Annotated in this window: 45 protein-coding genes and 1 pseudogene (2 of these 46 running past the window's edge); 16 read left to right on the forward strand and 30 right to left on the reverse strand. The window is 50.0% G+C overall.

Annotated elements, in window-relative coordinates:
* The 14 genes from B4E62_RS03550 to B4E62_RS03615 all read right to left on the reverse strand — a co-directional run.
* Positions 1-1,466: the 5' portion of a tryptophan 7-halogenase gene (locus B4E62_RS03550; RefSeq protein ID WP_331351090.1), read on the reverse strand. It extends 16 nt beyond the left edge of the window; only the first 1,466 of its 1,482 coding nucleotides appear in the window; the start codon lies at positions 1,464-1,466; its stop codon lies off the left edge, out of view.
* Positions 1,466-2,965 (reverse strand): tryptophan 7-halogenase, encoded by a 1,500-nt coding sequence (locus tag B4E62_RS03555; protein WP_310072682.1) that lies wholly within the window; start codon positions 2,963-2,965, stop codon positions 1,466-1,468. Before B4E62_RS03555 ends, B4E62_RS03550 begins: the two co-directional genes overlap by 1 nt.
* A 1-nt stretch (position 2,966) precedes the next feature.
* A complete protein-coding gene (locus tag B4E62_RS03560; RefSeq protein ID WP_331351091.1) occupies positions 2,967-4,433 on the reverse strand; it encodes a tryptophan 7-halogenase in 1,467 nt (488 codons plus the stop codon).
* Positions 4,430-5,974, reverse strand: a complete 1,545-nt coding sequence (locus B4E62_RS03565) for a tryptophan halogenase family protein (RefSeq protein WP_331351092.1) — start codon at positions 5,972-5,974, stop codon at positions 4,430-4,432. Before B4E62_RS03565 ends, B4E62_RS03560 begins: the two co-directional genes overlap by 4 nt.
* A gap of 144 nt (positions 5,975-6,118) precedes the next feature.
* Complete coding sequence (locus B4E62_RS03570) at positions 6,119-9,646, reverse strand: TonB-dependent receptor (RefSeq protein ID WP_310072689.1); 3,528 nt, start codon at positions 9,644-9,646, stop codon at positions 6,119-6,121.
* 342 nt (positions 9,647-9,988) lie between these two features.
* The gene (locus tag B4E62_RS03575) at positions 9,989-11,287 is read right to left on the reverse strand and encodes an adenylosuccinate synthase (RefSeq protein WP_331351093.1); all 1,299 of its coding nucleotides are present in this window, start codon (positions 11,285-11,287) and stop codon (positions 9,989-9,991) included.
* Positions 11,288-11,331: 44 nt separating this feature from the next.
* A complete protein-coding gene (locus tag B4E62_RS03580; protein WP_331351094.1) occupies positions 11,332-12,504 on the reverse strand; it encodes an ATP phosphoribosyltransferase regulatory subunit in 1,173 nt (390 codons plus the stop codon).
* A 201-nt stretch (positions 12,505-12,705) separates the two neighbouring features.
* On the reverse strand, positions 12,706-13,578 hold the full coding sequence (gene hflC / locus B4E62_RS03585) for a protease modulator HflC (protein ID WP_310072695.1): 873 nt from the start codon (positions 13,576-13,578) through the stop codon (positions 12,706-12,708).
* Complete coding sequence (hflK, locus tag B4E62_RS03590; protein ID WP_331351095.1) at positions 13,578-14,708, reverse strand: FtsH protease activity modulator HflK; 1,131 nt, start codon at positions 14,706-14,708, stop codon at positions 13,578-13,580. The genes hflC and hflK overlap by 1 nt, the downstream gene beginning before the upstream one ends.
* A gap of 50 nt (positions 14,709-14,758) precedes the next feature.
* On the reverse strand, positions 14,759-16,093 hold the full coding sequence (gene hflX, locus B4E62_RS03595; protein ID WP_331351096.1) for a ribosome rescue GTPase HflX: 1,335 nt from the start codon (positions 16,091-16,093) through the stop codon (positions 14,759-14,761).
* Positions 16,094-16,129: 36 nt separating this feature from the next.
* Positions 16,130-16,396 carry an RNA chaperone Hfq gene (gene hfq / locus B4E62_RS03600; protein WP_039912679.1) on the reverse strand — a complete coding sequence of 89 codons (267 nt, stop codon included), beginning with the start codon at positions 16,394-16,396 and terminating at the stop codon, positions 16,130-16,132.
* Positions 16,397-16,513: 117 nt separating this feature from the next.
* Positions 16,514-17,515 carry a tRNA (adenosine(37)-N6)-dimethylallyltransferase MiaA gene (gene miaA / locus B4E62_RS03605; protein ID WP_331351097.1) on the reverse strand — a complete coding sequence of 334 codons (1,002 nt, stop codon included), beginning with the start codon at positions 17,513-17,515 and terminating at the stop codon, positions 16,514-16,516.
* Between the two features lie 5 nt (positions 17,516-17,520).
* On the reverse strand, positions 17,521-19,413 hold the full coding sequence (gene mutL, locus B4E62_RS03610; RefSeq protein WP_331351098.1) for a DNA mismatch repair endonuclease MutL: 1,893 nt from the start codon (positions 19,411-19,413) through the stop codon (positions 17,521-17,523).
* A gap of 25 nt (positions 19,414-19,438) precedes the next feature.
* Complete coding sequence (locus tag B4E62_RS03615) at positions 19,439-21,151, reverse strand: N-acetylmuramoyl-L-alanine amidase (protein ID WP_331351099.1); 1,713 nt, start codon at positions 21,149-21,151, stop codon at positions 19,439-19,441.
* 267 nt (positions 21,152-21,418) lie between these two features.
* On the opposite strand from B4E62_RS03615, the gene traF reads away from it, so the two are divergent.
* A complete protein-coding gene (traF, locus tag B4E62_RS03620) occupies positions 21,419-22,771 on the forward strand; it encodes a conjugal transfer protein TraF (protein WP_331351100.1) in 1,353 nt (450 codons plus the stop codon).
* Positions 22,772-22,830: 59 nt separating this feature from the next.
* Here the strand turns inward: traF and B4E62_RS03625 are convergent, their stop codons facing one another.
* From B4E62_RS03625 to B4E62_RS03640, 4 genes are all read right to left on the reverse strand, one after another.
* Complete coding sequence (locus B4E62_RS03625; protein WP_310072708.1) at positions 22,831-23,292, reverse strand: hypothetical protein; 462 nt, start codon at positions 23,290-23,292, stop codon at positions 22,831-22,833.
* Between the two features lie 123 nt (positions 23,293-23,415).
* Entirely contained in the window at positions 23,416-25,632 is a 2,217-nt protein-coding gene (locus B4E62_RS03630; RefSeq protein WP_331351101.1) for an EAL domain-containing protein, read from the reverse strand.
* Between the two features lie 124 nt (positions 25,633-25,756).
* Complete coding sequence (gene tsaE, locus B4E62_RS03635) at positions 25,757-26,233, reverse strand: tRNA (adenosine(37)-N6)-threonylcarbamoyltransferase complex ATPase subunit type 1 TsaE (RefSeq protein WP_331351102.1); 477 nt, start codon at positions 26,231-26,233, stop codon at positions 25,757-25,759.
* 14 nt (positions 26,234-26,247) lie between these two features.
* Positions 26,248-27,747, reverse strand: a complete 1,500-nt coding sequence (locus B4E62_RS03640) for an NAD(P)H-hydrate dehydratase (protein WP_331351103.1) — start codon at positions 27,745-27,747, stop codon at positions 26,248-26,250.
* Positions 27,748-27,954: 207 nt separating this feature from the next.
* Here B4E62_RS03640 and B4E62_RS03645 point away from each other — a divergent pair, with 207 nt between their 5' ends.
* From B4E62_RS03645 to B4E62_RS03665, 5 genes are all read left to right on the forward strand, one after another.
* Entirely contained in the window at positions 27,955-29,772 is a 1,818-nt protein-coding gene (locus B4E62_RS03645; RefSeq protein ID WP_331351104.1) for a DUF1631 family protein, read from the forward strand.
* 62 nt (positions 29,773-29,834) lie between these two features.
* On the forward strand, positions 29,835-30,185 hold the full coding sequence (locus B4E62_RS03650; protein ID WP_310072716.1) for a PilZ domain-containing protein: 351 nt from the start codon (positions 29,835-29,837) through the stop codon (positions 30,183-30,185).
* Positions 30,186-30,346: 161 nt separating this feature from the next.
* Entirely contained in the window at positions 30,347-31,258 is a 912-nt protein-coding gene (locus B4E62_RS03655; protein ID WP_310072719.1) for an alpha/beta hydrolase, read from the forward strand.
* Positions 31,255-32,313 carry a sensor histidine kinase gene (locus tag B4E62_RS03660; RefSeq protein WP_331351105.1) on the forward strand — a complete coding sequence of 353 codons (1,059 nt, stop codon included), beginning with the start codon at positions 31,255-31,257 and terminating at the stop codon, positions 32,311-32,313. Before B4E62_RS03655 ends, B4E62_RS03660 begins: the two co-directional genes overlap by 4 nt.
* Positions 32,314-32,353: 40 nt before the next feature.
* The gene (locus B4E62_RS03665) at positions 32,354-33,079 is read left to right on the forward strand and encodes a LytTR family DNA-binding domain-containing protein (protein WP_331351106.1); all 726 of its coding nucleotides are present in this window, start codon (positions 32,354-32,356) and stop codon (positions 33,077-33,079) included.
* 18 nt (positions 33,080-33,097) lie between these two features.
* Here B4E62_RS03665 and B4E62_RS03670 read toward each other — a convergent pair whose 3' ends face one another.
* Positions 33,098-33,835, reverse strand: coding sequence for an SIMPL domain-containing protein (locus B4E62_RS03670; protein ID WP_331351107.1), 738 nt, complete (start codon positions 33,833-33,835; stop codon positions 33,098-33,100).
* Between the two features lie 96 nt (positions 33,836-33,931).
* Entirely contained in the window at positions 33,932-34,804 is an 873-nt protein-coding gene (locus B4E62_RS03675; RefSeq protein WP_331351108.1) for a diguanylate cyclase, read from the reverse strand.
* A gap of 127 nt (positions 34,805-34,931) precedes the next feature.
* On the opposite strand from B4E62_RS03675, the gene queG reads away from it, so the two are divergent.
* The 6 genes and pseudogenes from queG to B4E62_RS03705 all read left to right on the forward strand — a co-directional run bounded on the left by queG (position 34,932) and on the right by B4E62_RS03705 (position 39,804).
* Positions 34,932-36,050, forward strand: a complete 1,119-nt coding sequence (gene queG / locus B4E62_RS03680; RefSeq protein WP_331351109.1) for a tRNA epoxyqueuosine(34) reductase QueG — start codon at positions 34,932-34,934, stop codon at positions 36,048-36,050.
* 247 nt (positions 36,051-36,297) lie between these two features.
* Positions 36,298-37,749, forward strand: a complete 1,452-nt coding sequence (gnd, locus tag B4E62_RS03685; RefSeq protein ID WP_310072726.1) for a decarboxylating NADP(+)-dependent phosphogluconate dehydrogenase — start codon at positions 36,298-36,300, stop codon at positions 37,747-37,749.
* 95 nt (positions 37,750-37,844) lie between these two features.
* Positions 37,845-38,270 (forward strand): RidA family protein, encoded by a 426-nt coding sequence (locus B4E62_RS03690; protein WP_331351110.1) that lies wholly within the window; start codon positions 37,845-37,847, stop codon positions 38,268-38,270.
* A gap of 3 nt (positions 38,271-38,273) precedes the next feature.
* Positions 38,274-38,671, forward strand: a pseudogene (gene fos, locus B4E62_RS03695) (fosfomycin resistance glutathione transferase).
* A 123-nt stretch (positions 38,672-38,794) separates the two neighbouring features.
* The gene (locus tag B4E62_RS03700) at positions 38,795-39,010 is read left to right on the forward strand and encodes a DUF4287 domain-containing protein (protein ID WP_331351111.1); all 216 of its coding nucleotides are present in this window, start codon (positions 38,795-38,797) and stop codon (positions 39,008-39,010) included.
* A 194-nt stretch (positions 39,011-39,204) separates the two neighbouring features.
* On the forward strand, positions 39,205-39,804 hold the full coding sequence (locus tag B4E62_RS03705; protein ID WP_331351112.1) for a GNAT family protein: 600 nt from the start codon (positions 39,205-39,207) through the stop codon (positions 39,802-39,804).
* A gap of 89 nt (positions 39,805-39,893) precedes the next feature.
* Here the strand turns inward: B4E62_RS03705 and B4E62_RS03710 are convergent, their stop codons facing one another.
* From B4E62_RS03710 to B4E62_RS03740, 7 genes are read right to left on the reverse strand one after another with little or no spacing between them, the layout of a single operon-like run.
* A complete protein-coding gene (locus B4E62_RS03710) occupies positions 39,894-41,171 on the reverse strand; it encodes an MSMEG_0569 family flavin-dependent oxidoreductase (protein ID WP_331351113.1) in 1,278 nt (425 codons plus the stop codon).
* 21 nt (positions 41,172-41,192) lie between these two features.
* Positions 41,193-41,480: an MSMEG_0570 family nitrogen starvation response protein gene (locus B4E62_RS03715; protein WP_310072739.1), complete on the reverse strand. Its 288-nt coding sequence runs from the start codon at positions 41,478-41,480 to the stop codon at positions 41,193-41,195.
* On the reverse strand, positions 41,467-42,516 hold the full coding sequence (locus tag B4E62_RS03720) for a sll0787 family AIR synthase-like protein (RefSeq protein WP_331351114.1): 1,050 nt from the start codon (positions 42,514-42,516) through the stop codon (positions 41,467-41,469). Before B4E62_RS03720 ends, B4E62_RS03715 begins: the two co-directional genes overlap by 14 nt.
* A gap of 5 nt (positions 42,517-42,521) precedes the next feature.
* Complete coding sequence (locus tag B4E62_RS03725; RefSeq protein ID WP_331351115.1) at positions 42,522-43,064, reverse strand: MSMEG_0567/Sll0786 family nitrogen starvation N-acetyltransferase; 543 nt, start codon at positions 43,062-43,064, stop codon at positions 42,522-42,524.
* A complete protein-coding gene (locus tag B4E62_RS03730; protein WP_331351116.1) occupies positions 43,039-44,163 on the reverse strand; it encodes an MSMEG_0568 family radical SAM protein in 1,125 nt (374 codons plus the stop codon). The genes B4E62_RS03725 and B4E62_RS03730 overlap by 26 nt, the downstream gene beginning before the upstream one ends.
* Positions 44,164-44,175: 12 nt before the next feature.
* Entirely contained in the window at positions 44,176-45,213 is a 1,038-nt protein-coding gene (locus B4E62_RS03735) for a Nit6803 family nitrilase (RefSeq protein ID WP_331351117.1), read from the reverse strand.
* 59 nt (positions 45,214-45,272) lie between these two features.
* On the reverse strand, positions 45,273-45,755 hold the full coding sequence (locus B4E62_RS03740; protein WP_310072750.1) for an MSMEG_0572/Sll0783 family nitrogen starvation response protein: 483 nt from the start codon (positions 45,753-45,755) through the stop codon (positions 45,273-45,275).
* Between the two features lie 303 nt (positions 45,756-46,058).
* Between B4E62_RS03740 and B4E62_RS03745 the strand changes: the two genes are divergently transcribed.
* The 4 genes from B4E62_RS03745 to B4E62_RS03760 all read left to right on the forward strand — a co-directional run bounded on the left by B4E62_RS03745 (position 46,059) and on the right by B4E62_RS03760 (position 53,530).
* A complete protein-coding gene (locus tag B4E62_RS03745; RefSeq protein ID WP_331351118.1) occupies positions 46,059-47,963 on the forward strand; it encodes a sigma 54-interacting transcriptional regulator in 1,905 nt (634 codons plus the stop codon).
* A gap of 206 nt (positions 47,964-48,169) precedes the next feature.
* Positions 48,170-51,502: a ligand-binding sensor domain-containing diguanylate cyclase gene (locus B4E62_RS03750; protein WP_331351119.1), complete on the forward strand. Its 3,333-nt coding sequence runs from the start codon at positions 48,170-48,172 to the stop codon at positions 51,500-51,502.
* Positions 51,503-51,632: 130 nt separating this feature from the next.
* Positions 51,633-52,730: a DUF2817 domain-containing protein gene (locus tag B4E62_RS03755; protein ID WP_331351120.1), complete on the forward strand. Its 1,098-nt coding sequence runs from the start codon at positions 51,633-51,635 to the stop codon at positions 52,728-52,730.
* A 59-nt stretch (positions 52,731-52,789) separates the two neighbouring features.
* The gene (locus B4E62_RS03760; protein WP_331351121.1) at positions 52,790-53,530 is read left to right on the forward strand and encodes an alpha/beta hydrolase; all 741 of its coding nucleotides are present in this window, start codon (positions 52,790-52,792) and stop codon (positions 53,528-53,530) included.
* Here the strand turns inward: B4E62_RS03760 and B4E62_RS03765 are convergent.
* The 3 genes from B4E62_RS03765 to B4E62_RS03775 all read right to left on the reverse strand — a co-directional run.
* On the reverse strand, positions 53,510-55,054 hold the full coding sequence (locus B4E62_RS03765) for a tryptophan halogenase family protein (protein ID WP_331351122.1): 1,545 nt from the start codon (positions 55,052-55,054) through the stop codon (positions 53,510-53,512). The genes B4E62_RS03760 and B4E62_RS03765 overlap by 21 nt on opposite strands.
* Entirely contained in the window at positions 55,047-56,564 is a 1,518-nt protein-coding gene (locus tag B4E62_RS03770) for a tryptophan halogenase family protein (protein WP_331351123.1), read from the reverse strand. Before B4E62_RS03770 ends, B4E62_RS03765 begins: the two co-directional genes overlap by 8 nt.
* A gap of 166 nt (positions 56,565-56,730) precedes the next feature.
* Positions 56,731-57,671, reverse strand: the 3' portion of a protein-coding gene (locus tag B4E62_RS03775; protein ID WP_331351124.1) for a TonB-dependent receptor. It continues 1,957 nt past the right edge of the window; 941 of the gene's 2,898 nt are visible here — the last part of the coding sequence; its start codon lies off the right edge, out of view — the gene reads right to left on this strand; its stop codon occupies positions 56,731-56,733.

Consider the following 57,671-nt stretch of genomic DNA (forward strand, 5'->3'; position numbering starts at 1 on the left):
TAATTAATGTATTCATCCAACGACGGTGATCGATCGCTGGCACTCTTCACTTGAGTTTGACGCTGAGCCGCCAGCGATGCAATTTTTTCCAAAGGGATTGAATCGAAACACAATCCTCCAGTCATCGGAGCAACCCCAAATCCAATAAATAAATTAATCCATTGATCGCGAGTCAGTAAGGGGGACAAATAGTTCGAAATAACAGCACCGGACTTGAACAAATTTATGCTATGCACCGCATCTTCATAAATTGCTGGTTCAACTAACGCTTCTACCTGCGAACTCGTTAAAGCCGCAGTCAGCAACAAGAAAATAACAATCAATTGTTGATGTTCCCTCGTCGTGATCAACGATAACCGATTAAACTCTTCACTTGCACCTGACATCGCTGCCGAGCATGCATAGCAATCGAGTAAATGCATCATGCTTTGACGAGCGGCTTCTCCGTACCCAGAAATCATATCCCATGGCACGTTGACAGCAGGAGGTATGCGAACATAATTCCCCTGCCAACGAGCAGTATCATTAAAATCAAATTTACTCTTCTGTTCAGTTTTTACTCCGGATAAATCCAGACAAAGTTCCCGCACATTATTAATTGCAAAATTGTTATCGTTATTCTGAGTCTGGGTGCCCTCTTGCTGAAATGCGTAAAGGCGCATGCAAAATGTTGATTCAATATGCGTACGCGAAAAAAAACGTCGGCCGCGCACCCGCATGTGAGCCAAAGCTCCACCACCATTTTCAATGCCGTTATATTGCCTGCAAGTAATATTTACCGACGTCAACGATTCACTATCATCCCTTGATAAACCTGCAGATGAGAGATCAATAAAAAGTTTCGCAGCAACATCTCGCTGCTGGTCCAGTCGCAGAAAATCGATATAAGTTGCAGAGCTGTCACCTGCGGGAGTTACCGTTTGCGCCCTGCACTCGGTCACTCCCAGAGCCAAAGCCCGCTCTCGCAACAGGTCAACATAACTTGCCAAGTGTAATTGCAAACCCACACCGAGCGATTGATAAATATCATGAGGCACCCGCTCTGGATCGATAAATTTGCCAGCGCGCGCCATAGTTGCGGCCAGCGAAAGCTCGGCCTGGTGGAAGTCACCATAGGCAAGTAGTGAAGCCATAATTGACCAATCCACTTCCGCAGATCCAGCCAGGCTAGATCCATATGAGTGAAAAAAATAGCGGGCAGGTTCTTCAGCTGAAATATCAATACCCAACAACGGACGGGCAATTGATCGGCGCACTAATTCTTTTGCACTGATACCTAACAACTGATGAAATCGCCGAATAGACGGCGAAGCTGAAACGATTACCGCCTCATTTACACCTTCCGCAAAGCTGATAACAACTATTCTCGGGTTGAGCATATTTAGCTGTTTCGCCAGCAAGAGCGCCAGTGTCCAACAATCACTGGGGCTACCCACTATCGCAACGTCATATATTTTTTCTGCCATCAACTATGCTCCTCGTTGTTCAGCAGATGATTTATAAATAACTCGGCGCTCGGCATCTCATCAACTAATTGAGCTATTTCGTTGCGCATCCTCGCCAAATACCCCGCAACTGTAGCCTCCGAATATCCACCTACCCGCGGGTCAAAATGCTGAGGAATAACACCCTGGCCGATACAAACTGCTGCATAAACACCATATTGCAGATGATCCACATGACCAACCTGCTGAAATATATTTTGTCGCTGCACAAGAGAATCTGGCAGGCTCATCGTTTGGCAATAGCGCCAAAAAGCGGAGTCGTCACGTCGAGTTTCGGCATAATGCATGATTATAAAATCGCGAATACGCACATATTCTGCGGTGACTCGCGCATTGAATTCGTGCTGCAACAATTGCTGATCGGCTCGAGGAGAAAATAAATCGAGCAACGCTTTTATACCGACTTGGATAAGATAAATACTGGTCGACTCCAAAGGCTCCAAAAATCCTCCAGAGAGACCAATCGCAACACAATTTTTTCGCCACTGCTGCTGACGCATACCCGCCACAAAACGAAACTTGCGCGGTTCCTCAAGCAAAGCAGCCCCTTCGAGCTGGGATAACAAGTGTTGGTATGCCAGATCATCCTGCATAAATTCGCTCGCATACACACAACCATTACCAACACGATGCTGTAAAGGTATTTGCCAACACCAGCCTGCAGAATGGGCGGTTGCTCGGGTATAAGGGCTTAGTCCAACCACTTTGGTGGAGGGCATTGCGAGAGCGCGATCGCACGGCAGCCAATGTGCCCATGATTCAAATTCGGCCCCCAAAGAACCGTTGATTAACAGCGCACGAAAGCCTGTGCAATCAACAAAAAAATCGGCCTCAACAACCTCGCCTGACTCCAAATGCAGTGAACAAATATTCCCTGTTACTGGATCACACTCAGTGTGTTTAACTTTTCCTTCCAGACGCACTACCGAACGATCTTCGGCGTAACGTCGTAAATAACTTGCGTAAAGTGCTGCATCAAAATGAAACGCGTAGTTGTAGCTGCCTCGCCAACCTGTATCATCGGATTGTGGATAGGCAAAACGATTTTTTTTAATTGCAGCAGCGGCTACGGAATAATCGTCGAACGAAGCCGCATTGCCCGATTGATAAGCACTCACCCAGAAATGTTGGAATTCAACACCATTTATATCGAATCCTACTGAGCCAAAGGGATGAATATATTCCTCACCAAGCTCACCCCAATTACGAAATTGGATACCCAATTTGAATGTTGCTTTAGTTGCACGAACGAAATCTGCCTCATCAATACCCAAAAACTGGTTAAAGTGACGGATGTGAGGAATGGTGGATTCTCCAACTCCTACAGTCCCGAGCTCTTCGCTTTCGATTAGCCTTAAAGATAAGGGCATACCCGAAAATTTTTTCGCGAGTGCAGCCGCGGTCATCCACCCTGCTGTACCGCCACCCAAGATCACCATCCGAGCATTATTGGTGGCCATATTAGCGCTCCGCATGATTATTTTGACTGCGCAACAGGTCATTGATATGCGCTACCTGTTGGGGAGCATTGGCTACAATCTCCCGAACCTTATTGAGAATGCTTTGGAAAAAATCCGGGAACTCATTGTCAGCTCGTTCAAGCCTTAACGGCGGAAAGTGGATTGGCCATTTTTTTAGCCCCATGAGTAATGAAATCCATTCTGCCGCAGCTGGGTATCGCTCATCACGGTGAGGTAGTCGCGAGGATGCTATAAATACTTCTACCTCCTTGCGTAGTTCGGTCGGAAGAGATTGTAGATCGGACAGTTCGCCACCTTGAATCAACCAATAGCCTAGCAAATGCATATCCCTAACCGAACAATATAAGGTAGTTGCAAGGCGGTTGTACTCTTGCGCAAGGCTCGGTTGGAATGGAACAGAAGGCCAGAGTCCAATCAATAGCGCCAGCTCTTGCATAAGCAAATCCAACTCAGATACTAACAAGTTGCCAGGACGAGCGGCAGCAAGGCCAAGAGCCAATTTGCGGCCCTGCCAGGGCCGACAGAGGCAACCGTATGTATTTTGCCGCAGCGTTTTTTTCGCCGCTGAATGCGGTGACTGAGTTAAAAATTTGTCAAGCACGATTTTATTGCCAAGGTATTCGTAAGCAACCCCCGTGCGCAACGGTATTGCGTTGACAAGACTATCAGAACTAAACACAAGACTTGAAGTTGGATTCGGATTAAAATCGTTAGCAACAAACAGACGAGTAGCGTACTGATTTCCAAAATAATGAGTCCAGTCATGAACATCTTGATTGGGCTCGCTGGAAATACCCTCCTGAATATAGGATGCATCTATAACGAAATCAGCAGTGTGACGCGCACCAGCTGAATCCAAAGCCTCCCCTTTCACTGCCTCATTTTTTTCTTTGCAAGGCGCGGTAACTTCATTTACAACTGTGATGCCGAGGTATGTCGCATAGCGAAGCAGTAGTCGGGTAAACGGAATTATATTTAAGTGTAACCCGGAGTAATTCTGCTCTTTTTTTTGCGCACCAGCCGCCGATACATGCCGCTGCAAATCAATTACTTTCCCATATTTTGATAATTGGGCAGTTACACAAAAATCATCATATCTGGCTTCCGGCCACAGAAAACGCTCAAAAAGCTGATGAAAATCCTGAACCTCATCTGATATACCGTAATCATCAACCGACCAATAGAATTCTCGTCCATATGACTCATCGACAATATGATGAGCTAAAAAATAAGTACCGTCACATAGTCTCAGCAATGATTCCTGAGTGAGCTCCAGCACAGATAACAAACTTGAAAGCTCTCTCCTGACACTGACCGCACCATTGGTCTTCAGCTCGTTGTAACTCAGGGTTACTTTCAGGTTAGCGATTTTCTTTTTTAACGAGCAGGCTACGAGCAATGAATGCCACGAATTGCCTAACACCAATACCGACTCAAGTCCCCTCATACCACACCGTAAAGACTTGCAGCAACGGGCTGCTGGTTAATACCAGTCGCGCTTAGCTCTGCTTCCAAAACATCATTTGTCATAGGCATCGCCTGCACCTGCAATTCCAGCTTTTCCCGCATCTTTTGCATTTCACCGAGCACAAAGGCGTCGGGATAATTAAGAACACGAGTATCGAAATTGACTTTACCAACTCCCTGCCCAAGATATACAGCAAGCCAACTCGGCGACATAAAAAGACCATTTTGATAACGTTCTACATGCCCGGTAGCTCGGAACAATTCAATACTACGTTCAAGTGACTCAGGCAGTGCCATATTCTGGCAGTAACGCCAGAACTCTGAGTCATTACGCTTGGTTATTTTATAATGCAGAATTAAAAAATCGCGAATCCGGACATACTCGGTTTCCATTTCATTATTATAAGCATCACGCAATGTAGACAGATCACCCGTCCCCGGAAAATACTCGAGAAACTTTAGAATCCCCTGCTGAATGAGATAGATACTGGTTGATTCCAGTGGTTCAAGAAACCCACTAGACAAGCCGATTGCAATGCAATTTTTTTCCCAATTTTTTTTTCGTCTTCCAGCAGTAAACTTCAAGAAATTTGGATCCGCCAGCGGGTAACCATCAAGATTAGTCAATAAGTTTTGCAAGGCATCTTCATCAGTGATCGCCGAACTGGAATACACCATTCCGTTACCCGTGCGATGCTGAAGCGGGATTCTCCATTGCCACCCCCAAGGCTTGGCATGGGCAACGGTATAAGGTTTTGGCGGTTCTACACGCTCACAAGGAACGGCGACAGCTCTATCGCAAAGCAGCCAGTTTGACCAGTCATCAAAAGGTACTGATAGTTTTTCGGCCAATAAGATTGCGCGAAACCCCGAGCAATCAATAAAAAAATCCCCTTCTACAGTTGCGCCGGAATCCATTTGCAAACTTGAAATGGCACCGCTAGTGGCATCGGTCATTACGTGAGACAAGCGCCCCTCAATACGAACGACGTTACGCTCCTCTGCATATTTTCGCAGAAACTTTGCATAACGTCCGGCGTCTATGTGATACGCGTAACTGAATGCATTCTTGCCATTAATTGCGTTGGTTTCAGGAAAAGCAAAACGTTTTTTTTCTGCCATCACCACGGCAAGGGAAAACTGATCAAATGCCGGTGCCACACCTGAAGCCATAGCGGACAACCAGTAGTGATGAAAATCAATACTCCCTACAGGGTAACCGTGCGAACCAAATGGGTGGATATAAGCAGCCCCTAATGAACCCCAATCGATAAATTGAATTCCTAGCTTATATGTAGCCTTAACCGCTGAAAGAAACGCCCGCTCTTCAATACCCAACATATTATTGAAATAACGAATATGGGGAATAGTCGCTTCGCCAACACCAACGGTACCAATTTGCTCGGATTCGACCAAGACAACTTGATAGTTCTCAGGCAGAAATTTTGCACAAGCTGCCGCTGTCATCCAGCCAGCTGTACCACCACCCAAAATTATTATTTTTTTTAGTTCATTAAACATGGAAGAACTCTCTAACCCAAAGCACTATTCCAGAATAATAGACTGGAACTGTCAAATCGGATCATCGGGGGATACAAATGCAAAGATTTGGAATAAAAAAAAGCGCACAACTTCCGTTGCGCGCTTCTCCTAGCGTATTAAAACTTAGAACGTACCCTTCAACAACAGCGCTACACGTCTGTCATTGACAAACCATGAGCGACCAGCCTCCAAACCTTTGCCATCGAGAATCATGATAGTTTCAGTTTGGGTATTCAACAGGTTGGTAAACTGCAAACCTACTGTCAAATTATCGTTAAGCTTGTAGAACGCTGAACCGTCAAGGAAGCCAGAATCATCATTCCACAGAGGATAACGACTGATTACGTCACGGGTAGTCAACAAGTAGCGTGAACGCCAGTTATAGGCCAAACGCAATGAAATAGCATCCTTATCGTACATACCCACGATATTGAACGTGTCTTTCGATTGCCCCTGTAATGGCAGGCCAGAAAGATCTACTCGCGCACCTGTATCTATATCACCACCATTATCTGGATCAAGGCTTCCTGAATTGGGAATAGCTTTGGAATCAATATAGCTGTAGGTCACTTGCAAACCAAGACCATCAAAAGGAGCTGGCAACATGTCGTAGAATTGCTGATACGCAAGCTCAAACCCTTCCAACTCGCCCTCACCGTTATTGATGGTACCCTCGACTGTCGCAGTCTGCGTCACGCCAGATGTTGGGTTGGTGTAGACACGATCAAATGCACCGTTCACAAAGAAGTTGGTCAGATCTTTCTTGAACAACGATAATGTCAAAGACCCTACATTGGCAAAATACCACTCCAGAGAGGCATCGTACTGCTTAGACTCCATTGGATTCAAATAAGGGTTACCAGAACTGCCCGCCCAAGTGTTAATAGCTCCGCCAACAAGCGTCGTTGAAGGTGGAGTTACCGACGTATCAGTCAACACAGCTCGAGTAGTTTCAAACGCTCGCAGACTGGTAGTATTGCGCACCAAGTCCATGTCAGGCATTGCGATTGCCTTTGAAGCACCAAAACGTACCAACAGGTCATCAGTTAACTCCACTTTCAAATTAAAGCTCGGCAACCATGCATCATAGTCATGGACTGAGTCCTCGATAGATGCACCGTTGTTACCAAACCCAAGTTCAGTTGGCGAGAGGAAGTTACCAATGTCACCGGCGTACTTCGTTGCAGCATCATAATCCGTCTTGATGAATGCATTGTCATACGAACGACGAGCTGAAATCTCCTCAGCAGTGGGCGTAGCACTTAACGGCGGAGGATTGTATGCAGGGTTACTTGCTGCCGCTGCTAACAACTCGTTTCTTTTACCCTCGAGGTAGGCCAGGTGCGCCGCAGTGTTGCGCGGGTCTGGGGCACCTGCAGGAGGAAGATCGCGAGGGAGAACGTCGGGGTACTGTACCGAACCAGTGGCAACGCGCTCAAAGTTTACGTAGCGTAAGCCGAAGTTTCCGTCAAATCGATAGGAATAATCCTCCGACCCAAAATCAACGCGCACGTAGGCAGCCTGATTGGTCTCTTCGGTAATAAAGACTTCTGACGGCAGGAAATAAGAACCGGTAGTGCCTGGACGATCAGCAGCATTTTCCCAAAGATTGCCACTACCACCCGTCGGCAACTCACGTTGTTCTTTTACGATGGACTTAACCAGCGCATCTGAAGGATGAAGCATCGTATTTCCTGGGATAGTAATAACGCCACCACCATGGAAATCCGACCAATCCACCTCTTCCCACTGACCACTTATCTCAGAGACAATTGGAGTATCCGCCCAGCCGATTTGATCAAACGGCTGCGCCCAAATAGGAGTTAATTGACCCCAGTTGTAGGCTGTTGAACGAACGGTTTGCTCGCGATTTGCATGGCGTATACCTGATCTAACTGCTTTTATAAAACCAGCGTCATCGTCGAAGGTGTAAATTCCATCCAAGCGAGCCGCTTTAGAGTCACCTTCTGAGCGCTCGTAATGGTCCATCGCCGACTGCCACCAGTATGAAGTCGGATCTTGGAACCAGTTAGAATCGCCGGCAGGGTCATTTGAAAAGCCTGGCAGCGCCTTACCGCCAACCAACACACCCGCACCCGCAGCGCCAAATGGGCCAGTGCCCTCGCTACCCTCCACTACCAAGGCATTGCTATCTACGGCCATATTGTTATCGCGAATACCATGCCATGGTTCGATCAGTGTGAGGCGAGGCGTACTGCCTGACACATCGAAATCCTGAATGGCGTGAGTTGCCATCATTACAGTCACATCATCATCTTCGGTATTGGCCTTGATGTACTGCAAATCTAAACTCAATTCAAAATTGTCGCTTGGAGTCCACTTGAAGTTAGTGGCAAAGTCATCGATTACCGTGCGAGTACTCTTATAACGGTTATCAGTCTGGAAGCGAGAACCAAACTGTGCGACAGCAGGGTTAGCCCAGCTGGCGGCGTGAGGCAAACGCAGCGCAGCCGGATTATCTGGGTCAGCAGAGCGCCAGCCGCCATCACTGAAGCGCCCATCCTGAGTGATAACACCACCCTGAAATAAGCCGTCATCGTCAAACTCGTACTCGGTGCCTTGCAGAGGAAGTGCTTGACGACGCTCGTAACCAGACTGGTATTTAATAGCATTTTCTGTCCAAGCCAACTCAGCATCTGAACGCATAAACTGCACAGTGGCCAGAAAGGTATCTTCGGGGTTTTCCCACTGCAAGGCAGTAGCCAAGCCTTGACGATCACGATCATCAAATTTCATGGTAGCGTTCGAGCCTTGAGGCATCCAAACAGAGCGGCCAGCTTCCGCAAAACGCTCCGCTCCAGCTATATCATTCGGCCCGGCATGCCCGGCACCTGGTGCAGACAAAGCGCGAGGAAAGTCGCTATAGTCGTCGCGATATTCAACATAAGCATCCGACTGAATACCATGGGAAATACCCTTCAAAGATGATTTTGATGCGTTGATTAAAAAGCCAAACTCTCCCGCCTCCGTTTCCCAGCGATCGCTGTAAAGACCAGAAAAAGTAGGTGTCCACTCTTCGGCCAAATCACCATACGAATAGTCAACGTTAAATGCCATAACGCGATCATTCGAATCGAAAGGCTTGCGAGTAATCAAGTTCACTGTACCGCCAATGCCACCTTCTACCATATCAGCTGATTGGTTTTTAAACACCTGAACGCCAGCCATCAACTCTGGTGGAACGTCTTGAAAGCTCAAACCGCGCCCTGAGTTGGCTGTGAACGAATCGCGACCGTTGAATTCTGAACGAGTAGCGGACATACCGCGAATTACAGCACCTGAACCTTCAACCCCGAAATGGTCAGGGTCGTTTGCGGCAGCAAAACGTTCGATTGATACACCAGGAATACGTTGCATCGCCTCCAGTACGCTACGATCTGGTAAGGAGCCGATGTCTTCTGCCGAAATAGCATCTACGAAGGTATCCGAGCTTCTTTTAACATCCTGCGCGTTTTGCAAGTTAGCACGCACACCAGTTACAACAATTTCCTCAACACTGGCATCTTTTTCTTCTGTTGTATCTTGCGCAAAAGAAGGAGCACTCAATGCCATGATGCACATAGCCAACATGGATTTTTTGAACTTAACGCCCTGCTGTTGTGCGGTTTTTTGATTTTTATGGAAAACCATAGCCAACCCCTTTGTTAAATTTATCTTTAGGTGATTTTTATATTGTTTTGTATTTCAGGAAGAAATCAAAACTCCTCAAGTGTAGATCAAGGTTTTGCTGCTAGAGCTGATCTTGCATACTTGTAAGCAAAAGAAAGCAAGATACTCATATCCTACGCCTATGATGATTAATGTGTCAATCTGACTATAAGTCATAACAGAATAATAAATGATCCATCGCAAGATGAATTGACAGCGCTATCAATTGAAACAGAGATTATCAATTACCCTTGATTTGAAGTTTCGCAAATAAAAAAAGCCCGCTTCGAAAAGCGGGCTTTTTGACGACAAAAATTCGGGATTTTATGCCAAGAATGGATGACGCAAGACGATAGTTTCGATCCTGTCAGGACCAGTAGAGATGATATCGATTGGCGCCTTGATCAACACCTCAAGGCGATTAATGTAGGCACGAGCATTGGCTGGAAGCTCTTCCAGAGTTTGAGCACCCACAGTAGATTCGCTCCAACCTGGCATTTCTTCATAGATTGGTTTAATGCCAGCCCAACCATCGGCGTCATAGGGCATGCCAATGATAGAATTGCCTTTAGCATCCTGATAACCAATGCAGATTTTTACGGTTTCAAGTCCATCAAGCACATCAAGCTTGGTGAGGCAAATACCAGTAACACTGTTGATGCGGTTGGCGTGGCGCACAGCTACAGCATCAAACCAGCCACAGCGGCGTTTGCGACCAGTGGTTGCGCCAAATTCGTGGCCTTTTTTGCCCAGATATTCACCAATCTCACAACTCAATTCAGTCGGGAAGGGGCCTGAACCAACGCGGGTGGTGTAGGCTTTGGTGATTCCCAGCACGTAATCAAGATAGAGGGGGCCAAAACCGGAACCGGTAGCAGTGCCACCAGCGGTGGTATTAGATGAGGTTACAAAGGGATAGGTACCATGATCGATGTCCAACAGCGAACCCTGCGCACCTTCAAACAGGATGCTTTCACCCTGCTCGCGAGCAGTGTGAAGTAACTCGGTCACATCAGCCATCATCGGCAACAACTGCTCCGCCCAGAGTTTGCAGTCTGCCAGTACCTTGTCGAAATCAACGGCTTCGACCTTGAAGTAGTTGGTCAATACAAAGTTGTGGTAGCTGAGGATTTCTTTGAGCTTAACAGCGAAACTTTGCAGATCGACCAGATCTCCCAAGCGCAGGCCACGACGCGCAACCTTATCTTCATAGGCTGGACCAATGCCGCGACCTGTAGTGCCAATTTTTGCATCTCCGCGCGCCAGCTCACGCGCCTGATCCAACGCAACGTGATAGGGAAGAATCAGTGGGCAAGCGGGAGACAAACGCAAATTTTTGCGTACCGAAACACCAGTATCTTCCAAGCCTTTGATTTCTTTGAGCAAAGCCTCAGGCGATAGCACAACGCCATTGCCAATCAGACAGGTGACTCCTTCGCGCAAGATGCCTGAAGGGATCAAGTGAAGAACGGTCTTTTTGCCGTCGATCACCAGAGTGTGCCCCGCATTGTGGCCACCTTGAAAACGCGTCACCAGGGAGACCTGATCGGTCAACAAATCCACGATCTTGCCTTTACCTTCGTCACCCCATTGGGTGCCCAATACCACGACGTTCTTGCCCATGACTGGTTTAACTCTCTGTGCTGGATAAAAAGAAAACTAACTGATTAAAGCGCTACGACCTTGTAGCGACCATCCTGTAACAATAATTGGCGATCGCAGCCCAGCTCTGCCAGGTTGGCGCCTTCGCTAACTGCGATAATGCGCTGCCCTTGACTGCGTAGGTTTTGCATCATCTCCCACTGCTGCGTATTACCGGTTTCAATAACCGCAATGGCGGGCACCCCACCCTTGTTGAGCAAACCCAGTTTGCTAATAGCGGTAATATCGACCGCAAAACCGGTTGCCGGACGCGCGCGACCAAACACTTCACCGATATGATCATAACGGCCGCCGCTGGCAATAGGATTGCCATAACCTGGCGCAAAGGCCGCAAATACCAGACCGGTTAAGTAGTGATAACCGCGCAACTCGCCCAGATCAAAATACAGCTCAGCGGCGGGATAGCGCTGTTCGATAACCCGCGCAACTTCATCCAGTTGATCAACTGCAGCTTGCGCCGCTTTCACTCCACTGAACAAGTCACGCGCTTTCTGCAAAACGGATTTATTGCCCGCTAACCTTGGCAAGCTTAAAAACAACTGTGCTTTTGCCGGATCGGCAATATTGGCATCGACCCACGCGCGAATTTCAGTGCTTGCCTTGCGCTGCAACAACTCAAAAAAAGTATCTTCTTGTCCCTTGGTCAAACTGGCATCCGCAGCGATCGCGCGATAAATACCGACATGGCCTAAATCAATATGTAAGCGCGGGAGCCCCGCCACTTGCAATGACTCCAACAGAAGTGAAACAACTTCGATATCAGCCGCAACACCCGGCTCACCGTAAAACTCAAGCCCAGCTTGGATAGGGGTGCGGGTTGCAAGCGGATTTTTGGGCCGGGTATGAACCACATGACCGGCATAACACAGGCGATTGGCGCCGGTGCGGTTAAAACTATGGGCATCCATACGCGCGGTTTGCGGGGTGATATCGGCGCGAATACCCAAGGTGCGGCCACTTAACTGGTCGGTGACTTTAAAGGTGAGCAGATCAACATCGCGCCCCAAACCAATCAGCAGTGAATCGGTGTATTCCAACAGTGGCGGGATCACCATGTCGTAGCCCCAAGTGCTGTACAGATCCAGCAAGCGGCGACGCAAACTATCTATGGCTTTGGCCTCGGCGGGGAGAATTTCCTCCACTCCGTCCGGTAATAGCCAACGATCAGCGTAGGTCATAAGCGACTCTAGGTTAAATGCAGGGTTAAATGCGCACTTTAGAGGTAAAGCATCTGGCAAGCACGCATAAAAAAACCGAGCGGCTGGCTCGGTTACGGCATTTTAACACTGTTTGCCGGAGGATTTGTAGGCTAATCGCAATAAGATCAGCCGTACGAAAAAATCGCCCGCACCGCGGGCGACTTGCTAACGGATCAGAGCTTAGTTTTTACCCTTTGGATCTTTCAGGTACCGGAAGAAATCACTCTGTGGATCAACCACCATCAAATCATCCTTACCGCTAAAGCTGAGCCGATAAGCATTTAGGCTGCGTACAAAGCTGTAGAACTCAGGATCTTTACTGTAAGCCTCAGCGAAGATTGCAGCTGCTTTGGCATCGCCATCACCGCGAATGCGCTCTGCGTCGCGATAGGCATTAGCTTCCAGTACAGCGCGCTGTTTATCGGCATCTGCACCAATCACTTCAGCCTGCTCCTTACCTTGCGAGCGATATTCACGCGCTTCTTTTTCGCGGTCAGCGGCCATACGGGCGAACACAGATTGACTAGCTTCGGGCGGGAAATCGATGCGTTTTACACGAATATCCTTGACTTCAATACCGAGCAATTTCATTGCATCAACATTGATGCTGGCAGTGATCTCACTCATCAACTCATCACGCTTCCCGGAAACCACATCGTGCAGGGTGCGGCGACCAAACTGGTTACGCAAACCGTCCGCTACACGTTGGGCAAGGCGGCTCTCTGCAGTAGCCTCATCTCCTCCGGTGGCTTTGTAGTAGGTTTCCACATCTTTAATTTGCCATTTGATGTAAGAGTCAACCACAAGACGCTTCTGTTCCACGGTAAAGAAACTTTCGGGGGTCATATCGGCCGTCAGCAAACGACCATCGAATTTACTCACTTTGGCCCATGGCTTTTTAAAATGTAAACCGGGCTTGATGTCAGCCTGAACCATACGTCCGAACTCCAACATAATGGCGCGCTGGTACTCAGTAACGACATAAATAGAATTGAATGCGAGCAACAATCCAACAATCAATGCAATGATTGAAACAAAACCTTTAGTAGACATTAGCGAACCTCCCGACGAACAAGGGGCTTGGGTGACTCAAGCGTCTGGGCAGCCCGACTGTTGAAACTATCTGCTTGCACTTGTGGCTCAGCCACTGGCGTACGCGACCCCATGCGATCAAGCGGTAGATACAACATATTGTTGCCACCTTCGACATCCACCATCACTTTGGAGGAGTTTTTCATCACGCTCTCCATGGTTTCGAGATAGAGACGTTGACGGGTTACTTCAGGTGCGCGCTTATATTCAGTCAGCAAGTTTTCAAAACGATCTGTCTCACCTTCCGCGCGAGCAATAACTTCTGCTTTGTAGGCTTCAGCCTCTTCGATCATACGCTGGGCGCGGCCGCGCGCTTCCGGGATGATGCCGTTGGCATAGGCCTGCGCCTGGTTTTTCAAGCGAGCCTCATCTTCTTTCGCTTTGATCACATCATCAAATGCGGAGCGAACCTCCTCGGGAGGACGAGCATCCTGGATATTCACAGTATTTACCTGAATACCTGCACCGTAAGAATCCATGTAAGTCTGCAAACGCTGTTTCACTTCTGCTGCAATCGCCTGACGACCTTCGGACAAAACCTGATTCAATTCGGTAGAACCAATTACATGGCGCACAGCCGAATCAGTTGCATGGCGCAGACTCACTTCAGGGTCTTTTACGTTGAGCACATAGGCGCGCACATCAGAGACGTTGAACTGCACAGTGATTGGCAATTCAACGATGCTCTCATCTTCGGTCAGCATCAAACCGCGCGAAGGATACTGCCGCTCGCCAGTCACGTTGACGATATACACCTCGGTAATCAAAGGCGCATTCCAATTCAAACCTTCTGTTTTGATTTCGGAGAAAGCACCAAATTTCAGCACCACAGCACGCTCTTTGGCATCCACCTGATAAACACCGGCGCCAACATAAAACACGGCAGCGATGATGGCAGCTACAGCAAACAGAGGGCCAAAATTGGCGCCACCAGATGATTTACCGCCACCTGATCCGCCACCAAAAATACCGTTTAGTTTGTCTTGCAGCTTTTTAAAGGCTTCATCGAGATCTGGCGGGCCATCATTATTTTTGCCGCTATCGCGTCCACCCCAAGGGTCTTTATCTTTTCCCGGTTCATTCCAGGCCATAGTTTTTCTCCACGTAGAAAGTAAAGCTGTATTGGGGATGATTCGTGCGTTTACAACTCCCCCGATAAATCATCGGGCACAGGTAAAGCCTGATCATCCCAAGTCAAATCCTCAAAAGCCAGAGAAGCGGCACTGAGAATTCGCAATAAATCACTTTTGGGCAGGCGTATTCGCAAGAGGCTGGCGCCATCTTCGCGATAATTTTCTTCCACAACTGCCTGCTGGGCGTAGAGCATAGCGCGCAAACGCCCTTGAGTGGGAGTTAACACCAAACATCCATTAACAACTTCTTTGCCTAACAATTCAGAGACGGCTTCAGCCAACAACTCACAACCAGGACCAGTTTGCGCAGAGAGCCACACGGCTATGGGTTTACCTGTCTCGTCGCGATCAATTTGCGGCTCCGCATCGGCAAGCAAATCGATTTTGTTGTAGACCCGCAACTGCGGCAAATCAGCCGCACCTATCTCTTCCAACACCAACTCAACTTGTTCGGTATTGCGCATCCGCTCTTCCGCTGCGGAATCTATCACATGCAAGAGCAAAGTTGAGTTACTCGCTTCTTCCAATGTCGCACGAAAGGCTTCAACCAATTTATGGGGAAGGTGGCTGATAAAGCCTACGGTATCCGCCATAACGACGGCACCTATATCGGACAACTCAATGCGACGCATAGTGGGGTCGAGCGTGGCAAACAATTTATCCACCGCATACACATCTGAACCGGTTATGCGGTTAAACAGGGTAGATTTACCGGCGTTGGTATAACCCACCAAAGATACAGTAGGAATTGCAGCGCGCTGGCGGGAGCGGCGCCCCTGTTCGCGCTGCGAACGCACTTTTTCCAAGCGCTGCTCGATCATACTGATACGGTTACGCAACAATCGGCGATCTGTCTCAAGCTGGGTTTCGCCGGGGCCACGTAAACCTATACCACCTTTTTGGCGCTCAAGATGGGTCCAGCCGCGAATCAAGCGTGTGGCCGTATGACGCAACTGCGCCAATTCCACTTGCAATTTACCCTCAAAGGTACGCGCGCGCTGGGCGAAAATATCCAGAATCAAACCGGTGCGATCAAGCACACGGCACTGGAGTACTTTTTCCAGATTGCGCTCCTGACTGGGAGTGAGAGTGTGATTAAAAATCACCAGCTCGGCTTTGTGCTCAGCAACCAAATCGGCCAACTCCTGGAGCTTGCCCGTACTGATCAGAAATTTAGCGGTGGGAATAATGCGTGAACCACTGGTAAGAAAGGCAACAGGATCACCACCTGCGGACAATACCAGCTCTTCAAATTCGCGGGGATCTTCGGCATCTTGGCCGTGAGATAAATTCAGGTGAACCAGCACAGCCAGTTCACCCGATTCAGGGCGATCAAAAAACAATTAGCGACCTCGAGGTTGTATCAATGATTTGATAAATTACTCGGCTTGCTCGTCTTCTTCGCCTTCGATACCACCTGCTTCGTTCAACAGAGGTACACGTACTGCGCGTGATGGTACTACAGTGGAGATTGCATGCTTGTAAACCATTTGGCTTACGGTGTTTTTCAACAGCACGACAAACTGATCAAATGACTCAACCTGACCTTGTAATTTAATTCCATTTACCAAGTAAATGGATACAGGTACACGCTCTTTACGCAGAACGTTCAGGTAAGGGTCTTGTAAGCTATGCCCTTTTGACATGTTTATCTCCTAGGGACAATAAAATTATAGTAATTACCCACCCGAGACACCTAGTACATCCAGTAAGGAGAGGGTGGAAGAAAGCATGAAAATCTGACTAGGGTTCTCACGTAGGCATTATATGGCTGCGGACCCTATAAAATTCAAGGCGCAACGCACAATTTCTTCCTTTGTAAGTGAAATTCCCTGCTCAGTCTCAGTGTATACCCAGTGTAGTTCACTATTTGGTGTTGTCGACCAACCGCGCAGCCAGGTGGATTGGCGCTTGGCTAATTGCCGCGTTGCAATAATTCCGCGCTCTATCATCTCGCTGTAATTCAAGCGCCCATCGAGATAATCCCACACTTGGCGATACCCCACCGCACGTATCGCAGGCAAATCCGGATGTAAATCCCCGCGCTGATGCAAGAACTTCACTTCATCAACCAAACCACTGGCGAGCATTTTCTCGAACCGGTTAGCTATACGCTGATGCAAGATGACGCGATCACGCGGCGCTATGGCAATTTGGCAAACATTGTAACGCTCGCAAAACGATTGTTGCGCTGAAGGTTGACGTTGAACCTCGCGCAACTGCGCCATGGTTTTACCGCTCACGCGATACACTTCCACCGCGCGACTGACTCGCTGTGAGTGGTTGGGATGAATTTCCGCAGCGGTTTCCGGATCAACCAACGCGAGCTGCGCATGGATATGCGGCCAGCCAAACTCCTCCGCCTCGCGCTCAATCTGCGCGCGTACCTCTGCATCTGCCGCAGGCATTTCAGCCAAGCCATCCAGCAGCGCGCGAAAGTACAGCATAGTGCCGCCGACCAGCAGAGGAATTCTCCCCTGCGCGTGAATTGCCGCAATTTCGCGCTCAGCGTCCACCAAAAAATCGGCCACAGAATAAGGCTTCGCAGGATCGCGAATATCAATCAGGCGGTGCGGCGCCAAGGCCTGCTCTTGTGCCGAGGGCTTGGCTGAGCCGATATCCATACCGCGATAGACCAACGCAGAATCCACACTGATTAGTTCAACCGGCAAATGTTGGCGCAAGGCGATCGCAAGATCGGTTTTGCCTGAGGCAGTTGGCCCCATCAAAAAAATCACGGGTAATTTTTGCGCAGAGCTGTTCATGTTCACTATTGTCCGCGCATAAACATTTTGTCGAGTTCATCAAGCGATTGCAGCAACCAAGTTGGGCGGCCGTGATTGCATTGGCCGCTGCGCTCGGTCGCTTCCATATCACGCAATAGTGCATTCATTTCGGGAATTGTCAGTTTGCGATTGGCGCGCACTGAACCGTGGCAGGCCATGGTGCCGAGAATTTCGTTAATGTGATGCTGGATACGCTCACTGCTGCCATGCTCGATTAAATCCGACAATACATCGCGCACCAATTGTTCGACTTTGGCGCGATTTAAAATTACCGGCAATTGGCGGATCAATAATGTCTCTGGCCCAGCGCGCTGCAATTCAAAACCGAGCGATTTAAAAATATCGTAAAAATTTTCAGCGCAGTCAGCTTCTTTTTGGCTTACAGCAATACTCTCGGGCACTAACAGTGGCTGGGTTTGGATACCCCCGCAGGCGAAGGATTCTTTCATACGCTCATAGGTGATGCGCTCGTGCGCCGCATGCATATCCACCACAATTAAACCCTGTGCATTTTCCGCAAGAATATAAATTCCTTTGAGTTGCGCGATGGCATAGCCCAGCGGTGGAATATCCTCGCTGCCGGAATCAGGCATCGCATAAGTTGCTGTAGGATTCGCAGGGCGATGCAATTCGCCATAGCTCGCCATTTGTTCGCGCACAGCACCGGGACTAATTGCGGCTGGCTGATAATTGGATTGATAGCCGGATGAATAATTCACGTTGGCAGCTGCGCGAAAGCCTATACTCTCCTGCCCTTTAAATTCGCCGGCGGCAATACCTTGAATCGGTTTGGCAGATGAAAGCGCGAACGGATTTACACCAGCAGCTTCATCGGCGCCCTCGCCCAGTTCGCGTTTTGCCAAGGTATCTTCCGGACGAACTCTTGCTAAGGCGTGATGCAAACTCGAATAAATAAAATCGTGCACACTGCGATTATCGCGGAAACGCACTTCGTGTTTGGTGGGATGCACATTCACATCAACGGTTGATGGATCCAATTCCAGATACAACACAAACGCCGGATGACGGCCGTGATACAAAACATCCTGATAAGCTTGGCGCACGGCGTGGCTGACGAGCTTGTCGCGAATCGCGCGACCATTCACATAAAAGTGCTGCAAGTCGGCCTGGCTGCGTGAAAACGTCGGCTGCGCCACCCACCCCCACAGACGTAAACCACTACGCTCCATTTCAATATGCACTGCATTTTCCATAAATGCAGGACCACACACTTGTGCCACGCGACGCTCTTGCTCAAGCTGCGAATCACCGGCGCGCCACGAATAAATCGCGCGGCCGTTATGGCGCAAATTAAACGCGACATCAAAACGAGAGAGAGCCAAACGTTTTACAACATCTTCGAGATGTGTGTATTCCGTTTTATCGGTGCGCAAAAATTTACGGCGTGCGGGTGTGTTAAAAAATAAATCCCGTACTTCAACGGTGGTACCGCGCGGGTGAGGTGCGGGAGACAACTGTGTTTCCATATCGCGCCCTTCCGCAACCACTTGCCAGCCCGCGCTTTCTTCATTGGTGCTGCTGATTAATGCAAGGCGCGCAACCGAGCTTATACTCGCCAAAGCTTCGCCACGAAATCCTAAAGTCGCGACTGCTTCAAGGTCATCCAACTCATAAATTTTGCTGGTGGCATGGCGGCTCAGTGCGAGCGGCAAATCATCTTTGTCGATACCGCCGCCATTATCGCGCACGCGCATTAATTTGATGCCGCCCTCTTCCACATCGATTTCCAAGCGCGTTGCACCGGCGTCGAGGGAATTCTCCAGTAATTCTTTAATCACTGAAGAGGGGCGCTCCACTACCTCACCAGCAGCAATCTGGTTGGCGAGGCGCGGGCTGAGCAATTTAATTTTTCGCATGGGGGAAACCGGTAGCCTGAATCAATCAGGACGTTGGAATTTTGAGGGTCTGGCCAATTTTTACGGTGGGATTTTTCATATTGTTGTGTTTAATAAGCTGCGGCACAGTAACCCCATAACGCACAGCAATACGCGATAAAGTATCGCCCGCCACTACACGATGCTGGCGCGGCAGCGCAGGTGATGGAGTATAGGTTGGGCGAGCGACTGGTTGGCTGGCAACAGTGGTAGCAGCAACAGCATTACTGCCGCCGCCTGGAATTTTTAACGTCTGCCCCAACTTCACGGTGGTGCTGCGCAAATTGTTGTACTGCATCAACCGCTGCGAACTCACACCATAACGCGCCGCAATCGCCGATAAACTATCACCCGCCGCGACTGTATGTTGCCGTTCGAAATCTTTAATCGCACCCGATTCCAATTGCGCCGCAACATAAGTGCCCGCCGGTGGATGCTGATAAAAATGTTGTTTAATCCCTTTAAATACCGATTGCGCCATTTGTTTGCGATACGCAGGCGTCGCTAATTTGCGCGCTTCTTCAGGATTGGAAATAAATCCCGTCTCTACCAAAATCGATGGCACATCCGGCGATTTGAGCACCATAAAACCCGCTTGCTCGACATGGCGTTTATGCAGATGCGCAATGCCACCCATTGAATTCAATACGTGATGGCCGACTTGCAAACTGGAGTTCAGCGTTGCCGTCATCGATAAATCCACCAACACTCCCGCCAACACCTGGTCTTTATCGTCGAGGCTGATATCGCCCACACCGCCAATCAAATCTGATTCGTTTTCGCGCTGCGCTAAAAAGCGTGCAGTTTCAGAGGTCGCACCGTTTTGTGAGAGCGCGAATACCGAAGCGCCGCGCGCGCTCGCTTTAGTAAAAGCATCGGCGTGAATGGACACAAACAAATCTGCTTTCATGTTGCGCGCAAGATCGCGGCGTTTTTTGAGCGGGATAAAATAATCGCCGGTGCGGGTTAATTTTCCGGTAAAGCCCGGCTGCGCATTAATCGCTGCGACCAATTCTTTAGCAATGGAAAGTGTGACTTCTTTTTCGCGGATGCGATTCGGCCCCATAGCGCCAGGATCTTCACCGCCGTGCCCGGCATCAACTGCAATCACGATAAAACGCTTGCCACTCAAATCTGCGCGCGCGACCGGTTGGGTGGTAGTTGCTGCAGTGGGAGTTGATGCAGAAGGAAGCGGCGCGGCTTGAGACGTTGATGGCGCAGCGGCCGGTTTGGCGACCTGCTGGGTCACAACCGGCTTATTGCTGGACGCTGGCGCAGTTGTCGCTGGTGCTGCCGGTAGTGTGGCAGTGACAGCAGGGGCCACTTCATCGTACAGGTCGATCACCAAGCGGTCATGCATACCGGCACTGGCTTTGAGCGAAAAACTGTTGGGGGCAACCTTGGCTTTTAGATCCAACACCAAGCGCAGATCGGTTTTGTTGTGCACGTAGCTGCGAATGACAGTCACTGGAGTATCAGCCAGTGGCAGCTTGGCTAAATCTCCCAACAATTTGCTGTTGGGTACATCGAGAATAATGCGGTCGGGGTTACCGGCGAGAGTGAGGCTGTGTTGCACCGGCGCATCCAGATCCAACACGATGCGGGTGTGGTCAGGCGCGCGCCACACGCGCACACCATTGACCGTCGCAGACTGGGCGACCTGGGCAACCAACACAATGCCCAAGCAGCAAATAGCACTCAGCCAGCGGAAAAAAACCATACGCGATCTCAATAACATCAACAATTGTAATTATGGGGCGGAGCTTAGGTGCATCACCGCAGGCGCCATCGATAAGAGCGCCCTATTTGGCACAAGTTCGCACTTTACCGCAAAACCCTGTTTTCGCTCTAGCACAATTGCCTTTGCGTTCAATAAATGACCAGAAAAACAACCTGGGATTTACCCCGATTTTGTGAACCAGACACGGCTATACTCAAGCCAGTCTCTGCATTATGGCGACACAAAAACATTATTTCGGTGCCCGCTATGCCATCAACCATCCGCATCACCCCACTTCGTCATCCGCTTGCCGCCGCCTGCTTAACCTTGATGAGCATGCCCGGCATGGCAATCAGTTATGGCGTATACGATTCCCGCGCGCTGGCGATGGGCGGTTCGGCCACCGCGATTGGCAGCCATGCGCAGGCAGCATTTTACAATCCCGCCCTGCTCGCCTTTCACGATAAGGAAGAGGAGGCCGGGCGCGATGGCCGGGTGTATCTGCCCAGTATTGTGGTGCAGGTGTCCGATGCTACCGAAGCAGCCGTAGATGCCATCGACGATGAACTGGACACACAGCTCAGCAGCGCGATTAACGCGTTTAACGCAGCACCGACTACCGAGAGCGCCGGACAAGTCGCCGCTTCAGCGCAAGACCTGAGCGATGCGCTGGACGATATCGCCAATCAAGATTTGAACATCGACAGTTTTATCGGCTTCACCATCAGCGAACCCAGCAACCGCGAAGGTGGTGCATTTTATTTCGGCACACGCCTGATCGGTGGCGGCCTCGCCAATGTCACCGATGCCGATAACGCCCTGCTCAATGACTATATCGACTCCATGAATCAAGTCGCCGCTGGTGCTGATCCCGCCACCGTCGCCGCGCAATATCCACAGCTGATTAACGCCAATGGCCAGTTAATCGATCCCACCAGCACGCTCACGTCCAATGCTGATATCAGCGCGCTTGCCATCAGCGAATGGGGCATGGCGATGGCAAAACAATTTGAATGGCGCGACTACACATTAGCTGTCGGCATCACCCCCAAATTGATGCGCGTCGATGCGTTTCGCGATACCGCCGACTTTAATGACAGCCTGGATTCTGCCGATGAAGGTGTTGATGAATTTTCAGATACCCAGGCAACCCATATCACACTCAATGCCGATTTCGGTGTAGCCGCCACCATCAAGGAACACTACCGCGTCAGCCTCACGCTCAAGGATGCATTTGAAAAAAGTTTTACCACCATCCAAGACCCAGATCCCGTTACTGGCGAACCAGCACCTGATCTTAGCGTCACGCTCAGCTCGCGCTCGCGCCTCGGTGTTGGTTATGTGAATGAAAAATTCAGTGTGGGATTGGATTACGATTTAGGCGAGGCAAAACCCATGGCCAATGAAGCGGGCACGCAAGAGTTAAGCCTGGGTGCGGAATATGTATTATGGGATTCGCTCGCACTGCGCGCTGGTTATCGCAACGACCAAACTGGCCTGCGCGACAATTTAATTAGCGGCGGTATCGGTTATCAGTGGAGGCGTTTTGTGATGGATATCGCCTATACCAGCGGCGGAGATTATCGCGGTGGCGGCTTGCAATTAGGTTGGACATTCTAACAAAAGGTACACCACACTCGTTGGCAAGTAGCCTGCAGCCACTTACCAACGATTTGTTTTTAGCAATCAACAATCGAAAAACTTTTTAAATTTTCTGCCGCTTTGCGCAAAATTCCCTGATCCTGCTCTCCGCGCACACCGCTGAAGGCTACCACCAAACGCTCACCACTTGCGGTGCGCGCTTCAAGCCCACCGAGCCAGCCAATATATTCCGGGCGCGCCAAACCATATTTTTCTTCATCGATTTGGCCAGCATACGCCAGCTTCTCAAAGGTGCCGGTAGCAAAACCGGTGAGCCAAACTTGATTGGCCTTTTTCCACACGACCATTGCCGACTCGCGCTGGCGCGGTGGAAAGTCTCCAAACAAACGGCCATAAGATTCACCCGCCGCATTCATAATGGCCAGCGCACAATTGCCGCGCGCGATATTGAAATCTTCAGGTACTTGTAAAAATTCCGGCAGCAAACGCGCTACCTCATTGCCAATGCTATTGCACAATGCCTGAAATTCAGTGGTCATGATGATTTCTCTGGTTATTAGTAGTGAATTCGGAGCGGGGAATTATAGGGAGCGCGCGTTTATAGCGAGGAGATTTAACAAAACTTTTCGAGCAGAGAACCCTCCAGCTTTACTGGTGAAACCCTATTTCATAAATTGGCTCATATCAAATACCTGCGCCGCGTGGGCGCGCATAAATTCGATAAATTCTGCCTCTGGCAATGGCCGCGCAATAACATAACCCTGGGCGATATCGCAGCCGTCTTTTTTCAACATTTGCAATGTCTGGTCATCTTCCACACCTTCGGCGACAGTCACTAATCCAAGTTCGCGCGCCATTAAAATTGTTGAGCGCACTATGCTGTGATTGCGCGGATTGCCAAGCATATCGCTGACAAAAGTGCGGTCGATTTTTAATTCGCGGATAGGGAACATGCTTAAATAGGAGAGCGATGAATAACCTGTACCAAAATCATCAACTGAGGCATAGATACCCAACTCGCTCATTTGCGTAAGCACTTGTTTTACGCGCTGCGGATCTGACGCAACCGAGGTCTCGGTGAGTTCTAATTTAATATCGCTGGATAACCCCTGATAACGCACGAGTGCCTGACTTACGATACCGGCAAGATTGGTTTCAATTAAATCATAGGCGGCAATATTGATGCTAATGCAACAGGGCAAATCGCGTTTGCGCAAGATTACCGCCACACGTACTGCTTCGTCGATCATCTGCTCAGTCACTTGCTCGATCAAGCCGGAATTTTCCAGCAGCGGAATAAATACATTGGGTGGCACCAAACCCAAGCGCGGATGCTGCCAGCGCACTAACACTTCGGCTGAGGTAATTTTTCCTGAGCGCAAATCCAATTGCGGTTGAAACACAGGGAAAATACCCTGCACATTGCCGTCGATAAAAATTGAAATAATATCCAAATCAACACGGCTGGGTTCCATCGCTGCTTCATAAGCGAGCCAGCGGCGGCGGCGCAATTCGCTCATCGCCAGTGCAGTTTCGGCGTGCCGCATTAATTTCCCCGCTGAGCGTCCATGCTCTGGCCAGTAGGCCGAACCGCCGACAAATTGCGAATTTAATCCCGGGTCTGATACGGCCATAGCGCTGCTCAGGCGATCGAATAATTCGAGCGCGTTGCTCTTATTAATGAACAACGCAAATACACCGCGCCCTAAATAAGCGGCCAAAGCATCGTCCAATTTGAGCAGATGATTCGCAAATGCGCTCACAATCATTTCCGCGCGCGCGAACCCGAAAGTACGCACAATTACATCGAGATCAGCGAGTTTTATTACCAGGATTTCTTTTTCTTGTTTAACCGGCTGTTGATGAGCGTGAAAATAATCATCCAGCTGATCGATAAAATATGGCAGCTTGGCAAGGCCAGTCTGTGCATCATAATGGGCGACGCGGAGCAATTCCTGTTCGGCAATTGCGCGCTGCGCCAGCGCTTCGCTCAACTCCTGTGTGCGCTGCTCCACCTTGCGTTTTAAACTCCAATACCAGCTGCCGCCCAGTACGAATGCCGCCAACAACAGCGCAAATGCGCTGGAAAAAAATGGCAGCCAACGGTTGTCGGCTTGCGCTGGCTCCAGATCGTTTTGCCATTTTTGGTAAAGCGTTTGGTAATTGCCATTGGCAATGGCGGTACTCAGGGAATCCTGCAGCCATTCTGCCAATTCCGGTTTATTTTTATCGACTGCAAACGCGTAACCGCGCGACCAAAATGGCGGCCCCATCCGCGCCAATTCCCACTCGTGCTGACGCAATAAATTATCGGCCGCCAGGCTGGACAGTACTGCGTAATCGGCACTGCCCCGCATGACCGACTCTATCGCTGAGAGTGTATTCGAGGTCAGCACCAAGTCCGGCTTTTTCGCCAGATGGCGCAGCTGCTGATGGGCGAAAGATTCCTCTTCTACCGCCACTTTTTTATCAGTGAGATCGCCAATCGATGATACGCGCGCAGTGGTGGGCAGCGCATAAATCGCATGCGAGGAATAGAGGTAAGCCTGGGTAAAGATAAACTTGCGCGAGCGCTCCAGTGAATAGTACATAGGCACTACATCCAGATGCCCTTGTTCCAGCGCACGCATGGTATCCGGCCAGTTGCCCAGGTGATGCTCCGCCTTGCTGCCGCCAACTCGAGCGACCTCGCGCGCCAGATCAACGTTAAACCCATTGACTTGATTTTTTTCCATCCACTCCAGCGGAGGATAAGCAAGATCACCGCCAAATAAAATTTGGGGCGGAGGCTCATAGGCGTAAACGGTGGGCGCAAGGAATAAACACAAGAATAAAAAAAAACTGGCGCTGCCCGCCGGAAGTCGATGACTCAGGTACATCCTTTAACACTCGATTAATGGTATTCCGATTGGTCACACAGGAAAGATCCACTAAGCCTAGGGCATGAATGAATTTTTCACCAATTGAACAATGAACCGGAGTGTATGGGGGGATAAGAAAACGTCAGGCGGAGGGAAGCAATCTGGCCAGGTCAGCAGAGTCAGTGCGCACTTCAATGCGGCGCCCTTCGCCAGCGACACTGATATCAACCACCAGATCCGGCGTGGGTAAAACGCCTGCACCGCGCGTTGGCCACTCAATCAAACAGAGTGTGTTAGCGGCAAAATAATCGCGGATGCCCATGTACTCCAACTCTTCCGCATCACCGAGGCGATAGAGGTCGAAGTGGTAAACAGTACGCACTGGAAATTCATAGGCTTCGACCAAGGTATAAGTCGGGCTTTTCACCGCGCCCGTATGACCAAAAGCGCGCAGGATTCCGCGTGTGAGCGTCGTTTTGCCTGCACCGAGATCACCGAGCAAATGTACGGTAAGCGCATCGGGATACAGGTTAAAAGCGCGCCCCAGCTGCTCACCCAGAGCAACCATTTCAGTTTCGTTATTTGCGAGATAGGTCTGCACGGCAAGATAGGTTGTCATAGAGGGTTTTGACCTTAGAGCAATTGTCCAAGATAGGGGATCAAATCAGTCGCCAGCAGGCTGCGCTGGCCGAGGTCTTCAGCGGCCAGATCCGCTGCGCAAGCATGGATGACAGCCCCCAACCGCGCCGCATCATGCGCGCTCAATCCCTGCGCCACCAAACCGCCCAAAATACCGGAGAGCACATCACCCATACCGCCGCTGGCCATGCCGGGGTTGCCGTCGGTCACTACACCAATCAGGCCATCGGCAGAAGCGACCAAACTGCCTGCCCCTTTTAAAATCACGCTGGCGTTATAGCGCGCGCTAATCGCCCGCACCGCCGCAAACCGATCAGCCTGCACTTCAGCGGTGGTGATGCCGAGCAAACGCGCGGCCTCTGCCGGATGAGGGGTGAGTAACCAGGGACTGTGTTGCTGATGACCGGCAACCGGAACAACACGACCTTCAGCGAGGATATTCAACGCATCTGCATCCAATACCAGTGGCAAGCCGGATTTGATGGCCTGTTGCAGCATCTGCTCCGACCAAGGCGTGCGCCCCAAACCCGGGCCAACGACCAGCAGAGTCGGACGTGCCAACAGCGGTTCAAGCTCCTGCCCGGAGACCACACCACAGGCCATAATTTCTGGACGCCGCGCGAGAATGGCAGACACATGTTCAGGGCGCGTGGCCACGCTAACTTTGCCGGCGCCAGTGCGTGCCGCTGCCTCGGCCGCCATCAGTGCAGCACCGCCGTAACCAGTATCGCCACCAATCACCATCACATGGCCAAAATCGCCTTTGTGGGCATCTGCAGCGCGCGGTGCGAGTAGTGGTAATAACGCATCCAAGGTCAAGCGTTCTACGCTGGGGGAAACTTCATTATAAGTAACGGCGGGGATATCCAGATTAGCAAGGACTAACTCACCACAGACCGCCGGGCCACGGCCAGTCAGTAATCCGCGCTTTAGAGCGATATAAGGGATGGTGATTTGTGCTTGCACGACAACACCGGCAACCGCGCCGGTATCGGCATTTAAGCCAGAGGGAATATCCAGCGCCAACACGGGTAAACCCGTTTGGTTAATCTGCGCAATCGCCGCCGCAAACTCGGCGGTTGGCGCGCCGCGCAAACCTATACCGAGCAGGGCATCCACTATCACGCCACTCGCTGGTGCTGCTGCTTGGGCAAACGGCAGTATGTTCACGCCTTCTTGCACGGCAAAATCATAGGCCTGACGCGCCTCACCGGTTAGCTTTTCAGCAGCGGTCAATTGGATCGCCTGTACCGGCAACTTGCGCTGTGCCGCCAAGGCCGCGAGCACATAACCATCGCCGCCATTTTTGCCCGCACCGCAATAGACACTGATCAATTCCGGCGCAGGAAAGCGCTCGATCAGCAACTCAAACCCGGCCCGGCCCGCGCGCTTCATTAACTGGATAGAGGGAATACCACCGGCAATCGCGGCTGCATCCAGTGCATAGACTTCACTGGCGGTGTACAGATAGGGGGATGAAGCGGTAATTTTCATGGAGCGCAACCAATAGGGGGCAGGAATGGGGCGCGATTATACGCAACTTATCTGGATGGGGTTAAGGCTTCGCCGGTCTGGATGGGGGTTAAGGCGTTGCCGGAATGGCAGAGAAAATGCAGCAGCTCCCAGCCAAGTTGACTATATTGAGCAGGAGATTCTATTTACTGATGCCACTGCTGCCTTATTCTACGACCACGGAACTGCATGTCTGAATTTACCCTGCAAGCGATTATCGACGGCGACTCACTGCAACTGAGCGAAGTCTTTGCCAGTATCGCCGCGGCCGAATCGGTCGATCCCGCTGGCCTGCGCCTGCAATTAGCGGCTGAATTGTTGCGCGGATTTATCCACACCAATTCTTGGGATACACGCCTGCAACCGTTGTTAGACGAATTCACATCCGCGGCGCGCGCGCAGATCGCCAAGGACGATGAATTTTACTGCAGCGCACAGCATCCGCTGCGCGTGTTTTTTTCTACCATCACACCACCCGCCAGCCATTGGTGCAAGCGCGATTCCAAACCTAACCAGCAATTGTTCGATAAACTCAGCGCTTTGTTGGCATTCGCCACCACTTATTGGTCCGCTAGTGAAGAGCAGCAGATCGCCGGTGCCGCCAATTTGCAGCAACAGCTAGATGACTTTACCAACTGGCTCGCCGCCGAAGACAAGCGCGCTACCATGCTTGAAGCACGCCTGTGCGAAACCGAATTGGCCAACCTGAAATTAATCAGTGCTGAAGCGCGCGTCGCCGAGGCCATCAACCATAATCTGGCCGAGCGCCCACTGCCCGTCGAATTACACAACACTATCGCTATTACGCTCAAAAGCGAATTGCAATATTGGGCGTTTAATACTGATCCAACCGAGCTATCGCAATTACCCCTGTGGAAAAGCTGGCAGCGCCTCTTACCTGCGCTGGGGCAATTATTTTCTGGCGATGGGATTGAGGTTGATGATCAACTGCTCTACGACCAAATCCCCTTAGTGTTCGCCGAATTGGAGCGCAGCCTGCAATACCCGAACAGCAACGCGCAAGCTTATGTGCAATTGGTCGAACAATTAAACCATTGCTTGATGAGCGCAATCCAAAAGCAAGCGCAAGAGTGTTCACTGTTTTCCGAACTCGCCAATCCCGGCGGGCAGAGCGATATGCACACTCACATTCCCAAAACACTGTTGCAGCAAACCGACAGTATTAATGTTGGAGACTGGATTATCTTTAACGTGGATGGTGCAGACAGTATCCGCTGCAAACTTGCGCTAAAAAATCCGGCCATCGACCAACTGTTATTTGTCGATCACACCGGGCGCAAGGTGATGAACAAAAACACCAAGGATTTTGCCCTGTGTTTATCTACCGGCATTGCGCGCCCGCTGCTGACACAAGACCTTGCTGCCATCATTCGCTCGCTCTTGCCGCCCTTGATCGAACGCGCTAACCGCAGTGTGCAGGCGCAATTATTGCTGCAAAAAAACAAAGCCGAACAAGTCGTGCGCGCACTGATTGCCCAACAACAAGCGGCGGCCGCTGCAGCCGAGCGCGAGCGCGCCGCCGAACAAGCGCGTATAGAAGAACAGCTTGAGGCGCGCCGCGCCGCTGCGCGCAAAGCCATGATGGAAGCGCGCGCTCTAGCCGATGAAAAAATGCGACGCGAAGCCGAACAAGCCGCCGAAGCCGAGCGCCTGCGCATTGAACAAGCGGCAACCCAAGCAGCAGCAACTATTGCCAAACACCAGCAAGCCAGCCAGAGTATTAGTGAATTGCAAGTCGGTGCCTGGCTGGAGATCAACAGCGAGCAAAATGCCGACGAAAAATTGCGCGCGAAGCTCTCTGTGATCATCAGCTCCACCGGAAAATATATTTTTGCCGATCAAGTCGGGCGCAAACTGGCCGAATATACACGCGAACAATTAATTACCTTGATGGTAGAAGAGCAGATAAAAATTTTGCGCAACGGCGACAATTTTGAAGACCAGTTGGCCAAAGTGATTCGCGGTTTGCGCCGCGACGTCTCTTAAATAAAAAAACCAGGCACCCATAAACAGGCACCCATATAGGTAGCAGTGCGATGGAAAAACCTATGAATAATAATGATCAGCGCCAGGAATACCGGCTCGATAATCAACTCACGGTGATTATCGAGCTCGACTCATCTGCCAACGGCGAACCAACCCTGGTGGTGAGCAAAAGCCTGGACATTTCCGCCAATGGTTTGCGTGCGATTGCCCACGAAGCGGTTGCTACCGATATCATCCTGCGCTGCTGCATTCGCGATGAAGCCAGTGACCGCCAGTTTTTGCTCGTCACTGAAGTTAAATGGTGCCGCCCCCATGAGGATGGCGACTATCTAATTGGCCTCAGCCTGTTTGATTCCGATGGCACCGATATAGTGAAATGGAAGGAATATATTGCGCAGAGTTGTGCGGACTGAACCGTTGTTACAATCCACACTGACTGCCCTACCGCTCGCCCTTTTTTTTGACCGCTAGCCACGGCTCACAACCACTGTCACGAAACCCGCCCACACTTTTTTACACAGCTCATATAGTGATGTTGAGTTAATCAAACCAACCTCAGGATAAGGAGCAATATATGTTGTGTAAAAAAAATGGTGGACTTATGGCGGTCATGATCGCCGTACTGGTCTGCATGGTGTCAGCTAACCAAAGCCATGGTGAAACCTCATTACCAATCAAAGGTTCACTCTCCGTTGAAACCAAAGGCAGTGGCCCGGCGCTGATTTTTATCCCCGGGCTTAACAGCGGCAAGGAAACCTTCCGCGCTACCTGCGATCACTTCCAAAAAAATTACCAGTGTCATCTGTTGCAATTGCCCGGCTTTGCTGGTCATCCTGCAAAACCCGGCTTGCAACAGGATTTTTTAATCGCCATGCGCGACGAGATCCTGGCTTATATCAACACGCATAAATTAAAAAAGCTCACGCTGGTGGGGCACAGCTTAGGGGGTACACTCAGTTTGATGCTTACGCTGAAGGCGCCGGAATTGGTTGATAAGCTGGTAATTGTCGATGCGCTGCCGTTTTATCCCGCCATTCAAAATCCGGCCTTGACGGCCGAGTTGATGCGCCCGCAAGCGGAGCAAATGCGTGTGATGATGAACAACCAAAGCCAGGTAGATTATGAAAAAAATGCCACAGCCAATATGCAGGGCATGAGCAATAATCCTGCGCGCTTACCGCTTTTGATCGAGTGGAGTAAAAATAGCGACCGTGCAACCACCACCCAAGCGATGATCGCCCTAATGACCACCGATCTGCGCAATGATATAGCCGCAATCAAACAACCCACATTGGTGTTAGGTGCGTGGGCCGCATATAAAGCCTACGGGTCAACCAAAGACAGCACAGCCGGAATTTATCAACTGCAATATGCAAAACTGAAAAATGTTGATATACGTTTGTCCGATACTGGCTACCACTTCTTAACCTGGGATGATGGCGATTGGGTCAACCAACAAATAAGCGAATTTTTGAGCGCAAAATGAATCAAGGACACGTTACGAACTACCCGCGCCAGTATCTGCTGGCGCAAGGTTTTTTTTGGGGCAGCTATTTGCTGCTGAATATTATTTTTGCGGTGCTCTGGAATAGTTTTTCCAACGCGGCAATCGGCATTTTTGTCACACTGTCATTTATGCTGTTATTCACCAGCCACCAATTACGTGCACTCTATTCGCGCGCACAGTCGCAGCTCACTTTTTTGCGCACCTGCCTGCATTTAGGTTGGTTGATTCCGCTTGCGGCACTGACTATACAAATAGTATTACACCTACTGATTTATGCAGTTTTCGCGCTAGCGCCAGAACACAGCGCCGGCATTCACCCGTTTAGCGCCAGCAGTTTTGTTTTATATACGTTTAATACGGCATTTATGTTAGCGCTCTGGTCGATGCTGTATTTATTGCGCAGTGAATTTAAAAAACGGCGCGAAACAGAAATCGCCCACTGGCGTGACCAAGCGAAATTGCGCGAAATTGAATTACAATTTTTGCGCAGCCAAATCAATTCCCATTTTTTATTTAATTCACTCAACAACCTGCGTGCATTAATTCTGGAGGATCCACACGCAGCGCGGAAAGGCTTGGCCGATTTAGCGACCTTGCTGCGCGGTTTATTGCAGGCTGAAGCGCATACCACCGTGCCATTGCGCGAAGAACTGGATTGGGTGCGCGGGTATCTCGCATTGGAAGCATTGCAATTTGAGCAGCGCTTGCAATACGAATTTGCAATTGATGATTCGCTACTGGATGCCAAAGTGCCACCACTGCTGGTGCAGACACTGGTGGAAAATGCGATCAAACATGGCATTGCCGGTCGTCGCACTGGTGGCTTGGTGAGCCTGCGAGCACAGCGACTAAATGACAGCGAGTGGCAATTGGAGGTGGAAAACCCTGCTGCAGAATTACCCGCGCTACACCAAGGTAATGGCATTGGCCTTGCGAATGCGCGCGAACGACTGGCAATTGCCTTTGGCGAGCGGGCAACACTTGAGTTGCAACTCGGTGAACACGTTGTCGCCCGCGTCTGCATGCCATTGTAAAAAAAAATGTGTCGCGCCCTAAAAAATTGGAAGAGTTAGCATGAATATAATCATCGTTGATGACTCACGCCTTGCACGCAAAGAATTATGCGGTTTGTTAGCAGAGCATCCGCACTGTAACGTTATTGGGGAAGCGGGTGATGTTCAATCCGCACTCGCGCTTGTCAATGAGTTACAACCGGAATTTCTGCTGTTGGATATTCACTTGCCTGACGGTAGCGGTTTTGATTTGCTCGAACAATGCGATTACACCCCCAAGGTTATCTTTACTACTGCGTATGAACAACACGCGTTGCGCGCATTTGAAGTGAATGCGCTCGACTATTTACTAAAACCGGTAACACAAGAACGGCTGGCAATTGCGTTGGAAAAAATCGCACCGAACGCAGCCCGGCCGCATGCAAAAATGGAATCCACTCGCGCACCTAACCAGGCGTCACCGGAACATGTATTTATCCGCGAAGGTGAACGCTGCCACTTTGTAAAATTCCGCGATATAAGCCGCATCGCAGTCGAGGGAAATTACGCGCGCGTGTTTTTCCATAGCCAAAGTGCACTATTGCCGCGCTCGCTAAATTATGTGGAGGAACGCCTTGAATCCAATACCTTTTTTCGCGCGAATCGCCAGGAAATAATTAATTTGAATTTTATCGTCCGCATAGAACCCTGGATCGGCGATGGATTGAGGATTGTGATGCAGGATAAAACTGAAGTAATCAGCTCGCGCCGACAAGCACGCGAGCTGAAACAGAGAATGGAGTTTTAAATCATCACTGGCGGATATTTATTTCAACAGATAAACCACATACACCTGTGCACTGATTTTCATTACACCCGGCTCAAAAGGTTCCGCTGAATCGGCCATACGCATAGCGCCCACTTCTTTGGCAGAACTTCCCATCAACTGGCGATTGGGGGTCAATTCCCAGCGCTCATTGCCGCGATTATTAAATTCTGAAATAGACCAGGGCGCACCCAGTGTTTGCCCTTGCGATTTTGCCAAGCGACCAGCGCGGGCTTTGGCATCATCCATTGCCGCAGTTTGCACTTTTTCTTCCACGGCTTTTTTATCGGCTAGGGTTAAATTGGTATTGATGGTCTCGGAAATTTTGGCATCGACCAAAGCTTTCATCATCTCCGGATATTTTTTCAAATCGCGCAGATTGATATCCACCTGACGCGATACATTGTTGCCGGTCAATACACGTTGGTTTTCTTTGTATTCGTATTCGGGGCGGATATTTAATGCGGTAGTGGCAACATCATCGGCTTTGATACCAAATTTTTTGACGATTTCAATGAGCAAACGCGAGCGCGCATCCACGTCGGCTTTCGCTTTGGCAAGATCAATATCGACGGTTTGGATACTGAGCGTAAAGGCCATCATATCCGGCTCGACCTCGATCTCCGCAGAGCCTTCAACATATACGTGAGGCTGTGCAGGTAAGGGGGTTGCCACTGCAGAAAAACTGAACATTCCCGTCAACACACTTATCAACAAACCGGAGATTGCGTACTTCATAATAAACATCCTTCAAAAAAATGAGTCCCGACTATAACAAAAGCGGCTGAACCGCTGCCCAACAAAACTGTGAAGAATTGTGCAGCGTGCACCAAGTTACTGCAGATTATTCACATCCAACCACAATTCTGGCCGATCAACCGGTGTTTCTTCAGGTAATTGCGGATTTTCCAATTGAAAGACCAGACGATTCTTCAAATCTGCTTTTTCCACTGCAGTGCGGATCGCAGGGTCGCTGAAAAAAGCCTTGTCAAAGCTACCATCAGCAATTGCGCGGTTTAACCCCAATTCAAGATCTTTTGCTAATTTTTGATTGTTTTTGCTAACAAAAAAATAGAACGGCATTTTGTACACCAGCATTATTCTTTTTTCGACCTCTAACTCCAGACCGGAAATAGAATTGACCTCTGTCCATGGTTCCTGCACACCGCGCGGAAACGCATCAAATCGGTTGCCGTCGAGCATGTACAACAGACTCGGGTATTTATTGGTTTTTACTACGGTTAATTTATTCGCCTCAAGAATTTTGGTATCGGCCCAGGTAGTGCCCTGACCTAACTTGAGATTCTGTAAATCTGCAAAGGTTTTCACCCGATCAAATTTGGCTTGATCATTTTTGTGGATCAAAAAAATGCGGTGCCCCAACAATCCCTTTAGCAGTGGAATACGCACCGGCTGCAGCTTATTTTCAATGTCCCGATCCGTTGCCGCCCACATCAAATCCACTTTCCCTGAGATCACATCATCTACATAACGACCTTGCGTGCGCTGCTCACCGGTATCTGGCTGGACTTTGTAGGGTGTATCTAAATGGGACAGCGCCAGTTCCAACATTTTGAGCGAATAGCGATCCATATCCGTTGCATGGGGAATAGTGTGAATAACACTGGACGTTTGCGCCTGTACAGACGTCGTAAACCACAGAATCAAAATTGCAGCACTGCCGATAATTGCTGACTTGGAGAGCATGTTGACCTCGGGATTTATTGGTTTAGTTGTGTACTTTTCAGTCTAGCCAATATCAGAATTGGCGCTTATTACACTTGTGTCTATTAATTCTGGCAAAATGCACAATCCATCCTTTCAGTTGCAGCCCATGTCAGATTTCGATCTCCATCAACTTGCCGCGAATATCAAACTTTGGGGGCGCGAACTCGGCTTCCAGCAAGTGGGTATTACCGATATCGAACTGGGGGACGCCGAAACGCGCCTGCAAGAATGGCTTGCAAAGGGCTATCACGGCAGCATGGAATGGCTCGCCGCGCATGGCAATAAACGCTCGCGCCCGGCGGAACTGTTGCCCGGCACTGTCCGGGTGATTTCTGTGCGCATGGATTATTTACCGGGCGATACCCAGCAGATAAAAATCCTCAAAGACTCAACCAAAGCTTATATTTCACGTTATGCGCTAGGGCGCGATTACCACAAGCTGATCCGCAAACGCCTGAGCGTGCTCGCGCAAAAAATCGATTATGCACTGCCGGAGGACTATCCCCACAAAGGCCAAAACCGCGCCTTTGTCGATAGCGCCCCGGTCATGGAGCGCCCGCTCGCTGAAAAGGCCGGCTTGGGTTGGACGGGCAAACACACGCTGATCATTAACAGCAGTGTGGGTAGCTGGTTTTTCCTCGGCGAGATTTTTACCTTTGTCCCGCTGCCGATTGACCAACCCGAACAAATCAATCAGTGCGGTGAATGCACAGCCTGCTTAAAAGTCTGCCCTACCGATGCCTTCCCGCGCCCCTATGAACTGGACGCGCGCCGTTGCATTTCTTATCTCACCATCGAAAACAAAGGCAGCATCCCCGAAGAGTTCCGCGAACCCATGGGCAACCGCGTATTCGGCTGCGACGACTGCCAAGCGATCTGCCCCTGGAATAAATACGCGCAATTCACTGGCGAGACAGATTTTTTGCCGCGCCACGGTTTGGCCGATAGCGATTTGGTCGAACTGTTCAATTGGACAGAAGACGAGTTTTTAGCCAGAACCGAAGGCTCGGCGATCCGCCGGATTGGCTATGAGGGATGGCTAAGGAACTTGGCGGTGGGCTTGGGCAATGCTCCGAGTGAGGAGCGCATCATGGCCTCATTAACCGAAAAAAGACGGACTGCGAGCCCATTAGTGCAGGAGCATATCGATTGGGCCTTAACGCAACAGGCCACGCCCAATCGCCGCCGTAAACGCAAGATCCAACAGTTACGCCCCTCAAATTGAGCAAAACAATCACCAAAATAGCCATAAGTTTTCCCCATTCAGCTGTTTTTTTGGCGCACAAACGGGAATAATACGCACCCCTTCAAGAGCGCAGCCGTTAGAGCAGCGCCGTTACATAGAAATCGGTCAATCACTGCTCCCTGGAATTTTTCAGGTCAGCATTCGGGTGACATTGGCGACCGGAACTGTCCTGTTGAATTGTCCGTGCGGGTCAGGACATCAACCACAACGATAGGCTATTACTACTATGAAACCACTTTCCGATATAGGCTTAGTTGGCTTGGCTGTGATGGGTGAAAACCTCATCCTCAATATGGCTAGCAAAGGCTATACAGTTACCGCTTACAACCGCTCAGTTGAAAAAGTAGACAGCTTCATCGCTGGCCGCGCTGCAGGCAAAACCATTCGCGGCGCCCGCTCGATTGAAGAGCTGGTGCAGTCACTCGCCAAACCACGCAAAATTATGCTGATGGTTAAAGCCGGTAAAGCAGTAGACGATTTCATCGAACAACTCATTCCGCATCTTGAAGCTGGCGATATCATCATCGACGGCGGCAACACCCACTTCCCCGATACCGACCGTCGCACTGCTTACCTTGAAAGCAAAGGCCTGTTGTTTATCGGCACCGGCGTTTCTGGTGGTGAAGAAGGCGCATTGACTGGCCCATCGATTATGCCCGGCGGCTCACCGGCGGCATGGCCACACGTTAAAGACATTTTCCAAAATATCTCCGCCAAAGTTGCAGACAACAGCCCATGCTGTGATTGGGTGGGTGAGAAAGGCGCAGGCCACTTTGTGAAAATGGTGCACAACGGTATTGAATACGGTGATATGCAATTGATTTGTGAAGCCTACCAAATCATGAAAGAAGTGCTCGGCATGAGCACCGACGAAATGCACGATGTATTTGCCGAGTGGAACAAAGGAGAACTCGAAAGTTATTTGGTTGAAATTACCCGCGACATTCTCGGCTACAAAGAAAATGGCGAAGCCTTGGTTGAGAAGATCCTCGACACCGCTGGCCAAAAAGGTACCGGTAAGTGGACTGGAGTTATCGCACTGGATTTAGGCGTGCCTCTCACCCTGATTTCTGAAGCGGTATTTGCACGCTGCTTGTCATCACAAAAAGACGAGCGCGTTCAAGCATCCAAACTAATCAGCGGCCCAGCGGTTAAATTTGACGGTGACAAACAAGCGTTCATCAATGATCTGCGCAATGCATTGTTCGCATCAAAAATTATTTCTTACACCCAGGGTTATTTGTTAATGCGCGAAGCTGGTAAAGAATACGGCTGGCATTTGAACTACGGTGGCATTGCCATGATGTGGCGCGGCGGCTGTATTATTCGCTCATCTTTCCTGAGCAATATCAAAGATGCTTTTGACAAGAATCCTGAATTGAACAACTTGTTGCTCGACGATTATTTCAGAAACACCGTAGAAGCAGCGCAAGCTGGCTGGCGTCGTGTTGCTGCAGCGGCGATTGTAAACGGCATCCCTGCTCCAACAATTACTTCTGCCCTGACCTACTTCGACGGCTATCGCACTGCCCGCTTGCCAGCAAACTTGCTGCAAGCACAACGCGATTACTTCGGCGCGCACACCTACGAGCGCACCGACAAACCACGCGGTGAGTTCTTCCACACCAACTGGACCGGCCGCGGCGGCCACACCTCATCATCGACTTACAACGTGTAAGTTTTTAGATGTGGTGAGAGAAAAACCAAAACCCGAATCAGAAATGGTTCGGGTTTTTTGTTTAACGTCATTAATTCAAATAACGAGGCTTAATCATGCGTTCAATAATGATCTGTTTATTTGCAACACTACTGCTAGCAGGCTGTATGCAAACGGCTCCAACCAAAATTACACGCCATACAATTAACTCTTGGGAATCAGACATCGGTTACGCAGCAGTTGTCCAAACGGGAAACACTTACCACATCTCGGGGGTGACTTGCGGGGGCGCCAATTATCAGGAGGCGGTAAGTGTTTGCTATAAAGAACTTGGCGGAATTCTTGCCCGCTACCAGCTGACATCACAGAACGTGATTAAAGAAAATATTTATGCTTTGGATATTGAAGCACTGCAACAACAAATTCCTGAACGTAAAACGTTTTATGTAAATGGTCAATTTCCAGCGGCAACCTGGGTACAAGTTTCACGCCTTTATAGCCCTGAACACTTAATTGAAATTGAATTAATTGCAGTGAAATAAATCATGCTACGCGGCTTAAATCACATCACTATTGCAGTCGGCGACCTTGATACCTCTTTTGATTTTTACATCCAGCTATTGGGTTTTAAACCCCTCGCCCGTTGGGATGCAGGCGCTTATTTAAGTTTGGGGATTTATGGCTCTGTTTATCTTGCGATACAGCAATCCCCAGCCAGGACTATTCGCATATTGCGCTCGACTGCGCAGAAGATAAATTCAATCTAATCGCCGCGCAATTACGTGAAGCTAAAGTGGTTGAATGGAAGCAAAACACCAGCGAAGGTGATTCTTTGTATTTCCTTGATCCCGACGGACATAAATTGGAAATTCACTGTGGGAATTTGCAAACCCGTTTGGACTCATTGAAAGAAAGCCCCTACAAAGGGTTGGTGTGGTTTTAACCGTCATTCCTCTTTTTGATAAAAACTAATCCAGCTGTCGAATTATCTTTGGCTCAATCGACTAGTAATGAAACTTGCGATTTAGCAAGCTTGATAAATATCATCAGACTTTAGGAGACTCCAATGTCCAACACTGAAAAAGTAAAAGGCCCTGCATCCTATTTCCCGGCCATCGAAGCCAAATATGGCCATCCGATTGAACATTGGTTCAAGCTACTTTCTGCGCAAAAGCAGATGAAACACATGGAGATGGTTAATTGGCTGAAGCAGGAACACGAGCTGGGGCATGGCCACGCCAATGCGTTGGTGGCTTATTTTCGGGATAAGGAAAAGTTGTAGTCGTAGGTTGCTGGTGAGCTTGCGAACCGCAACACTCACCATCACAAACGGCACATTGTTGTATTTGCACGAAAGATTAACAGCACACGAATTGGGTATTGGTGGTTGCGGGCATATGGTCATGTTGCGGTTCGTTCCTCACCGGCAACCTACAGTCGCAATAAATAATTAATCGAAAACTTTAAAGGAATACCATGAACAACCCCTGGCTTTACGAAACCACATTAAAAGGTGATCTCGTCACCCTCGCTCCACTAAATCGTGAGCATGCCGATGCATTACTCGCAGCAGCCAGCGATGGCGAATTATGGAACTTGTGGTTCACATCCGTTCCCAGCAGCAACTCTATTGGTGCTTATCTTGATCAAGCGTTTAAAGATCAGAGTGACGGCCGCGCGTTGGTATTTGTGGTGATTGATAATGCCACACAAAAAATTATCGGCAGTACGCGCTATTGCAATGCAGATACACTGAATCAGCGTGTGGAGATTGGTTATACCTGGTATGCAAAATCGTTTCAAAGAACCGGTATCAATACTGAGTGCAAATATTTGCTGCTAACTCATGCATTTGAAACGCTCGATGCAATTGCCGTTGAATTTCGCACTCACTGGCACAATCACGCATCGCGCGCAGCGATTGCGCGGCTGGGCGCCAAGCAGGATGGGATTTTACGCAACCACCAGAAGAATGCGGAAGGCGTTTATCGGGATACAGTAGTGTTCTCGATTATTGATCAGGAATGGCCTTGCGTTAAAAAGAATATGGAATACCAAATAAGTCGTTATAGCTAGCTTTTGCTGTTTAACAATTACGGCAGAAACACCGAGCAAAAAAATCCGAACCAGCAATGATTCGGATTTTTCTGGGATTTCACTAAAATTCACGCACTGACTTTCATGTCCTTATGTTGCATAACCATAACTTCACTCAAATATTCTGCATCGCGCCCGACCTGATAAAAACGGCCTGAGCCCCAGGTGTGCATCCAGTTCAAACCGATAAAATACAAGCCAGCTGTATCAGTGACACCGCGTTTTTGTTTGGGGTGACCCGATTCATCAAAGACCGGCAGATTAATCCAATCAAAACGCATTGCGAAACCGGTAGACCATACCACTGAGTTAATACCGGATGATGCAAGTTCAAGTTCGGTCACGATATCTGGTAAATAGTCGCTGTGGACATTGTCGTCCTCAGGAGCCGCAATGCCATTTTTCTGAATATATTCTTCAATACTTTTTACGATACGCGCAGCGACTTGATCAGCGTAATCCAGATTTTGTTTTAAATCGTCTTTAAAAAATAAGCGCTCACCATCGGTGTCTTTTAACACGCCGTACAGTTTCATGCCTTGCTCGGCAAAAATACGCAGATTCAAATCGCGGCCACCATCGCGACCAGTGACGTAGTGATTGGTGGAGTGAACTGCATTTTTTCCATCGGGATGGGTTTCCAATGTGGTGGTGTAATAGCCCATATCGTCTAGCCAATTCACCACATCCCTGCCGCGATAGCGACGGTTGACGCGCGGCGCTGGGCCAACGCACAAATGCACCTTGCGCCCAGCCAAATGCAAATCTTCAGCGATTTGGCAGCCCGATTGACCAGTGCCCACTACCATCACTTCACCCGGTGGAAGTTGGGCGGGGTTTTTATAAAAATTGGAATGCACATGCGCGATATGTGCTGGCATTTTTTTGGCGAGTGTAGGAATACGCGGCTCGTGATAACTGCCGCAAGCGATTACCACCTGATTGGCAGTGTAAATAGTGTCAGCCGTAACAAGGGTAAACAATTCGCCATTTTTACTGAGCGAGATAACCGGGCTGTTAAAAATAATCTGTGGATTGAAAAAAGCGCGATAGCTTTCCAAATAGTCCACGATTTCGTCCTTTACCATAAATCCATCCGGATCATTTCCCCGATAGGGAAATCCCGGCAACTGGCATTGCCAATTGGGTGTGACCAGACAAAAGGTATCCCAGCGCTGGTTGCGCCAGTTATCGGCAACCTGGCTGGATTTTTCCAAAATAATATTGTCGATTCCCTGCTGTGAGAGACAGTAGCTCATGGACAGCCCCGCCTGCCCAGCACCTATAACAATCGCGCTGTGATGTTTGCGCAGTGGGGATGAGTGAATATTTGCTGCCATGTTCATACTATTTCCTATAACAATAATTTAATTAACGTGCGAGACGCGTACATCGCCAGCAATTTCTTGCTCGCGTAAAAATTGCAATTTGCACTGGATTCTTTCCAGCTCACCGCTGGCGGCAGTGCAGTAATAACCAAAGCGTTGATACACTCGCTCGGAAGCGGCGTTGAGCGCAGCCTGAATGCGCTCATCAAATTCGCGCTGACTGTATTCGCTGCCCGCCGTTAAATGTTCACGCACTATGGTGGAGGGCGAGTAGTAAGTGACTTTATCGCCGTCGGGCCAGATCACATTAAAATTAACCGAGGGCATGCTTGCCTCCCATGGCGGTCAGTGGTTGTTGGTTAACATTCCAAAATTCGGCGGTGGCGCCGAGGTAGTCGAGCTGAATTTTTCCATCGCTGGTGAAGCTCCCAATAGGCGCACAACTTAAATGTGAGTGCTGAAAATAATTCAGCAGAGCCGATACTTTTTCTGGTTCCACCGCGAGCAAAAAACCAAAGCTTTGAAAAGCGCGCAGCCAACGCAACAAATTCCCTTCAGGGCGCGGGATTGCACTTAAATCCAACAGGGCACCGCAACCGGTTAATTCCAACATCATGATCAAGGTGCCAAGCAAACCACCGTTGCTAATATCTTTTGCAGCAACGGCTAAATCCGCCTCTGCCAATTCCGCCGGTACATTCCACTGCGCGCGAATCTGTTCCGGTGTTTTACCTTGCACGCAACCCCAGTAGGGCAAATCGCCATGCCAACTGCCGGTTAAATCCGTCAACATAAATAAACGCTGACCGGGTTTGATGTGATGACAGGACAACAATGTTTTCGCCTGCCCGGTAATCGCCACCGCCAGATGCGGCGTAAAACCCGGCTGAATACTGCTATGTCCGCCCGCAAAATGAATTCCAAAAATATCGCAGGCGCGCTTCATGTGTTTTAATAAAATTGCGCTGGCTTCTTCATCGCTATGCCAATAAGCATTGACGATTGCGGTTGGCCTGCCGCCCATTGCGGCTATATCGCTGATATTGACCATCACCGACGACCAACCTGCTGCACGCGGATCATTGCGCACAAAATCCGGCAACATGCCTTCCATCGCCAACAGCTGAAAACCTTCTGCATTTTTAAATGCAGCGCAATCATCACCCGGCATTGCATAGCGTTGCTCAAGCGATAAATCGGTTTGGTCGCTGCAAAAACTGGCAGCCAATTTGATCGCCGTTTTTGCAGCAATTTCAGGTAGTGCGCGTAACTCATTGCACAGCGAATCCAATTCACTTTGTTGGTGATGCCCCCAACTGCTGCACACGGATTTTTTGTTTTTGACGGTTGCAAGGCTATTCATCACCATCACCTCAAATGCCTTGGCATAAACGGATAGTGTTCCAACTCTGCCTGCATACGCACATGAGGCCGACCCGCAACCTCAATAGTGCCCAAGGTTTGCCAATGCACTGAGCGAAAATAAGTTTCATTTTGTGGCTGCACGTTGGCGAGAAAACGTGTGCAACCTGAATCTTTTGCGCGCGAGACAGCTTCATTAATCAAGGCTTTGCCGATGGATTGATGACCGCGATACGCGCGTGCAACACACAAGCGGCCGCCAAACCAGAGATTGTCGTGTTCATCATCGACTTGATAAATACGCACCGCGCCCACTACGTCGTCGGCTACTGCACAATTAGTCGCGAGTGCAACAATAGCGATAGCGCGAAAGTCCTGTCCGTCTTGTTCATTGTCCGGCAGGATCTGTTGCTCCTGCGCGAACACCGATTTACGCAGTGCAAAATACCGCTGCTTTTCCCATGAGCTTTCAGCCACTTTTACTTGAATATGTTGCGAGCGGAAATCGGTAAACTGTTGATCATCAAACGCATACTGGAGCCGGGCCATGAGCCACCTCCTGTTCGTAACTTTTGAGTGATGAGCAGGCGCCGCATTTCGCGCAACCTGCTTTAAGTGAATCTGATTGAATACCCGCACGCACTAACGCTGGGCCAAGCTGGCGAAATAATCGGTCGAGCATTTCTGCACTGGGCATGGGGTGACGTTCCAGTGGCGTGCCCGCGACAGGCACAAACGGAACCACGAAGGGATATACACCGAGATCAATTAATTGTTTGCTCATCGCAATAATTTCACCTTCGGTATCACCTAATCCCGCGAGAATATAAGTGCTGACATTGCCGCGCCCAAATACCGCAACCGCCGCTTTAAAAGCCGACATATAACGGCTGAGCGGTACTGTTGCTTTGCCCGGCATAATATTTTTGCGCACGCGTTCGCTCACCGCTTCAAGATGCATTCCGAGCGCATCTACACCAGCCTCTTTTAAACGCTGGAACCACACATCATCATCGGGCGGCTCGCATTGCGCTTGAATCGGAATATCCACTAGCGCACGCACTGCTCGTGCAGATTCGACTAACACTGCCGCACCGCGATCCAATGTTTTGGGTGTACCAGTGGTCATAATCATTTGGGTTACGCCATCCAACTCCACTGCGGCGCGCGCAACTTCGGCTAATTGTTCTGGCGTTTTGTGCGCGATGGTTTTTCCGTTTTTTAGCGACTCTTCAATCGCACAAAATTGACAAGAGGTATCGCGGTTGCGATAGCGTACGCACTCTTGCAACACGGTAGTCGCAAGCACATCTTTACTGTGCAAGGTGGCGATCTTCCAATAGGGAATACCGTCGCTCGTCGTTAATTCATAAAATTTCGGACGCCCCGGCATAGCCGCTTTGGCAATTAATTTTTCGTTTTCGAATATCAATACCTGCTCGTGATTCGCATCCGCTTTGGCACTAAATGGCGAGCGCCGCACCTGCTCGTTAAACACCGGAATCATGCTGGTCTGGCTGACAAAATCGAACGCCTTGTGATCCGTTGGCCCGGCACCGCCAGTGCGCGTTAAGCCAAGATTTTTTTCATCGACCCAACGCAACCCCTGAGTTTGGATTTGCGTTAATTGCTGACTGCTCAGTGCCATGACCAGAATCCTCTAATTGCTTGCGCTGGAAAGGTGAGTATTTGCAACAGCGGACACCAGCGTTAAACCCGTAGCGCTTTCATCCGGCGATTTTTTCTCATTCGCTGCGCCGGGTTTTTTCAATGGATGGGTGTGACTTGTGGGTGTTTTATCGATTAGTAAGCTCAATAATTCGGGGCGACTGTAGTGCCCCACGGAATCCATCATGCGTTTGCGCTTGTTGATGAGATTAAAATCCAATTCAGCAATGCATGCGCCTTCACCTGAATCACTGCGCAAGGGCGAACCGAGTAATTTTCCTTCCGGTGAAACAATCGCGGTAAAACAGCCGCCACTAATCGCAGCGATTGGCCCGCCGGTATCCGCAACAATTTGCGCTTGCTGCTCCGGCGTTAACCAACCGGTGGCATTCACAACAAAACAGCCGGACTCCAACGCGTGATGGCGAATCGTAGCTTCAATTTGTTCCGCAAAAATTTCGCCGACCAATGAACCAGGAAACATACTCACGTGAATTTGTTCGCGGTCCGCCATCAGTGCGTAACGCGCGAGCGGGTTGTAATGCTCCCAACAAGCGAGCGAACCCACGCGGCCAACGGCGGTATCCACCGCGCACAAACCGGAACCATCGCCCTGCCCCCACACCATGCGCTCATGAAAGGTCGGCGTAATTTTGCGCCGATGCTGTACAAGCTGGCCGTCGGCATCAAATAACAATTGCGCGTTATAAATCGAACCGCCGTCGCGCTCGTTGATGCCGACAGAGACCACCATCTTTGCTGCTTTGGCAGCAGCAGAAATTTGCTGCGTGTAAATAGAGGGCACCTCTACCGATTCTTGCATCAGCAACAAATGCTGTGCGCCCATCGCGCAGGGTGCCTGGATAAATGAAAAATACGGGTAGTAAGGCACCAGGGTTTCTGCGAACACTGCCAGCTCGACTCCTTGCTTGCCGAGATCTGCAATTAATTCGCAAATTTTATTTACAGTGCCGGCGCAGGAGTAAAGCACCGGGCTGCACTGGACGGCAGCAGCCACGACTTTGTTCATAGGTAACCCTGATTGTGTTGAGTGTTAATGAAAGAACAGGTTAAACATCGGCAAAAAAATCAGGTCGTCCAGGTGTGAACAACAAACGCATTTTCACGTCGCATCAACAATTGCAGATCCATCACATCGAGCGGATTGATAGGACGGATACCTTCGATCAAGGCTTTTTCGGTTTGCCCATAAAGCGCTTGCAAAGCAAAACGGCAGGCATAGACCTCGCCACCTTCTGCCATAAAGGCTTTCAGTTGCGCGTTGTAGGCAAGATGCCCAGGGAAAGCTTCTGCACCCAGCGTTGGGAAACCGCGCTGCACACCCAACAACACACCTGGGCCGTACAACAGGATTTTGGTTTCAAAACCTTTGCGCAAAATACGTTTGGCTTGCAGCAAATTCACCAGGCCAATCGAGCCTTCAAAGGCCACGGTATGAAAGGTCAGCAGCGCTTTTGCGCCGGGTTCAGCTTGCACATCCTCAAACACTTTTTCTTCGTAATCGACCAGAAAGTCACCGGTTTGATAATGGGGGATATCCACGACTGGCATAGCTGTTTCCTCAATGTTGGTAGTGCGATAGACGCGGTTAGGTTGAGCGACTTCGGTTAAGTCGTACTACCCCTATTGCGATAGACGTACCAGCTTTGAAAGAAAATCCCGTGCGTCGGACAGCTAATTTTTTTATTTAATCAATTCAATGAGTTAAATCGGAAAAAATATAGGCAATGAGGAGCCTGAGCACGCACGGGCTTAAAAACTCACAACGCAATTGCATAGTAATACTCAAGTGCGTAGCATTGAGTTACGCATTTGAGTAGAACCATATGCCAATTCACCCAAGAGAAAACCTTCATGTTTGATGCTGATTCATCTGAAGAGTGGGGCCGCCTCGCCTATTGGATGCGCAATGCCGCGTTTGAGCAGTGCCCCGAACCGCTGATGCTGCTCGACCCGCAGGAAAACAAATATATCGACTGCAATATCGCGGCCACGCAGATGCTGGGGTTTGACCGGCAAGACATCCTGAAAATGCCCATCTCTTACATCCACGGGCGCGAGCTGGGTCAATTGATTGTGTTCACCCAGGAGGCGCTGCAACGCGGTCACGCCAAAAGCAAACGCATTTCCTGTCGATTAAAAAACGATATGCATATTCCGGTGGAGCTATCGGCGTCGCGCACAGTGATTAAAGGGCGCGAATATTTGGTGGTGTCGATTAAAGATATTGATTCTGAAGAGCGCCAGCGCGATAAAGCCGATGCCGATCGCCTCGCCCGCAACGGCATTCTGGAATGGAAACATTTGCAATCGATTTTTCAGCAAGGCGAGCGCGATAATTTATTAATGCTCACATCCGTCGGCGACGGTATTTATTGCGTGGATACCAACGGCCTTTGCACCTTTATCAACCCCGCCGCGAAACGTTTGCTGGGCCGCACGGATGGCGATGTGCTCGGGCAAAATATTCACTATGTACACCATCACACACACGACGATGGAACTCATTATCCGGTTGAAGAATGCCCTATCTATGCCGCCATTCGCGATGGCGTAGTGCACGAAGGGATTCAGGAAGTATTTTGGAAACACGACGGCACGCCCTTCCCGGTTGAGTTCACCAGCACCCCGATTATTTCTGGCGGCAGCATTATTGGTGCCGTGGTGGTGTTTCGCGATATTAGCCAGCGCATGGAAACAGAAAAACAATTGCGCGATGCGTTAAAAGAAGTCAGCGAATTAAAAGCGCGTCTTGAAGATGAAAACGCCTACCTGCAACAGGAAATCTTAATCGAGCAGCGCTACCACGGCATTATCGGTGAAAGCACCGCCATCAAACGCATCCACCAACAAATTGAATTAGTAGCGCAAACAGAAGCCAACGTATTAATTACCGGCGAATCGGGAACCGGCAAAGAATTAATTGCGCGCGCGATTCACGATGCCAGCAATCGCAAAGACAAACCCATGATTCGGGTTAACTGCGCCGCAATTCCGCATGAACTTTTTGAAAGCGAATTTTTTGGCCACATTCGCGGCGCATTTACCGGTGCTGTGCGCGACCGCATTGGCCGGTTTGAATTGGCCAATGGCGGAACCTTATTTTTGGATGAAGTGGGCGAGATTCCGCTCGAATTACAAAGTAAATTATTGCGCGTATTACAAGAGGGACAACTCGAACGTGTGGGCGAAGAAAAAACCCGCAACGTGGATGTGCGCATCATCGCCGCCACCAATAAAGATTTGAAAAAAGAAGCCGAGGCGCATCACTTCCGCGAGGATTTATATTTTCGCCTGAATGTATTCCCTATTCACTCACCCCCATTGCGCGAGCGCGGTAACGACATCACCCTGCTTGCGACACACTTTCTTGAACAGGCGAGTCAAAAGTTCAGCAAGAAAGAGTGCAAGCTGCGGCAGAGCGATCTCAAACCCCTGCTGACTTACAACTGGCCGGGCAATATTCGCGAACTGCAAAATGTGATGGAACGGGCGGCAATCACTTCACATCAAGGTCGCGTCACCATCGACCTGCCGCTCACCGCATCCGCGACCGAAATGACCATCGCAAAAGAATCACCAAGTGAGACCGGCATTATCGGCGATGACGAAATGCAGGAGCGGGTAAAGCGCAACATGCTTGCTGCATTGGAGCGTTGTGATTGGAAATTGTTTGGCGATGATGGGGCAGCGGCTTTGCTGAAACTAAAACCCACCACCCTGGCATCGAGAATAAAACGGCTGGGCCTGAAGCGATAACACGCATCATTGACTCCTAACTAGCCTTGCGCCTTTTTGAGGCCTGCAGCCCAGCGGCAAAACTGTACCGCCCGCCTTACAAAATCCACCAAGTCCGCTAGCACCTGCTATAACTAAACCAGCTCAGCCAAACAGAGCCGCGCCCGGACAAGCAAGGTGTGCGGTCGGCTAGCAGGACGCCCACCACTACAGCTAACGACATAAAAATGAATAAGAGCTTGGTTTTACTCCTGACAATTGCCATCGCGCAGTTTGCGCTGATCCCTGCCAGCTATGCGGACAATACGGCTGCAGCATCTGACTACCCCAAAAAAATCCACTTTCGCAACATCATGCAAAACCAGGATATCGCGCTGGGTGAGGTGGAATCAATTATTCAGGATTACCAAGGCTTTATCTGGCTGGGTGGGCGCAATGCGCTTTTGCGCTACGATGGCTACGAGTTTTTGCCTATTCCCGCCGCCAAGGACCCGGCGAATGTGACCGATACAGAACCAGTCAATCAGGTATTGGAATTGCTGGAGGACAAACAACAAACCCTTTGGGCGGCGACCCGCTCGGGGCTGTATCGTTATGATCGCGACCATGAGGTTTTGCTGCCGGTCAGTATTCCAGGCAACTTGCTGAACGAGGGAGGGGCGATTAACGCGATTGCCGAAAGCCTTGCGGGCGATATCCTGATTGGTACTGCCAACGGCTTTGGCATCCTCAACCAAGTCAACGGCAACGTAGAAGTGTTAACCCTGCAAAATGGTGGCCTGCCAAGCAATCTGGTCAATGACATAGTGGTGGAGAAAGACAATCTTATTTGGCTGGGGTTGGATACCGGTTTAGCGCAGCTGGATCTGGTAAGCAGAAAAATCACCTTGCATATTCCCAAGCCGGAAAACCCCAAATCCACACTGGAAAACAGCATCAGGACCGTGGCAGTGGATCACTCAGGAAGAATCTGGGCGGGCAGCGACAACGGCATTTATCGTTTGGATAGGGTGACAAACCAATTCACTCATTACCAACACAAAGCCAACGACCTGACCAGCCTACCCAATAATTTTTCCTGGCAAATTTATGTGGATCGCAATGGTTGGATATGGACGGGGAGTGATGGCGGAGGCTTGAGCCTGTACAACGAACCGCACGATAACTGGATTCTGTTTGACCGGGGCGACGGTGGTGCGGGCAAGCTAACCAGCAATACCATCCGCCGTATTTATGAGGATCGGATTGGCGACCTCTGGATAGGCACCTATCCCTCAGGTGTACATATTTATGATCGCTCCAGCGCAGCAATCCGCGTTTATCAGAAATCGATCATCGCGAACCAGGGGCCAATGGACAATAACGTCGAAGCGCTGGTGGAAGATAAAGAGGGCAACCTCTGGATAGGTTCCAATGGTGTTTCCCGTTTTGATCCCACCACTGATTTATTTACCCACTACCAGCACACCACCGGTGAAGATTCGCGCGTAGGCACCACCGCCATACTCAATGGCACTATGGATTCCCGGGGCCATTTATTATTTGGTACCTGGGGTGCGGGGGCACAGCAATACAATCCCACCACCGATCGCTTCGATACACTTCCGGTGGACCCGGACCAAAGTAAACGTGGTGAGCAAACCGGTCGCAAATTAAATGATTTGATGGTGTGGAATATTCATGAAGACCGGCAGCAAAACCTCTGGTTCGGCACCCATTACAACGGTCTCACCCATTTTGATCGCAAGACCGGGACTTACCATTTTTATCCTCACAGTGAGACCGGGCCACAGAGCGTTTCCAGCGCAGTCGTTTGGGTATCCTACGAAGATTCGCAAGGGCGCTTTTGGGTCGGGACCGCATACGGTTTAAATCTGTTGAATCGCACTGACGGCACCTTTAAACGCTACCTGCCCGACGCCGATAATCCACGTAGCCTGGCCAATGGCTCAGTGCTCGCCATTCGCGAAGATGGTAAAAAGCGCCTATGGTTTGGCACCGATATGGGGCTTCACCTCTACCACCCCGACACCGACGATTTTACCCGCTACGACACCAGCCACGGATTTGCCGATCAGGGTATCCGCGCCATCATTGAAGACCGCCACGGAATTTTATGGTTGGGCACCAATAACGGTGTAGTACGCTTTGACCCGGATACGCTCGCCGTAAAAAACTACACCCGTTTTAACGGCGAGCTAATTGGCGGTATTGCCACGGGCGCTGCGTTGGTAACCCATTCGGGCCTGCTGGCATTTGGTTCGCGCAACGGCTTGTATTTCTTTGATGTTGATAAGCTCGAAAGCAACCAAAACAAAATACCGCCTGCGGTTGCGATTACAGATTTCCGCTTATTCACCCAGAAAGTTGCGATTCATGGTGCAGATAACTTATTAGAAAAGGTAATTACCCAAACCGACAGCATCACGCTGGATTACACCCAATCGATGATTTCATTTAGTTTCGCCGCTCTGAATTACCGCGATACAGAAAAAAATCAGCACGCTTACAAACTTGAAGGCTTTGATAATGATTGGCGTGAGGTTGGTAACCAACGCACGGCGTTCTATACCAACTTGCCCGCAGGCACTTATCAGTTTCGGGTGAAAGCCAGTAATAACGATGGCGTCTGGAACGAGCAAGGGCGCAGCATTCAGGTGACTGTGTTGCCACCACCCTGGAAAACCTGGTGGGCCTACAGTATTTACGCCGCCACCATCATCGGCATGCTGCTATTGTTTGTGCGCAGCCAACACCAAAAAGTGCTGATCGCGCGCAAGATCAGCCGCGAGTTGGAACAGAAAGTCGCCGAGCGCACCGCTGAATTACAGCATAAAAATGCTGAGTTGGAAGGTGCTTACGCACAGCTGGAAGCGATCAGTTTGTCCGACCCACTCACTGGATTAAATAATCGCCGCTACTTACAAAAATTAATTCCGATGGACATCGCCAAAGTCCAGCGCGAATACGCACCGCCAACACCCGATCGCCAACCGCGCAAAAATACCCGCGACCTCACATTTTTTATTCTGGATGTGGATTTTTTTAAATCCGTTAACGATACACACGGCCATGCGGCAGGCGATCAATTATTGGTTCAGCTTTCAGATGTGCTGACCAAAATCTGTCGCGAATCCGATTGCGTGGTCCGCTGGGGCGGCGAAGAATTTTTAATTGTGAGCCGTTTTGCCGACCGCGATGAAGCACCACTTATGGCCGAGCGAATCCGCAACAGTATCGAGCAGTATAATTTCACCTTGCCCGATGGCGGCATCCTGAAAAAAACCTGCTCGATGGGTTTTGCCAGCTTCCCCTTCTTGCCCGAGCAGCCTGCAACCTTATCCTGGGAGCAAGTGATCGATATCGCCGACCGCGCGCTTTACGCCGCGAAAAAATCGGGACGCAACCGCTGTGTTGGCATTGCTGCCAATGCCAAAACGATTATCAACACTAATAAAGACCGTTTGTATCTACGCATCAGCAGCAATCTTCCAGCCATGATCGAGAACAATGAATTAACCGTGATCTCAACAACCGAGAAATCATTAGTGTGGGATTGATTTCCCCCAATCCCGTCTAAACTGGCGTTCCCGCTCTTGTGCGCCTGTGCCGTCACAAAACTGTAAAAAACCAGCACACCAAAAACCGCTATGCTTTGGGAAACCAAGGATTTATCGCATCGGCATTCACATGACCAACCTGAACCACACGCCACCTGACGTCACCGCAACGGGCGATATCACCTCATCCTCATTGCGCAGCGCTGAATTACGCAAAGATTTCAAACAAAAAATTCCTGAACTGCTACAACTTGAACGCTTGATGCGCGAACACAACAATCTTCTGCACGCCAACTGCGAAGCAAAATTGTATTACGAGAATATGGAGTTTCCACTCTATTCACTTACGCTCGGTTCGCGTGCACCCAACGCACCTACAATGTTATTTACTGGCGGAATTCACGGCATTGAGCGGATTGGCAGCCAGGTATTGATCGCCTGGCTACAAACGCTGTTGGAGCGCTTGCAGTGGGATGCAGGTTTGCAGCAGCAGTTGCAACAACTGCAATTAGTAATTGTGCCGATTATGAATCCGGTTGGCATGTATTTAAATCAGCGCGCCAATGGTAATGGGGTAGATCTAAACCGCAACGCGCCGATTGACGCCGAAGGCCCCGTGCCCCTGCTCGGCGGTGGCCATCGCCTCGGACCGTTTCTGCCCTGGTATCGCGGGCGCAAACGCGGGCAAATGGAAGCAGAAAATATCGCACTGGAACATGTAATCCAGCGACAAGTTTTTAATCGACCTTTTGCGGCAGTACTCGATTTGCATTCAGGCTTGGGCATGCAAGACCGGCTCTGGTTTCCGCACGCCTACCGCAAAAAAGCCATTGGTAATATCGCCGACTATGTTGCATTGAAGATGTTGTGGGAGCGCAGTTATCCGAACCATACTTATTTATTCGAGCCACAGTCGATTCATTATTTATCCCACGGCGATTTATGGGACTACTTTTATTACCAATCGCGCGCGCAAAACCAAGCGCACTTTTTACCGCTCACATTAGAGATGGGTTCCTGGCTGTGGGTGAAAAAAAGTCCCCGCCAATTATTCAACATGGCAGGATTATTTAACCCACAAATTCAGCATCGCCATACGCGGGTGCTGCGCCGCCATATTGTGTTGCTGGATTTTATGTTGGCTGCCACACTCAATCACCACAACTGGTTGCCCGATGAAAAACAAACCGGGATATTAAATCAAACGGCCAAGAGCCTGTGGTTTTGAAAAGTGCAGTTCTGAAAAGTGCGGTTCTGAAAAGTGCAGTTTTGAATGAGCATCGAATTGTGAAAAAACATTTGGTTTTATTGCGCGGCCTTGCGCGCGAAGCGGCGCACTGGATGGACTTTCCCCAGCAACTGGCCCAGAAACTGGGCAGTGACTGGACTATTCATTGCATTGATTTTCCCGGCTGCGGCAGCCAGTTTCAGCAGCCAGCGCTGGCCTCAATCCAACAGATGACCGACTACGCGCGCGCGCAAATCAGCGCATTAAAAATATCGCAACCCGTTTATGTGATCGGCATTTCCATGGGAGGAATGATCGCGCTGAATTGGGCCCAGCAATTTCCGCAAGAGCTTGCCGGCACAGTTCTGATTAATTCAAGTGCGGGCGATCAGCCCCTGCACTGGCGTTTGCGCCCGCGCGCCTGGCCGGCGATTATCGCTGCGCTCTTACTACCCATTCGCTGGCGCGAACACCTGGTGTTGCGCCATGTCAGTAATAACCGTGTGAATTTCAATGCCCATTTGCAGCAGTGGCTTGCGATTCAAACGCAACATCCGGTTTCGCGCGCAACCATCATTAGCATGCTGGGTGCCGCTGCGCGATTTCGCCCGCAGCGAGATTGCACGGTGCGCGGATTAATTATCGCCAGCGCGGGTGATCGCTTTGTTAATTGCAACGCAAGCAAAGACCTCGCACAGCGATTTAATTGGCCACTAGCGTTGCATCCGGATGCAGGTCACGACTTACCAATAGACGATCCCGAATGGCTCTGCCAAGCATTAGGAGCCTGGCTCAGTTAATTTTCTGTCATTCATCAACAGCGCTTTATGTGACGGAAAATTCAGCGCGCAGCCCTCAACAAAATTAGCGACTTCGCATTCGCGATAAAGATCACCTTTGCCCTGCCCCGGCTGATTGGGCGCAAGCGGCGGAAACGCCCCGTAGCCTGCCAGTAGACAATGCCAGGATGCGGCATTGAAGGCGGGTTTGATTTTTCGTTGCGCAAATTCCTCCTCCAGATCACCGCAGCGAAACCACACATCCAATAATTGCAGCAAGGATTCGGGCATGTGTTTATTGTCGCGGTTCGCGCGCCAATAACCTGCGTCGTCCCCCGCGCCATTAACCAACCCACGCGTGTTGAGTTTGTAATGCGCGAGAATGTAATCGCGCACGCCTTCAAAATGATTATTCACTGTGCGATTAAATTGTTCGCGCCCACCACAGGTGAATTGATGCTGGTCCAGCGCATCGATTAAAGCTTCAATCGTCAATTGCACCAAATGTAATGCGGTGGCTTCCAGCGGTTCGATAAACCCTTGCGACAATCCCAAGCCAACGCAATTGTAGGCCCAGTGTTGCTCCAATTGCCCTACACGCATTTTCAGATGACGGCACTCCTGCGCCGAATCACTCACCCCCAGGTGCGCGCGTAATTCTGCCTCTGCCTGATCCTTGCTAATAAATTGACTGCTGTAAACATAGCCATTTCCGCTGCGGTGCCTCAGCGGAATATGCCAACACCAGCCTGCAGTTAATGCGGTAGAACGGGTCTCCACCGGAAAATGTTGCGCGGCGGCACTGGGCATAACCACGGCACTATCGTTAAATAATTGCTGTGCGTAAGAGCGAAACGGCACGCCCAAACCCTGTTGCATTAACAGCGAGGCAAAGCCCGTGCAGTCGATAAAAAAATCACCGTCGATCACATCGCCGGCGCGGGTTTGGAGCGCGCTAATATCTCCCGCGTCATTGCGCAGCACCTGCGCAAAGGTTGCCTGGCGATGCACTACACCGCGCTCTGCAGCAACCCGCGCCAGATAGCGCCCGAGCAATTGCGAATCAAAGTGATAGCCGTACTCCATGTGAAAGGGAAAACTTTTTGGTGCAACAGGCGCTTTGCCTTGCCGCGCCAATTCACCATTAACAAAAAACCGCTCAGGCTCCGTTACCACATTCAGACCCAGACGACGTGTGCGGCAATTGGTAAAAAATGCGCGCTCGTTAAAAACATCCGGCTGGGAATAAAAGGGATGGGAATAATTGCTAAGGCCGGAAGCGGGGCTCCAGCCAACAAAGCGAATATTGGCTTTGTAAGTCGCCTGGCATTCCGGCATCCATTCGCTCTCGGGAATGTCGAGCGTTTTAAAAAAACGCTTCAGCGAGGGAGTAGAACCTTCGCCTACACCAATAATAGGAATTTCCGGCGCTTCGATTAAGGTTATCTGGACTTGCTCACGCGGCCATTGTTTTGCAAATAAATTCGCTGCCATCCAGCCAGCAGTGCCACCGCCGAGGATTAGGATGCGCCATGGTTTATCCACCTTGGGTCACCTCGCGCGTGACACCGGCGTACTGAAATAAAAAATCGTCATGGGTTGGCAATTGCGCAAGAGGCTTGCGCTTGGCCGTCGCAATTTGCTCAAGCATCGCGCTCAATTCACTGGCGGGAGGCAAATCAGCACTGGGGTGATAATCGCGCGGCACGATTCCCTGCCCCAGCATGACTTGCAGCCAGGAAGAATCGAGAAAAATATCGCCTGCATCATTGACCACTGAGCCAGTCTCGCGAAACAGCGCCATTTTGTGTGCGAGCCGTTCCGGAATCGGCATGTTGCGTAAATACCGCCAGAAGTCGTTATCGTCACGCTCGTTCAAGTGGTAATGCAAAATAATAAAATCGCGCACGGTTTCGTATTCGCGTTTTGAGTCCTGATTGTATTCATTAACCTGCGCAGCGCTGAAACCTGCATTGGGAAAATTTTTGGCGAGGCGCACTATGGCTGATTGGATTAAATGAATACTGGTGGATTCAAGTGGTTCCAAAAATCCGCTCGACAGGCCAACGGCAATAACATTTTTATTCCACTGTTGCAGTGTCCGCCCGGTTTTAAACTGAATGGGTTTGGGATCGGCAAGCGCAACTGAATCAAGGTTGTTCATTAAGATATGCGCAGCTTCATCGTCACTTAAATACTGCGAGCTATAAACCAATCCATTGCCGTTGCGGTGGGTCAGTGGAATTCGCCACTGCCAACCCACCTTATGGGCGATGGCGCGAGTATAAGGCAAGGTTTTTTCAAAGCGCTGCGAGGGAACTGCCAGCGCGCGATCACAGGGGAGCCAATGTCCCCACTCTTCGTAACCGGTACGCAGCGCGCCCTGAATCAGTAAGCCGCGCATACCGCTGCAATCGATAAATAAATCGCCCGCAATTTGCTGACCATTTTCCATCTGCAAGGCTTCAACAAAGCCGGAATCCGGATTGATTTTTACCGAACTGATTTTCCCCTCGGTGCGCACCACACCAGCCTGTTCGCTCAACTTGCGCAGATAGCGGCCATAGAGGGCAGAATCAAAATGATAAGCATAAGGGAGCTGGTAGAGCGGATCGTTGCTATTAAATTTTCCAAACACACCTGCGTTACAACACAGGTAATTTAAATCAAATTCCCACAGCGCAGCGGAGCTCAACCCCTGCTGACGCGCGCGCAACCAATAGTGCTGGAATGAACTGTAGCCAAGGGTAGCTCCCGGCGCACCGAAGGTGTGAAAGTAGCTCTCGCCGCGCTGCTTCCAATTATCGAAACGTATGGCCATTTTGATGGTGGCCCGGGTCTCGCGCAGAAACTCTGCCTCATCCAAGCCCAGCACCGCATTGAAAGTTTGTATCGGCGGAATTGTTGCCTCACCCACGCCGATGATACCGATTTCCTCTGATTCAACTAATTCAATATCAACGCGCTGCTGCAACATTTTTTTTAACAGCGCAGCACTCATCCACCCCGCTGTACCGCCCCCAGCAATAACTATTTTTTTGATTGGTTTATTCATTGGTTCGCAATTCCTTAGACTGCGCGTAACGGCGTCGCTATGGGTTAATACCAAGCCGGGTCACACTAAAGATAGCCGCTTTTATCGCAGCACATCGCTAAAGTCTCACCCATCAACAAAAAAAGCCTCCCGGATTCCTCCGGAAGGCCTTTTTAATCATCGCGCTTTAAAACGAGTAGTTGGCGTTCAACATATAGGTTGGACCAAATTCGCGGCGCGCAGTGACTATGCCCTGATCGCCTACATCTTCTTCGTCTTCATCGGTCAGGTTGGTACCTTGCAATGACAGACGCAAGCCATGCAGCGACTCCCAATCGGAATCAGAGAAATCGTAGCTGATTTGGGCGTCAATCAGTTGCACACCCTTGCGATTGGCATTTTCAATTTTGTTACTGCCACCGCGCTGATAGGTTGCGAAATCACTCCGGTCCGTACCCGCGACACGCACTTCGAATCCACCGGTCGCGTAGTAGATGGTTAGGGAGTGAACCTCATCCGACTGACCGGGAATGGCGGAACCATCATCCAGTTTGGCGTCAATGAGTGAGCTGGACGCAGCAAAACCGAAACCTTCCAGTGCATCGCTCACCAAGCCCAAGGGCACGTTAGCAGTCAGCTCCCAGCCATCCACAGTGCCTTTCAGACCATCTTCAAAGGACGATGAATAACCCATGAATTGGGCAGGAGCAACCACAGTACCCGCCGTCAGGAACACATCATTGGGGCCGTAGGTGCCATCGGTCTGCACCGTTTTGTTGTGGAACGCCGGTATGTAGTAGTTTGCTCCGCCGTTGGTTGCATCGTTAGTAAAATCGATAACCGTCTGACCTTCGCGCGTCCAGTTGACCAGATCTTTGTAGAAGTAGGTCAGGGAGATATAGCCATCATCCGCAAAGTATTTTTCGTAGGCCAGATCGAAATTATTGGACTCTAACGGCCGCAAGCTGGGCGCCCCCTGGAACTTGGACCAGGGCGTGTCCGCGGTGTAATCCGTAGAGAGCAAAATATCGATGTTCTGATCGTACTTCACAAAACCGGAGGCTTTCATTTGGTCGATACGCGCGCGGCTAATCGTTTTGGACGCCCCAAAGCGCACAAATTGGGATT

Origin of the sequence: Cellvibrio sp. UBA7671 (assembly GCA_002483145.1) — a bacterium.
In the GTDB taxonomy this organism is placed as follows: Bacteria; Pseudomonadota; Gammaproteobacteria; order Pseudomonadales; family Cellvibrionaceae; genus Cellvibrio; species Cellvibrio fibrivorans.

Bases quoted from the DNA above. Each gene is read 5' to 3' on its own strand.
- B4E62_RS03555 (WP_310072682.1), bottom strand. From the start codon at position 2,965: ATGGCCACCAATAATGCTCGGATGGTGATCTTGGGTGGCGGTACAGCA.
- B4E62_RS03560 (WP_331351091.1), bottom strand. From the start codon at position 4,433: ATGAGGGGACTTGAGTCGGTATTGGTGTTAGGCAATTCGTGGCATTCA.
- B4E62_RS03565 (WP_331351092.1), bottom strand. From the start codon at position 5,974: ATGTTTAATGAACTAAAAAAAATAATAATTTTGGGTGGTGGTACAGCT.
- B4E62_RS03570 (WP_310072689.1), bottom strand. From the start codon at position 9,646: ATGGTTTTCCATAAAAATCAAAAAACCGCACAACAGCAGGGCGTTAAG.
- B4E62_RS03575 (WP_331351093.1), bottom strand. From the start codon at position 11,287: ATGGGCAAGAACGTCGTGGTATTGGGCACCCAATGGGGTGACGAAGGT.
- B4E62_RS03580 (WP_331351094.1), bottom strand. From the start codon at position 12,504: ATGACCTACGCTGATCGTTGGCTATTACCGGACGGAGTGGAGGAAATT.
- hflC (WP_310072695.1), bottom strand. From the start codon at position 13,578: ATGTCTACTAAAGGTTTTGTTTCAATCATTGCATTGATTGTTGGATTG.
- hflK (WP_331351095.1), bottom strand. From the start codon at position 14,708: ATGGCCTGGAATGAACCGGGAAAAGATAAAGACCCTTGGGGTGGACGC.
- hfq (WP_039912679.1), bottom strand. From the start codon at position 16,396: ATGTCAAAAGGGCATAGCTTACAAGACCCTTACCTGAACGTTCTGCGT.
- miaA (WP_331351097.1), bottom strand. From the start codon at position 17,515: ATGAACAGCTCTGCGCAAAAATTACCCGTGATTTTTTTGATGGGGCCA.
- mutL (WP_331351098.1), bottom strand. From the start codon at position 19,413: ATGCGAAAAATTAAATTGCTCAGCCCGCGCCTCGCCAACCAGATTGCT.
- B4E62_RS03615 (WP_331351099.1), bottom strand. From the start codon at position 21,151: ATGGTTTTTTTCCGCTGGCTGAGTGCTATTTGCTGCTTGGGCATTGTG.
- traF (WP_331351100.1), top strand. From the start codon at position 21,419: ATGCCATCAACCATCCGCATCACCCCACTTCGTCATCCGCTTGCCGCC.
- B4E62_RS03625 (WP_310072708.1), bottom strand. From the start codon at position 23,292: ATGACCACTGAATTTCAGGCATTGTGCAATAGCATTGGCAATGAGGTA.
- B4E62_RS03630 (WP_331351101.1), bottom strand. From the start codon at position 25,632: ATGTACCTGAGTCATCGACTTCCGGCGGGCAGCGCCAGTTTTTTTTTA.
- tsaE (WP_331351102.1), bottom strand. From the start codon at position 26,233: ATGACAACCTATCTTGCCGTGCAGACCTATCTCGCAAATAACGAAACT.
- B4E62_RS03640 (WP_331351103.1), bottom strand. From the start codon at position 27,747: ATGAAAATTACCGCTTCATCCCCCTATCTGTACACCGCCAGTGAAGTC.
- B4E62_RS03645 (WP_331351104.1), top strand. From the start codon at position 27,955: ATGTCTGAATTTACCCTGCAAGCGATTATCGACGGCGACTCACTGCAA.
- B4E62_RS03650 (WP_310072716.1), top strand. From the start codon at position 29,835: ATGAATAATAATGATCAGCGCCAGGAATACCGGCTCGATAATCAACTC.
- B4E62_RS03655 (WP_310072719.1), top strand. From the start codon at position 30,347: ATGTTGTGTAAAAAAAATGGTGGACTTATGGCGGTCATGATCGCCGTA.
- B4E62_RS03660 (WP_331351105.1), top strand. From the start codon at position 31,255: ATGAATCAAGGACACGTTACGAACTACCCGCGCCAGTATCTGCTGGCG.
- B4E62_RS03665 (WP_331351106.1), top strand. From the start codon at position 32,354: ATGAATATAATCATCGTTGATGACTCACGCCTTGCACGCAAAGAATTA.
- B4E62_RS03670 (WP_331351107.1), bottom strand. From the start codon at position 33,835: ATGAAGTACGCAATCTCCGGTTTGTTGATAAGTGTGTTGACGGGAATG.
- B4E62_RS03675 (WP_331351108.1), bottom strand. From the start codon at position 34,804: ATGCTCTCCAAGTCAGCAATTATCGGCAGTGCTGCAATTTTGATTCTG.
- queG (WP_331351109.1), top strand. From the start codon at position 34,932: ATGTCAGATTTCGATCTCCATCAACTTGCCGCGAATATCAAACTTTGG.
- gnd (WP_310072726.1), top strand. From the start codon at position 36,298: ATGAAACCACTTTCCGATATAGGCTTAGTTGGCTTGGCTGTGATGGGT.
- B4E62_RS03690 (WP_331351110.1), top strand. From the start codon at position 37,845: ATGCGTTCAATAATGATCTGTTTATTTGCAACACTACTGCTAGCAGGC.
- B4E62_RS03700 (WP_331351111.1), top strand. From the start codon at position 38,795: ATGTCCAACACTGAAAAAGTAAAAGGCCCTGCATCCTATTTCCCGGCC.
- B4E62_RS03705 (WP_331351112.1), top strand. From the start codon at position 39,205: ATGAACAACCCCTGGCTTTACGAAACCACATTAAAAGGTGATCTCGTC.
- B4E62_RS03710 (WP_331351113.1), bottom strand. From the start codon at position 41,171: ATGAACATGGCAGCAAATATTCACTCATCCCCACTGCGCAAACATCAC.
- B4E62_RS03715 (WP_310072739.1), bottom strand. From the start codon at position 41,480: ATGCCCTCGGTTAATTTTAATGTGATCTGGCCCGACGGCGATAAAGTC.
- B4E62_RS03720 (WP_331351114.1), bottom strand. From the start codon at position 42,516: ATGAATAGCCTTGCAACCGTCAAAAACAAAAAATCCGTGTGCAGCAGT.
- B4E62_RS03725 (WP_331351115.1), bottom strand. From the start codon at position 43,064: ATGGCCCGGCTCCAGTATGCGTTTGATGATCAACAGTTTACCGATTTC.
- B4E62_RS03730 (WP_331351116.1), bottom strand. From the start codon at position 44,163: ATGGCACTGAGCAGTCAGCAATTAACGCAAATCCAAACTCAGGGGTTG.
- B4E62_RS03735 (WP_331351117.1), bottom strand. From the start codon at position 45,213: ATGAACAAAGTCGTGGCTGCTGCCGTCCAGTGCAGCCCGGTGCTTTAC.
- B4E62_RS03740 (WP_310072750.1), bottom strand. From the start codon at position 45,755: ATGCCAGTCGTGGATATCCCCCATTATCAAACCGGTGACTTTCTGGTC.
- B4E62_RS03745 (WP_331351118.1), top strand. From the start codon at position 46,059: ATGTTTGATGCTGATTCATCTGAAGAGTGGGGCCGCCTCGCCTATTGG.
- B4E62_RS03750 (WP_331351119.1), top strand. From the start codon at position 48,170: ATGAATAAGAGCTTGGTTTTACTCCTGACAATTGCCATCGCGCAGTTT.
- B4E62_RS03755 (WP_331351120.1), top strand. From the start codon at position 51,633: ATGACCAACCTGAACCACACGCCACCTGACGTCACCGCAACGGGCGAT.
- B4E62_RS03770 (WP_331351123.1), bottom strand. From the start codon at position 56,564: ATGAATAAACCAATCAAAAAAATAGTTATTGCTGGGGGCGGTACAGCG.